We start from the raw sequence: 47,929 nt of genomic DNA, 5'->3' as shown, positions 1-47,929 counted from the left end.
TTAAGAGTTCGGTGCCGAGCGCACGCTCGACACTGAAGGCCGGAACTTGCAAGCAGAGGAGAAGATGGTGTGACCGGTCGAACCGGGACGAGCGAGACACTCCGAGGTGCTCACTGGCAGTCAATGTCGTGTACGTGTTTGGAACTCGCTATCCGTGAAGCCCATCTAGGCCAGCGCTCACATATCCGCGCGCAAAAGGCCGGACATATGAGCGCAAGCGATCCGATCAAATCATCTTCAGCCAAAACCTTGCAAGCAGGGGGCCGTCCACATATGAGCACCGGAAGCGCAGGAAGACACTGTTTGCAGGCCGGCATCACCTGAATATCGACAGATCCGAAAAAAAGGCCGGCAAGGGAAAGTATTCCTCGCCGGCCTGCCTCACCCGCCCGTGGGCCGGTTATCAGAACGATCCCATCATCTGAAAGAAACCGGCCTTCATCGCCACTACCGGTTGCCGCCCAGCGCCGAGGCAAGGCGCACAAGCGAAAGGAACTCGGACCTGTACCCAAACGGGTCGGCTCCTCGGGCGGCAGTGGCAATCTCCATGATCTTGTCGTAGCCGAACTTCGCGGTCGCATCCTCGTCGCGCAGCTTTTGGCCGAAGGCCGCCACCGCGACGGAGAAACGCTGATCGGTGCTCGCCTGGTCGAAGGACGCCACCTCGTTGGCCGAGGTCACCGGCGTAGTGATCAGCTTCGAGACGTCCTCGTTCGGCAGCTTGTAGCGGATCTTGACGAAGGCATATTCGTCCGCATTGGCAACGCCGCCATTGTTCACCATGGCCTGGCCATAGCGTAGCGGATCGATCTGCTCGCCACCACCGCCCTTGGGCGTGATCTCATAGATCGCGGTGACCGAATGGCCCGAGCCGATATCGCCGGCATCGACGCGGTCATTGTTGAAATCCTCGCGGTTGAGCGCCCGGGTCTCGTAGCCGATCAGTCGATATTCGGAGACCTTGTCCGGGTTGAACTCGACCTGGATCTTCACATCCTTGGCGATGGTGAACAACGTCGAGGAAGCATCCTCGACCAGCACCTTCTCGGCCTCGGCCAGCGTGTCGATATAGGCGGCGGTGCCGTTGCCGTTCTGGGCAATGGTCTGCATCATTTCATCGTTCAGATTGCCGCGGCCGAAGCCGAACACCGACAGGAACACGCCGGTCTTGCGCTCGCTCTCGATCAGCCGCTTCAGGTCGTCGTCATCGGTCTGGCCGACATTGAAGTCGCCGTCGGTGGCAAGCATCACCCGGTTGACGCCGTCCTTGATGAAGGACTGCTGAGCAAGCTTATAGGCTTCCTTGATGCCGGCCTCACCTGCCGTCGAGCCACCGGGTTGCAGATTATCGATGGCATTGAGGATCTTGTCCTTCTCGGCAACCTTTGTCGGCATCAGCACGGTGCCGGCGTCACCCGCATAGGTGACGATCGAGATGGTGTCGTCGGTCTTCAGCTTGCTGACCAGCAGCCGGAATGCCGACTTGAGCAGCGGCAGCTTGTCCGGTTCGTCCATCGAGCCCGACACGTCGATCAGGAAGACCAAATTGGCCTTCGGCTGCTCGGTCGGCTTGATGTCGAAACCCTTGATGGCGACATGCATCAGCTTGGTGTGCGTGTTCCACGGCGTCGGCATGACGCTGACTGTCGAGTTGAACGGCGTCGATGCCGAGTCCGGCCCCTTCCAGTCATAGGGGAAGTAATTGATCATCTCCTCGACGCGGACAGTATCGGCCAGCGGCAGGTATCCCTGCTTCAGTGAGCCGCGCACGAAGGAATAGGAAGCGGTGTCGACATCGATCGAGAAGGTCGAGACCGGGTCTTCCAATGCGGCGTGCACCGGATTGGTCTTGAAATCCTGGACTCGGTCGCGGTTTTCCTCCTGCGGCGCGATCTGGTCGGCCGGGATGGCCGCCGGCTGCTGCGGGGCCACAAGCTTGGACTCAGCTCCCTGGACGCGATTGGCCCGCGCGGCATTGGGCGCGCTTGGCATGAGACCGGTACTCTCCCGTGAAACTTCACCGGTGGGTGCAGGCGCCGGCCTGGAGGCTGGCAAAGTCCCAGACTCAACCTCCTTGCCGCTGTAGGTCTTCAGGTCAAGCCTCGACGATAAAGTGGGGCTTACCGGCGCGTTCGGTTGTGCTGCGCCACCGGCGACAGTCGATTCGGATTTCGGCGGCGCGGCCGACGCAAGGGCGTCGCTGGCATCGCGATCTTCCACATCCGCGCTGACCTTCTTGTCCTTGGCCGGCGCGGTGGTCACGGTCGGCTCGTTGACGGCCTGATCTCCCGGTGCCTGCTTGGTCAATGGCTTCAGCGTCGCCGGCTTGTCGGCCAGCGTCTCGGTGATCTTCTCGTCGCCGCCGAACGGCGACGGCTGTTCCCTCAGCATATGGAAGGTGGCGTATCCGGCGATCGGCAGGGCGACGAGCCCAGCGATGGCCGGCGTGGCAATGAGTTTCTTTTGCATGATCTCGCTCCAGAGCTTTCGTGCTCGCTCTGTGAGACGAAGGCCGCCGACCGATCCTTGGGTGACGGCGGAAATATTCTGCTGGTCATAGGCGCGCAGGGCGGCCTCGAAGGCGCGCGCCTTCGCGCTCTCGCCGGGCGCCGGTATTGCTGCGTCGCGCAGCTTTCTGAGTTCGTTGTCGTCGACCATGGTCACACTTCCCCGGCTGAACGCATCACTGTCTTCAGCCGTTTCTTCGCTTCATGGATGTGCCAGGAAACCGTCGTCTCCGAGATCGCCATCGCCTCGGCGGCGGCCGCGTGGCTCAAACCTTCGCCATAGACAAGCATCACGGCATCGCGCTGCTTGTCGGGCAATTGCCGCACCGCCGCCCACAGCGCCTCGGCGGGGTCTTCGCTCTCGGCCGGGGCCCCGCCCGAAATCAGCGCATGGACGCCATAGGCCTCGGTCTTGACGGTCTCGCGCGCGGTCTTGCGCATCAGGTCGCGCGCGGCGTTCATCGTCATGGCATAGAGCCATGTCGTGAAGGCGCCGCCGCCGCGATAGTCGCGGATCGCCTTGCCGAGCCGGATGCAGACTTCCTGGGCGATGTCCTCGGCATCCGCCTTCCTGCCGCACCAGCGATAGGCGGCGCGATAGACGAAGTCGTAGTGACGCTCCAGCAACTTGCCGAAGGCCCCCTTGTCTCCGCCCTTCGCCCGCCCGATCAGCTCGGCGTCGGAGGCTTCGCTCTCATCCAGCATCATCGCCATCATTTGCCTGTTGGACGAAGGCTAATGGCTAATCCTTGGGGTGATGGAAAGATTTTTTTCGAATTGGGACTCTTGCACCTGGGGGCGGGTTGAGATTCAGGGCAGGCCGGCCCCACCAGAATATCAACACGCCTGGCCCGCCGCCCAGCCTGACGACCACGCCCATTGGAAATTATAGCCGCCGAGCCAGCCGGTAACGTCGATGACTTCGCCGATGAAGAACAGACCAGGTATCGATTTCGCCTGCATGGTCTTCTGGTCGAGGCCATTGGTGTCTACCCCGCCAAGCGTCACTTCGGCCGTCCGGTAGCCTTCCGAACCGGCTGGCTTGATGCGCCAGTCGTTGACCGCGGCCTCGACGGTTTTGATCTGGACCTCCGAAAGATCGGCAACATTGCCGTCGAGCCCGGTTCGCTCGGCTATCCCCTGGGCCAGCCGTTTCGGCAAATGATTTGCCAGCACGGTCTGCACCGCTTGCCGGCCATTGTCACGCTTGGCGGCGCGGACGAGCTCAGCCACATCCACGCCCGGCAGCATGGCGATGCGGATTTCATCACCCTCGCGCCAATAGGAGGAGATTTGCAGGATGGATGGCCCGCTGACACCGCGATGCGTGAACAGCATCGCCTCGGAAAACCGCGTCTTGCCGCAGGCAATCTCGGCGTCGACGGCGTTCCCGGCCAGGGGCGAAAGCCGCTCAAGCGTCTTTGCATCGAAGGTCAGCGGCACCAGGGCGGGCCGTGTTTCGACGATTGCAAGGCCAAACCGTTCGGCAAGCTCGTAGCCGAAGCCCGTCGCGCCCATCTTGGGGATCGACTTGCCACCACAGGCCACGACCAGGGACTGGCAAGAGACCGCGCCGGTGGAGAGCGTGAGTTCGAACCCTTGCTCGGTTTTGCTGACAGTCTCAACGCGGGTCGACAATACCAGCTCGGCGCCCCTGCCACGCATTTCCGAGACCAGCATGTCGATGATCTGCCGCGCGGAGCCGTCACAAAACAGCTGTCCCAGTGTCTTCTCGTGATAGGCAATGCCGTGGCGTTCGACGAGCGCGATGAAGTCGCGTTGCGTATAGCGGCTGAGCGCCGAGATGCAGAAATGCGGATTCCTCGAGATAAAATTCTTCGGGCTCGTATGGATGTTGGTGAAATTGCACCGGCCGCCGCCGGAGATACGGATCTTTTCGCCAGGTGCCGCCGCATGATCGAGGATCAGCACGGAACGGCCGCGCTTGGCGGCCTCCACGGCGCACATCATTCCGGCGGCGCCGGCGCCGATGATCACGACATCATAGGATTGCATCAGGCTGATCGTTCCCGCATGACCCCGCGCCGCACTAGCCGGGCGAGCCGCTCATTCGGCCCTGATACCTCCAATGTGCCGCGCGGCCAACAGGTGGCGAAGGCTCAGACCAGCGTTTCGGCTAACAGGTCAGTCAATCGCTTCCAATGCCGCTCGGCACCGGCTGCATTGAAGACACCATGGTCGGGCACGCACCAGCCATGTGCCATGCCGACATAATTCTCGATCAAACGGTCGACTTCAGCATTCCGCAGTGCCTCTTCCAGCCGCATCGACTGCTCCGGCGGAAAGCTCCGGTCGACGCCGCCATACCGACATAGACGCGGGCCTTGATGGAAGCCGCCTTGCGGTGCGGGCTGTCGGCGGCATCGCTGGCAAGATTGCCGCCATGGAAACTGGCGGCGGCCTTGATCGTGTCTGGATACGTCGCAGCGGCGTTGAGCGCCCGCGCGCCGCCCATGCAATAACCGACAGTGCCGATCGGCCCTGTCACGCCTTCGGCGGACATTGCCTCGAGAAACGCGCCGCTGTCGCTGATGGTCATCTCTTGCGTCGTGCCGGTGACCAGGGCCATCAGTGCCGCCTTGGTCTTTTCCTCGGTGAAGGCGGTCTTGGCGTCGAACGGCCCGTAAGGCGCATTGCGATAGAAGAGGTCGGGCAGCAGCACCGCATAGCCCTCGCCCGCCAGCCGTTCGGCCATTTGGTTAAGCGCCGGCCGTGGACCGAAGGCGTCCTGGTAGAGGATGACACCGGCCTTGGCCGGAGAGACCTTGGCCGAGCGGAACAGGCCAGCCTTCGCCACGCCGTCACGGGTCTTGATCTGAAGGTCCTGCTTCGCCATTGCCTGCTCCGTTGATCAGATGGGCGATACATATCCGCGCAAGCGGCCACGGCAAGGCGGTTTGCCTGAACCCGCCAGTCAACATTTCGTGGGATCGCGTGACGCGCTAAAGACCAGCGAATGCAGCCATATGGAAGGCCTGAACCTCTGCCGGATAGCGGTAGCTTGTGCCATACGGGCAGGCATTGCGGTCAAGGCAACCACCAGTGCGGCACGACCCGCCATTCGCCCCGCGCACATGCGCCAGGCAGGGCTGGTAGGCGAACCCTTCCGTGGAATAGGCATCGACCGGACAGGATTTCAGACAGGGTTTGTCGACGCATGTGTCGCAGAGATGGATCGCCCCGCCAGGCTCCGGAAGCGCTACCTCCTCCTCGAACAGCAACGCGCCGCGATAGGCATGCCACAGCCCATATTGCGGGTGCATGAGGATGCCGAGCGGCGACGGCCTCAGCCCCTCCGCCCGAACAGCCCATTGCTGGAACGGCAGGAAAGGTTTGTCGGACGGCGAAACGGCGCGCGCGCCAAACTTTTCTGCCACAGCGCCAATCACCTGCCGCGACCAGGTGTCGAGAGGATTGGCGATCACCTTTGGCTGCTGCCGCCGCCAGCGCAGGAAATGCGGCCAGGGTGCCGCACCCGCCTGCCCTACCAGCAGGACGCACTTTGCCGGCGCGCCCGAGACGCCATTAGGGGCACCGTCGTGAGGGGGAAAAAGAAAGCCGCCACGCAGGATGAGGCCGTTGGCGCCAAGCGCGGCCGTGATCTCCTCGATCATGCCGCGCACGCAAATCATCCCTTCTTGTCCGGATCGGAGAAGGCGCTCCGCCAGACTTCCTTGTGGATGATGTTGGCGACTTTAGCCCCGCCTGACTCGGGCTCCTTTCAGGTGAAGGCGTCGGGCATCGACCCCTTCTTCTTGGCGATGAAGTCCTTCAGGGCTTCGTCGATGCCTTCATCAAGGTGCGGCGCCTCATAGCTTTCCAGCCAGCGCCGCGCCAGATCATTGGCGCGCTGCGGCGCGGTCTTCTGACCCTCGGCCAGCCACTGCTCATAGGAGTTGTTGTCGGCGATCGACGAGCGGTAGAAGGCGGTCTGGAAATTGGCCTGGGTGTGGTCGCAACCGAGATAATGGCTGCCCGGACCGACCTGGCGGATGGCGTCCATCGCCTGGCCGTTTTCCGAAAGATCGACGCCTTCGGAGAATTTTTGGGTCATGCCGAGCTGGTCGATATCCATCATGAATTTTTCGTAGCAGGACGCCAATCCGCCTTCGAGCCAGCCAGCCGAATGCAGCACGAAATTGGTGCCGGCGAGAATGGTCGAGTTCAGCGTGTTGGCGCTCTCATAGGCTGCCTGCGCGTCCGGGACTTTCGAAGCGCAGAGCGAGCCGCCGGTGCGGAACGGCAAGCCGAGACGGCGTGCGAGTTGCGCCGCGCCATAGGAGACCAGCGACGGCTCCGGCGTGCCGAAGGTCGGCGCGCCCGACTGCATGGAGATCGAAGAGGCGAAGGTGCCGAACAGCACCGGCGCGCCTGGCCGGATCAGCTGCGTGAACGATGCGCCGGCCAGCACTTCGGCCAGCACCTGCGTCAGCGTGCCGGCGACCGTCACCGGGCTCATCGCGCCGGCCAGGATGAACGGCGTGACGATGCAGGCCTGGTTATGCCGCGAATAGACCTTCAGGGCGCCAAGCATGGTCTCGTCGAACACCATCGGCGAGTTGGCGTTGATCAGGCTGGTCAGCACCGTGTTGTTCTCGACGAAGTCGTCGCCGAAGACGAGCTTGGCCATCGCTACCGTATCCTCGGCGCGCTCCGGCGCGGTCACCGAACCCATGAACGGCTTGTCGGAATATTTGATGTGAGCGTAGACCATGTCGAGATGGCGCTTGTTGACCGGCACGTCGACCGGCTCGCACACCGTGCCGCCCGAATGGTGGATCGACGGCGCCATATAGGCGAGCTTCACGAAATTCTGGAAATCCTCGATCGTCGCATAGCGCCTGACGCCGTCGAGATCGCGCACGAAGGGCGGACCATATACCGGCGCGAACACGGTCGCATTGCCGCCGATCTGCACCGAGCGTTCTGAATTGCGGGCATGCTGGGTGTAGATGGAGGGCGCGGTCTTCAGGAGCGAACGGCAGAGCCCCTTGGGAAAATGCACGCGCTCGCCCTTGACGTCGGCGCCGGCCTCTTTCCACAGCTGCAACGCTTCCGCGTCATCGCGGAAAATAATGCCGATCTCTTCCAGCACCGTGTCGGTGTTCTTCTCGATCAGCGCCAGGCCTTCCTCGTTCAGCACCTCGTAGACGTTGATCTTGCGCTTGATGTAGGTGAGCTGTGTGCCGGGGCCGCCGCCGGAACGCGCCGCGCGCCTTGCCGCCGCTCCGCCGCTGGCGCCGCGCCCACGCCGCGCGTTTGACGCTTCCTGGTCGACTGCCGCGTGTTCGCTCATGATCGCTCTTTCCTGAATATGGCCTGCCTGACTATGGCCGGTCCGTAACCGTTGCGGCCGCATGGCGCGGCTTTCGCCGGATCGTAGCCAAGCACCCTATTCGAAACGGCCCGTCCGCGCCAACGCCTGTCGCAAAATCGACAAGAAATCCGATAGATTTTCCAGTCGCTTTCCTTTTGCGGGAAGTCGCAAATCAGCTATGGATACCCGCCCGTTGCGGGTTAGGTATGAACGCCATTATTTTGTGCCTTGCGACACAGTCGCGATGCCGTGAGGAGCTGGATTAAAATGTCCGACGACGAGATCATCCTTTCCGAACTTTCCGACGACGAGTTGGTGCAGCAGATGCACGACGATCTCTATGACGGTCTGAAGGAAGAAATCGAGGAAGGCACGCGCATCCTGCTCGATCGCGGCTGGGTGCCCTACAAGGTGCTGACCGAGGCGCTGGTCGAGGGCATGCGTATCGTCGGCGAGGATTTTCGCGACGGCATCCTGTTCGTTCCCGAGGTGCTGTTGTCGGCCAATGCCATGAAGGCCGGCATGTTCATCCTGCGCCCTCTGCTCGCCGCCACCGGCGCGCCGAAACAGGGCAAGATGGTGATCGGCACCGTCAAGGGCGACATCCACGACATCGGCAAGAACCTCGTCGGCATGATGATGGAGGGTGCTGGCTTCGACGTCATCGACCTCGGCATCAACAACGCGGTCGAGAAGTATCTCGATGCGATCGAGCAGCACCAGCCCGACATCATCGGCATGTCGGCGCTGCTCACCACCACCATGCCCTATATGAAGGTCGTCATCGACACGATGAAGGAAAAGGGCATTCGCGACGACTTTGTCGTGCTGGTTGGCGGCGCGCCGCTCAACGAGGAATTCGGCAAGGCCGTCGGCGCCGACGCCTATTGCCGCGACGCCGCGGTGGCGGTCGAGACCGCGAAGGACTTTATGAAGCGCAAGCACAACGTGCGTGCTTCGGCCTGATCCAAGGCATCAGGACGACGAAAAAGAAGCCGCGCCTTGCAGCGCGGCTTTTTTGTTCCCAGATGATGGGAAGGCCGCTCGCGGATCAGGGCTTGGTGACGGTGTCCTTGACCGCCCTGGCCGTCGATTTGACGTCCTTGCCGACGCCGCGGACGGTGTTCGCGCAAGCCGTAAGGGCCAGGACGCAGGCAAGAATGGCAATCGGTGCGATGCGTAGCAGGTTCATGGACGGTATCTCCCTCAATAGATAAATTAGCTTACAGCAACGAAGCTCGGCTTGACTGATCTCATGGCCAAAACACAGAAAACGAAACCGAATCAAAGCGACAGGCTGCTCGTCATCGCCTGCGGGATGATTGCGCGCGAGGTGTTGGCCGTCAAGGAACGGCTCGGGCTGGATCACCTCGAATTGACGTGTTTGCCGGCGGAATTTCATTTCTATCCCGACCGCATCGCGCCGGCCATGGACAAGGCGATCGAAAAGGCCAAAGCGGAGGGTTACGAGCACATCTTCGTCGGCTATGCCGATTGCGGCACTGGCGGCCTGCTTGACCGCGTGTTGGAGAAGCATGGCGTCGAGCGCATGGCCGGCCCGCATTGCTTCGCCTTCTATCAAGGCATGGAGGCCTACGACAAGGTCGGCGACGACGACATGATGTCGTTCTACATGACGGACTTCCTGTGCCGTCAATTCGATGCCTTCTTCATGAAGCCGCTCGGCCTGGACAAGCACCCGGAGCTGATCAAGGACTATTTCGGCAACTACCAGAAGCTGATCTATCTCGCGCAGACCGATGATCCGGAGCTCGACAAGGTCGCGGAAAAGGCCGCCGCCCTGCTTGGCCTTGCCTATGAGCGCCGCTCCACCGGTTTTGGCGACCTGACGCCAGGCCTGGCGCGGGCGGCCGCGAACGCCTGACGGCTCAGGTCCCGTCTTCGGCCGCCAGCGCCGCCAACACGTCGGCAAAACTTGTCCTGCAGGCAAAGCCCAGCCTGTCCCTCGCCCGTGACGCGTCATAGACCCGGTCGATCGAGGAAAACATCGTCCAGCCTTTGCGCGCATAAAGTGCCGGAAATCCGGGAAAATAACGCGCCACCACCGATGGAGCGTCGGCGATCAAGTCGGCGCAATCGTCGGGCTGGAACGGCGTTGGCGCACAGACGATGAAGATGTCGAAGCCGAGCTCCGGTGCCTTCTCCAATGCCGCGACATGCGCCTGCGCCGCGTCGTCCACCGTCAGCCGCCGAAACAGCAGTTCGTTCGCCTTGGTGTTGGCGTCCGACTGCTCGATCGCATGCGCCATGTCGTCGGGCTCGGGGAAGAAACGTGCCGTGCGCAGCACCACCACCGGCAGCCCGTGCCGGAGGTGGTAGAGACGGCAGAGATGCTCGGCGGAGAGCTTGGTCACCCCATAGATGTTGCGCGGCTCGGGCGACATCGCCTCCGTCAGCCATGCCGCCTTGCGCGCACCACCCTTGAAGCCGTCGCGTATCGCCTGCGAGATCATCAGCGAGGTCGTTGACGTGAAGACGAAGCGTTGCACATTGGCCGCCACCGCCGCGTCGAGCAGGTTTAGCGTGCCTTGCACATTGGCCGCGATGAAATCGCTGTTGGCGTGGCTTTCTATGTTGGGCTTGTGCAGCGCACCGCTGTGAATGATGGCGTCTATCCGGTTTTCCCCGACGGCACGCATGACGAGATCGCTGTCGGCAATCGAACCGACGATCCGCGTTTCGGCCGATGGAACGGGATCGATCCCGATCACCTCATGTCCAATCCCGCGCAAGAGCGGCGCCAACGCGCTTCCCAGCCAACCCGACGACCCCGTAAGCAAGATTCGCATTCGTCACACCATGAATTTCGACCGTGACGCTGTTAAGCACGGATGACAGGCGCCAGCGACCCGGTAAGTTATGCCCCAGACAAAACAGGGAATCCTTTGATGAACCTCCGCCCCTTGCTTGCCGTTGTCGGCCTGCTCTGCTGCACTTTGCCCGCCCTTGCCGACGGCCAGGTGCAGAAACTGATCACCGCCGCCGATAAGGCGCGGCTCGACAAATATGGCGACACCCGCAAGGCGGCGCTCGCCGAGGCAACGGCGGGNNCCCCCGCCGAGGTCAAGCAGCTCGACGCGCTGCTGGGCAAGCCGCTGGTCGCCTTCTCCGACAAGGATCTCACTGGCAATTGGCGGTGCCGCACGATCAAGGTCGGCGGACCGGGCCCGCTCGTCATCTATGGCTGGTTCAAATGCAGGGTCACTGATGATGGCTCCGGTTGGCGGCTGGAAAAGATCAGCGGTTCGCAGCGCACCCAGGGCCGCTTCTTCGACGATGGCGACAAGCGCTCGATCTATCTTGGCTCCGGCTCCGTCAACGACGACCGGGCAAAGCCCTATGGCAGCGGTCCGCAAACCGACCAGGTCGGTTACGCCTTCCGCAACAGCGCCAAGGAATGGCGCATCGAATTCCCCGCCCCCTACTACGAATCGAAGCTCGACATCATGGAGTTCAAGCGCTGACCGGGGTCTTCATGCCCTGGTAGGCTTCCGGCCGGCCACATCAGCCGGTCCTTGGAGCATGGCAAGATCAATGGCAGCGTCGCGACGTTCGATCCAGGGGTGCCATCGAAACAATGGTACCACCCAACGATCTGGCTCTACGTCTGGACAGGGCTGAGAACCGGCATCTGGTAACGCATCCAGCGTCGGGAACAGCGCAAACTCCGCCGCCATTACTGCTGCATCGCCCCCGTCGCGACATGGGTCGCAAACGAATAAACCCGCCTTTCATTTTACGACATCCAAATGCGTCGCTTTTGAATGCGCGCGCGTCGTCCCATAACAAGCAGCCTTACGACGCTTGCGGCAATGCTCGGAATATCGAGGAGCGAGAATTCATGGCCGATCTTATCGTCGTCTACTGGCGCGACATCCCTGCCCAGGTCATCGTTAGGAAAGGCCGGCAGAACGCCAAGCGCGAATTGCCGTTGCGCTTCACCGAGGCGATCGACATGTGTGCCATGCGCACCGGCGCCGGTGGCACTGACGACTATCTCGCCGAATGGCGCAAGGCCGAACCGGTTCCGGTCGGTGACGATCTCGAAGCCGAGGTCGAAAAAGCATTCCACGAGCTCGACACGAAATACGACCGCGAGCGGCTGGTCGCTCTGGTCAAGGCGGGCGGAAAAGAAAATGTCTGACGAGAACCCGGCGGTTACCCAGGCCACGCTGGTCAAGAAGGCCGCGCCGAAATCCGACTACAAGCCAGCCGACGTGTCGCCGCAGCGCCGCGTGCAGCGCTCGTTCGCGGTGAGACTATGGTCCATTCGGCACTCGCGATTGCTTGAATGGTTTTATGCCCGTTTTGCCGACACGTTCCTGCTGCTGCATCCCTTGTGGAAGGGCATCGGCTACGGCCGTGTCGAGGCTCCAATCAAATTCGTCGAAAAGCGCGTCAAGGGCTTCATGTTCGACTGCCGCATGTGCGGCCAGTGCATCCTGTCCTCGACCGGCATGTCGTGCCCGATGAATTGCCCCAAGCAGTTGCGCAACGGCCCCTGCGGCGGCGTGCGCGCCAACGGCAATTGCGAGGTCGAGCCCGATATGCCCTGCGTCTGGGTCAAGGCCTGGGAAGGTTCGCAGAACATGGTCAACTCCGACAGGATTCTCACCGTGCAGAAGCCGGTCGACCAGTCGTTGCGCGAAACTTCGGCTTGGCTGCGGGTGACCGCGCAGGCCGCGGCAGCCCGTGAAGCCGCCGCTGCCGCGAAGACCGGAGCGTCCGCATGATCGGCCGCCAGCTCGATGAAAATCCGGCCGGCATCCATTTGCCGCTCGATCCCCTGCCCGGCCACACCTCGCGCGGCCGGCTGGAGCGTGTGCTCAGGCGCGGCGAATTCGCGGTGACCACCGAGCTCAACCCACCCGACAGCGCCGATCCCGAGGATGTCTACAACAGGGCGAAGATATTCGACGGATGGGTCGATGCCATCAACGCGGTCGATGCGTCCGGCGCCAATTGCCATATGTCGTCGGTCGGCATCTGCGCACTGCTGACCCGCATGGGCTACGCCCCGATCATGCAGATCGCCTGCCGCGACAAGAACCGTATCGCCATCCAGGGCGATGTGCTGGGCGGTGCTGCGATGGGCGTCGCCAACATGCTGTGCCTGACCGGCGACGGCGTGCAGGCCGGCGACCAGCCGGGCGCCAAGCCGGTGTTCGATCTCGATTCCATGTCGCTGCTGGAGACCTGCCGCATCATGCGTGACAACGGCAAGTTTCTGTCCGGCCGCAAGCTGACGACGCCGCCGCAGCTGTTCCTGGGCGCTGCCGTCAATCCGTTCGCGCCGCCCTTCGACTTTCGCCCGATCCATCTCGGCAAGAAGATCGCCGCCGGCGCGCAGTTCGTGCAGACGCAGTACTGCTTCGACGTGCCGATGTTCAAGACCTTCATGCAGAAGGCCCGCGATCTCGGCCATACCGAAAAGGTGTTCATCCTGTGCGGCGTCGGCCCGCTCGCTTCAGCCAAGACGGCAAAATGGATCCGCTCCAACGTGCCAGGCATCCATATCCCTGACGCCATCATCAAGCGGCTGGAAGGCGCCCAGGACCAGAAGAAGGAAGGCAAGCAGCTCTGCACCGACATCATCAACGAGGTGAAGGAAATTCCCGGCGTCTCTGGCATCCACGTGATGGCCTATCGCCAGGAGGAATATGTCGCCGAGATCGTCGATGAATCGGGTGTGCTGAAGGGCCGCCAGCCATGGAAGCGTGAGATCCGCCGCGACGACCAGATGGTCGCCGACCGGCTGGACCACATCCTGCACGACGAGATTACCGAAACCCAGGTGGATATGGTGAAGACCGCGCATTGACCCGCGCGGAACGACCACCATTCGCTTGATCGACAAGAGATAACGATATAAAGAACTCTTTATATCACGACGGAGAGATTTCATGACCCGGACCATCGTTGCCTCGGCGACACGAGAAATCATCATCGGCTTCGACCAGCCCTTCTGCGTGATCGGCGAACGCATCAACCCGACCGGCCGCAAGAAGCTCGCCGCCGAGATGGTGGTTGGCAATTTCGAGACCGTCATCAAGGACGCGCTGGAGCAGGCCGCCTGCGGCGCCACCATGCTCGACGTCAATGCCGGCGTCACTTCGGTCAACCCGAACGAAACCGAACCTGGTCTTTTGGTGCAGACGCTGGAAATCGTCCAGGGCCTGGTCGACCTGCCGCTGTCGATCGACAGTTCCGTCAGCGCCGCGATCGAGGCCGCGCTGAAGGTCGCCAAGGGCCGGCCGCTGGTCAACTCCGTCACCGGCGAGGAGGAAAAACTCGAAGCCATCCTGCCGCTGGTCAAAAAATACAACGTGCCCGTCGTCGCCATCTCCAACGACGAGACCGGGATTTCGATGGACCCGGACGTGCGCTTCGCCGTCGCCAAGAAGATCGTGCAGCGCTGCGCCGATTTCGGCATCCCGGCGCACGACGTCGTCGTCGACCCGCTGGTCATGCCGATCGGGGCGCTTGGCGATGCTGGCCGCCAGGTGTTCGCGCTGTTGCGCCGCCTGCGCGAAGAGCTCAAGGTCAACACCACTTGCGGCCTGTCGAATATCTCGTTTGGCCTTCCGCACCGCCACGGCATCAACGCCGCCTTCATCCCGATGGTGATCGGCGCCGGCATGACTTCGGCGATCATGAACCCGGTGCGGCCGCAGGAAATGGAAGCCGTGCGCGGCGCCAACGTGCTGAACGGCACCGACGAGAACTGCACCAAATGGATCAAGACCTACAAGGATTACAAGCCGGCCGAAGGCGGCCACGCGGTGGCGGCGCCAACAGCGGTCAATGCACCGGGCGAAGGCGGCGGCAATGGCAGCCGCCGGCGCGGCGGTCGTGAAGCCCGGATGGGCCGGGGATAAGCGCGCAATCGTGAATTCACCTGCAAACATTACCGATCCGCTCGTGCTGTTCATGCCGTCAGGCAAGCGCGGGCGGTTCCCTGTCGGCACGCCGGTGCTCGACGCCGCGCGCCAGCTCGGCGTCTATGTCGAGAGCGTGTGCGGCGGACGTGCTACTTGCGGGCGCTGCCAGATCGAGGTGCAGGAAGGCAATTTCGCCAAGCACAAGATCACCTCCTCAAACGACCACATCTCGCCCAAAGGTCCCAAGGAAGAGCGCTACGAACGCGTGCGCGGCCTGCCCGAAAGGCGGCGCCTCTCCTGCTCGGCGCAGATCCTCGGCGATCTCGTCATCGACGTGCCGCAGGACACCGTCATCAACGCGCAGACCATCCGCAAGGATGCCGACACCAGGGTGATCGCCCGCGATACGGCGATCCGCATGTGCTATGTCGAGATCGAAGAGCCCGACATGCACAATCCATCAGGCGATCTCGACCGTCTCAAGATCGCGCTGATGAAGGACTGGGGTTTTAAGAACCTAGAATTCGACTTTTATCTGCTACCGCAGGTGCAAGGCATATTGCGCAAGGGCAACTGGACCGCCACCGCTGCCATCCACAAGGATGCCGACAGCGACATCGCGCGCGTCATCGCGCTGTGGCCGGGCCTCAAGAACGAGGCTTATGGACTGGCCTGCGACGTCGGCTCGACCACCATCGCCATGCATCTGGTGTCGCTGCTGTCGGGCCGCGTCGCCGCCTCGTCCGGAACGTCGAACCCGCAGATCCGCTTTGGCGAGGATCTGATGAGCCGCGTCTCCTATGTGATGATGAACCCGGATGGCCGCGAGGGCATGACGGTTGCCGTGCGCGAGGCGATCTCCGGCCTCGTCGACAAGGTCTGCGCGGAAGGCAATGTCCAGCGCAACGACATCCTGGATTCCGTCTTCGTCGGCAATCCGATCATGCATCACCTGTTCCTCGGCATCGATCCGACCGAGCTCGGCGGAGCCCCCTTCGCGCTTGCCGTCTCGGGCGCCGTGCGCATCAAGGCATCCGATATCGGGCTGAAGCTCAACCAGGGCGCGCGCCTCTATATGCTGCCTTGCATTGCCGGCCATGTCGGCGCCGATGCGGCGGCGGTGACGCTGTCGGAAGGCCCGCATCGCCAGGACGAGATGATGCTGATCGTCGATGTCGGCACCAATGCCGAGATCGTACTCGGCAATCGCGCGCGTGTCGTGGCTGCCTCCTCGCCCACCGGTCCGGCCTTCGAAGGTGCCGAAATCTCCGGTGGCCAGCGGGCCGCGCCCGGCGCCATCGAGCGCGTGCGCATCGATCCCGACACACTGGAGCCGAAATACCGCGTCATCGGCTCGGAATTGTGGTCCGACGAACCGGGCTTCCTCGACAGCGTGCAGGCGACCGGCGTCACCGGCATTTGCGGCTCCGGCATCATCGAGATCGTCGCCGAAATGTATCTCACCGGCATCATCTCGGAGGATGGTGTCGTCGACGGTTCGCTTGCCGCGCGCTCGCCGCGCGTCGTCGCCAACGGCCGCACCTTCTCCTACGTGCTGAAGGAAGGCGAACCCAAGATCACCATCACCCAGACCGACGTACGCGCCATCCAGCTTGCCAAGGCGGCGCTATATGCCGGCACCAAGCTGTTGATGGAAAAGCAGAACACCGAGCATGTCGACCGCATCCATTTCGCCGGTGCCTTCGGCTCCTTCATCGATCCGAAATACGCCATGGTGCTCGGCCTTATCCCCGATTGCGATCTCGACAAGGTCTCGGCCGTCGGCAACGCCGCCGGCGCCGGTGCCCGCATGGCGCTGCTCAATCGCGGCTATCGTCGCGAGATCGAGGAGACGGTGAGCCAGATCGAGAAGATCGAGACCGCGCTGGAGCCGAAATTCCAGGAGCATTTCGTCTATGCCATGGCGCTGCCCAACAAGGTCGATCCGTTCCCGAAACTGTCGGCGGCGGTGAAACTGCCGCCACGCAAGACGGTGAGCGAGGATGGCATCGCCGGAGATTCAGCACCGCGAAGGCGCTCGCGCGAAGGCCACGCCGCACGGCGCAGCCGCGACTGACAAACCACTTCAGGCCGTTGCGATCGGATTCATGTGTCTGCAGCCTGGGTAAGCGGGGTCCCTTTTCCGCGCTTGACGCCTTTGGGGCGTGAGGGGTGCAGCGCCCGGATGAGCGGCTTTTCAACGACCAGATAAAGCATCGCCGAGAACACCAGGCTGAGAACGACGATCAGCGCCGGCTGCAATGCCGGCAGCACGCCGAGCCGCAAGGTGATGCCCGTCACCGCGACGGCCACCAGGGCGTGCCAAAGATAGATCGAATAAGAGGCTTCGCCGAGGAAGCTGAACAAGGCCACGGGCCTGAACGGCCGAGCGCGTTCGGCAAAGACCGCGCCCGCCACGATCAGCATGGCCGGGATGCCCCAGCGCAATACGCGCGGCATATCGGCGTCGACCAGCGGGATGACGGCGAGCAGAAGAAACCCACCACCAAGCAGCGTCAGGGCCAGCCCAAACGAGAGCCGAACGTCCTGGAGCCACAGGCGTGCGAGAATGATGCCGGCAGCGAATTCGAGCACGATTGGGCTGGTGAAGGAACGCGCATATCCGTCGGGCAAGACAAAATGCAGCGCGACGATGATGGTGAGACTGCCGACGAGCACGCCCAGACGCCATCGTTCGCCCAGAAAAAGAGTCAAGGCGAAAACGAGATAGAACATCATCTCGTAGCTCAGCGTCCAACCCTGGAGGACGACGGGATGCAATGCGCCGTCTTGCAGAAGCGGCAAGAAGAACAGCGAGCGGCCTAGGCTCAGCGGGCTGAGCAACTGATCGTAAAAAAACTGTGGCTTGATCAGCATGGCTGCGGCAGTCATGAAGGTGACGATCCAGTAGAGCGGCACGATGCGGGTGATCCGGCGGCCGATGAAGCCCACTGGATCCGCCGGCCGGCTCGCCGTCGTCACCCACATGATGAAACCGCTGATCACAAAGAAGACGTCGACCCCGGCGGCACCGACAGAGAAGGGGCCGTCGAACTGCTCGCTGACGTGGAAGCAGACCACAGCACTCGCAGCTAGCGCCCGCAGATACTGAATACTGTGGATACTCGGCACGATGACCCCAGTCATGGTTTCCGCGTTGTGCTGCAACGCACACTTCTGCTGCTGCGCTGCACAATTACAGGCAGTTGCGGGGCGACTTGTCAACTATTTTCTATTCGAGTCGCAGCGCACCACCGCCCGAGGACGTCCGATTTATCGGGACCTGAAAACGACTTCGGCGCCTCGAAAACTCATTTGTATGCAATGTTTCCAGATTAGGCCGATCTGGAAACGAACGCGCTATTTTCGCGAAATCCATCCGATACATGGCAGGCGCATTTACCCCGCATCGAACGGCGGCCGAGAAGTCCTTGGCCACCGCCGTTCTTCAAGGGAGATGAAAATGTCGATGTTCGAAAATCTCGGCCGCTTCGGTGTGACCATCAGGCAAGCTCATGCCAGGAATAAGGCGATCCGCGCGCTGAACAGCTTGCCGGCGCATGTCCGGAAGGACATCGGATGGCCGGCATCGCCGCCGAATGATCCGCAGGCCACGCTCGCCTCGCTGCTTCTGGGTAGGACGCGCTGATGACCTTCACCGACAAATGCAAATTGCTCGGCTTCCGCTGGGGACCGCGTACGTCCCCGACGGCCAACAACCGGCTGCGCGCGGCACTTCTGCCGCGCCACTGATCACACCAGCGTGTGGACAAGGCGCTGATCTTGACATCTTTGGCCAGGGCACGATCTTCAAGAATGAAGGGGAATTCTCTTAGTCGGCTGCCGCCGAAGTCCGTGTATCCGCATGCCAAGTTTGAAAAGCCACGTCGTGTCCTTCGTGCTTAGGCACAGCCGCAAGCAGGCCTTTTCCAGCCCGGAAAACCTGCAGCGCTGGATAGCGGCCGCGCGCAAGACCGAGGATCACCGTCCGCCGGCCTTGCTGCAGCAGCGTTACGATATCCAGACGCGCAGCGTGGACGGGTTTCCGGTCTACGAAATCGCGCCCAGGGCCGGAGAGCACAAGCAGATACTCTACCTGCATGGCGGCGCCTATGTCTTTGAGATCACGCCTTATCACTGGTATCTGATCGCCGACATGGCCGACCGGCTGGGCTACGGCATCATCGTGCCGATCTATCCCATCGCGCCCGAGCACAACTTCCATGCCATGTTCGGCATGGTCGGCGCTGTCTATCGCCGGATGCTCGAGGAGACAGAGGCGGAAGACATCATCTTCATGGGCGATTCCGCCGGCGGCAACATGGCCGTGGTGCTGACCATGATGGCGGCGGAAGAGGGTTTGCCCGTACCCTCGCGTCATGTGCTGATTTCACCCGGGCTCGACGTCTCGCTCGCAAACCCCGAAGTATTCGAGGCGGAGCGGAACGATCCATGGTTGGGCATTGCCGGTGGGCGGGAGGCAATCCGGCTCTATAGTGCCGGTATGGATCCGACCGACTGGCGCATCAGCCCGGTCTATGGCGATCTGTCGGTGTTGCCGAAGACATTGCTCCTGACGGGCTCCCGCGATCTTCTCACGCCCGACAATCTGATCTTTGCACAAAAAGCCCGCACCGCCGGTGTTGAGGTGGAGGTGGTTTACGAGGAAGGCATGTTCCACGTCTGGCCGCTGATTGACATGCCGGAAGCGCGGCGCGCGCGCCAACACATCGTTGCTTTCCTGAGCCAGAGCCCTTCGCCGATCGCCGCCTCCACAGAGGCGGCGGAGCAGCGCCTTCGGTCCGAGTATCCCGGATGATCAGAACTTGCCGGTTTCCCTAAACACTTCGAAAGTCGCGCGGATGTGGTCGGCGACGGCCTTGACCGGCGCACTGGCGTCCGGCGCCACCACCATGGCAAGATTGTAAGTGCCGATATCGGGCATGCCGTCCTTCGGGCAGAGTTCGACCATGTCGTTGCCGAGGAACGATCGCGGCAGCGGCGCGACCGCAAGGTCTGCCATGATCGCGGCTCGCTGGCCTGCGGTATGGGCGCTCATGTAAGCGACGCGATAGTTGCGGCCCTCGCGGCCCAATGCCTCGAGCGCACCGGCCCGCCAGGCACAGCCTTCTTCCCACAATGAGACCGGCAGCGGTTCGCGTAGATGCGCGCAGCCGCCCTTGGCGCCGGCCCACACGATCGGCTCGGTCAAAAGCACCTCGGCGCCAAGCGCGCTGGTCTTATAGGAGTTCGTCAACAGCGTGATGTCGAGCGCGCGGTCGTCCATGCGCCGGCGCAGATTGCTGCTCTGGTCGATGGTGACGTCGACGGCGATCGAGGGATGCGACTGCGCGAAACGCTTCAGCACATGCGGCAGCACGCGCTCGCCATAATCATCCGGGGAGCCGAGCCGCACCACGCCGACAATATCGGGGATAATGAACTTCGACACCACCTCGCGGTTGATCGACAAAAGCCGCCGGGCATAGCCGAGCAGCATTTCGCCGTCCGTGGTCAGCGTCACCGAACGCGCATCGCGCGCGAACACCGAGCGGCCGAGAATGTCCTCCAGCTTCTTGATCTGCATGGATACGGCCGACGGCGTGCGGAAAACGGCATTGGCCGCGGTGGTGAAGCTGCCGGTCTCGGCAATCGCCACGAAAGTGCGCAAAACGTCGAGGTCGAGCAGCGGCAGCGGGTGATTGAGTGGGGCGTTCATGACGATCGGCCTTCAATTTTTCTGATACAAAGCATCATTCCATTTCGTTTGATTGAACATCAGATCAGGAGCATAGTCAACTCCATCGAAGCAGCATGCCGCCAAAAGCGGCACGAAACGACCACGACGCAGACCTGCATTCGACATGTAATGAAGCTGAAACAGACCTGGCGTAATGCATTGCCGGCGCCTTCCGCGCCGCAGCAAAGGAGATCGAAATGTCTATCCTGTCGTCCCTCGGCCGCATCGCGACCGAATTCAACGCCGCCCGCGCCCGCTACCAGACCGAACGCGCCATCCGTTCCCTGCCGATCGAGTTGCAGAAGGATATCGGCTGGCCGGAAGCTTCCGACACCAAGACCGGCATTCGCAATGGCGTCGGATCCTGGGCTGGAGCAAAGTAGATCGTGTGTACCCCGTGCTAAAGGCCTGCCGCGCAACCCGCCCGGCAGGCCTTCTCTATTTTATTTGTATTCAAACGAATTCAGCAGCCATGCTGCCGCTGCATGGCGCATATGAGCAAGCCGCATAGCAGCTCGTTTTTGAAGCCAACCAACTGTAAATATTCGTAAATATTGGGCACAACACCTGCAACCTGCCCAAATCTGTGGCGATCGGTGTCGCATTTCATATCAAGCGCTTCGCTTTTGCGATTCAGTTTCTGCTTACACAAGCCTATATCCCCGTCAGCAAACGAGCTGCCCCACTCCATCAAGCGAAGGCGACCCGTCTGAGCAACCGATTGGAGATGATCATGAAGCTTTTTGCCCGCCTCTTCGCCCGCCGCGAAATGAACCTGACCACCGCTCTCGAGCGTCAGCGCCTCGCCAACACCATGCCTGGCCAGACCGGGGCCATGGCTGCGGCGCGTCTCGGCTTCGTCGCCTGATACCTCCACAGCCGCGCTCCCTGCCACGGCTTCAGAGTTGACAGCCGCCGCTTCGGTTCCGCCGAGGCGGCGTTTATCTGTTGCGCTTCCATCGCCTTTTCACAACCTGACGGTGGCCTGGTTTGAGCAGCACCGCGCGGCGATTGCCCATTTGCGACCCATGTCGCAAATTTAATCTTGCCAAAGCCGCCTAGCCGATTGACAGGAATGGTTTTTCCTGATGACGCTATGCTATTCGCGACATCCTGTTCGCGTCATGGCCAGATGAGGTTCCCCGTGAACGCCGTCAAGCATCCGATCAAGCGGTCGTTTGTGTTCTTCCTTGTTCCCGATTTCACCATGATCGCTTTTGCGACCGCGCTGGACCCGTTGCGCTCCGCCAATCGGATGCTCGGCTACGAGGCCTATCGCTGGCGCCTTGCCAGCATTGACGGCAAGCCGGTGCGCGCCTCCAACGGCGTGGAGTGTGCGGTCAACACCTCGCTGGAGGAGGAACGCAAGAAGATGGCCGGGCCGGACCGCCCGAACATGGCCATCGTCTGCAGCGGCACCAATGTCGAGCGCTATCAGAACAAGTCGGCTTTTGCCTGGCTGCGCGAGGAATATAACCGCGGCGTCGCCGTCGGCGGCCTGTGCACCGGTGCGCATATCCTGGCCGCCGCCGGGCTGTTGTCGAACAAGCGCTGCGCCATCCATTGGGAAAACCTGCCGGGCTTTTCCGAGGCCTTCCCGAAGGCCAATGTCTTTGCCGACCTGTTCGAGATCGACCAGAACATCTACACCTGCGCCGGCGGCACCGCCGCGCTCGACATGATGCTGAAGCTGATCGGTGACGATTTCGACGAGACCCTCGTCAACCGCGTGTGCGAGCAGGTGCTGACCGACCGTGTGCGCAGCCCGACCGACCGCCAGCGCCTGCCGCTGCGCGCCCGCCTCGGCGTGCAGAACTCGAAAGTGCTGACCATCATCGAACTGATGGAGGCCAATCTGTCCGAGCCGCTGTCGCTGATCGAGATCGCCGACCATGTCGACCTGTCGCGCCGCCAGATCGAGCGCCTGTTCCGCACCGAGATGGGCCGCTCCCCAGCCCGCTACTATCTCGAAATCCGCCTCGACCGCGCCCGGCATCTCTTGATCCAGTCGTCGCTCCCGGTAGTCGAGGTGGCGGTCGCCTGCGGCTTCGTCTCGGCCTCGCATTTCTCGAAATGCTACCGCGAGCTCTACGCCCGCTCGCCGCAGCAGGAGCGCGTAGACCGCAAGCAGTTGCTGGCGGCCTGACCCCAAACCATACACGCAGACCATGCCGTGAGCGGTTAGTGCACCTCTGCGGTCCGCATCGCCTCGACGCGGATGTCCTCGGTCAGCCGTGCCTTCAACGCCGAGAATTCCGGACTGGTCTTCAGCGTGTAGTGGCGCGGATGCGGCAGGTCGATGGCGACATCCGACTTGATGCGGCCGGGCCGCGCCGTCATCACGATAACCCGCGAGGCCATGAAGATCGCCTCCTCGATGTCGTGGGTGACGAACAGCACCGTTTTCTTGCGCCGTTCCCATATGCCGAGCAGCAATTCCTGCATCAGCCCGCGTGTCTGGTTGTCGAGGGCTCCGAACGGCTCGTCCAGCAGCAGGATTTCCGGATCGTTGGCCAGTGCCCGCGCTATCGCCGTGCGCTGCTGCATACCGCCGGAAAGCTGCTTCGGCCAATGATTCTCGAACCCCTTCAGCCCGACGAGATCGACATAGGAGGCAACGATCCCGTCCCTCTCCTCCTCGGCCATGCCGCGTTCGCGCAGGCCGAAAGCGATGTTTTCGGCGACCGTCAGCCAGGGGAAAAGCGTGTAGGACTGGAAGACCATGCCGCGGTCCGGCCCGGGTCTCGTCACCGCCTTGCCGTCGAGCAGAACGCGACCTTCGCTTGGCGCCTCCAGGCCGGCGACGATCCTCAACAGCGTCGACTTTCCGCAACCGGACGGCCCCAGGATGGTGATGAAATCATTTGCCGCGACCACAAGATCCACCGGCATCAGCGCCCTGACCGGCTCTCCGCCGCGCACGCCGGCAAAGGTGCGCGCAACGCCCTCGATGAGAAGCTTGCTCACGCCAGGCTCCATGGAAAGAGCCAGCGGTTGAACGCCTTGAAAGCGAAATCGGACAACAGCCCGATCAGGCCGATGACGATGATGCCGAAGATGATCTGCCCGGTCGCCAGCCGCGACTGGCTGTTGATGATCATATAGCCGATGCCCGACGACGAGCCGATCAGTTCGGCAACGATGACATAGGTCCAGGCCCAGCCGAGCACCAGCCGCAGCGTCTCGGCGATCTCGGGCGCGTTGGCCGGCATGATGACCCGCCTGACGATGCCATTGTTGGTCGAGCCCAGCGTATAGGCGGCCTCGACCAGGTCGCGCCGTGTGGAACCGACCTTGACCGCAATGATCAGAATGACCTGGAACACCGAGCCGACGAAGATGACGAGAAGCTTCTCCAACTCGCCAATGCCGGCCCACAGGATGAGCAGCGGAATGAAAGCCGAGGCCGGCAGGTAGCGGGCGAAGGAGACGAAGGGTTCCAGAAACGCTTCCACCGGCTTCCAGGCGCCCATGGCGATGCCGAGCGGCACGGCGACGACCGAGGCCAGCACAAAGCCGCCGAAGACCCGCCAGATAGTGATCAGTATGTCGAGCCAGAAACGGTCCTCGACCAACAGCCGCCAGCCGTCCCGCAGCATCGACAGCGGGTCGGCGAGGAAGATGCGGTTGACGTGGCCGCCAAGTGTGATCCAGGCCCAGAAGGCCACGAACAGCACGAAGAAGGCGATACCGAGCACTGTTCGCAGGCTCGGGGAGACAGGATGCAAGGGGCGCATCTTCATCCTTTGTCAGCGGGAAAGTGGCGGCGCACTGCGCCGCCGCACGGTATCCAAGGGTTGAACCGTCAATTCGCCACGGCGCTGGTGTCGGCCAGCGTGGCGACGTCGGGCGCCTCCTTGATCAGCCCCATCTGCAGCAGCAGGTCGCCGGCGGTCTTGGAAAAGTCCTGGAATTCCTTGGTGAAGAACTGCTTGTTCGCGGCCTTGTCGGCCCATTTCAGGTACTTCGCCGAATCCTCGAATTCCTTGGCAGACTGTTTCACGTCGGCGCCCATGATCTCGTAGGATTTCTGCGGATCCTTCTTGATCATGTCGAGAGCGTCGAAATAGCTGTCGGCAAGCGCCTTGGCGGCGTCGGGATTAGCCTTGAGGAATTCGGGCGTGCAGCCGACCGTGTCGAGAACCATCGGATAGTCGAGCGTGGTCGCCAGGATATGACCCTGGTCGGCCTTATCGCGCACGGCCGAGATGAAGGGCTCGTAGGTGACGGCCGCATCGTTCTGGCCGGCGAGGAAGGCTTGCGCCGCTGCGTCAGGCTCGAGATTGACGACCGTCACGTCCTTGGTCGACATGCCGTTCTTGTTCAGCACCCAGGCCAGCATGAAATAGGGCGACGTTCCCGGCGCGGAGGACGCTACATTCTTGCCCTTGAGGTCGGCGACGGTCTTGATATCGTTGCGCACGACGATGCCGTCGGCGCCATAGGATTTGTCGAGCTGGAAGATTTGCTTGGTGGTCACCCCGCTGGCGTTCCAGACCAGCCAGGTCTCGACCGTGGTGGCGGCGCATTGCAGGTCGCCGCTGGCGATGGCGAGCGGCCGGCTGGCCTGCGGCACCTTCTTCAAGGTCACGTCGAGGCCATGTTTCTCGAACAGCCCTGCCTGCTTGGCGAGTGTCAGCGGCGCGAATCCGGTCCAGCCGCTGATGCCGATGGTGAGTGAGGTGGCGGCCAGCGCCGGCGCGGTCAACCCCGCGGCAAGCGTCAATGTCGCGGCAAAGACGGTTATCCTGTTCATGTCAGTTCCCCTTTTGTTTTTCTGAGGGAAATTGTTCACAGAGGCCGACGGGCTTGTCAATCAACAGGAAGGTGTTTGCGCACAAAGCAGCCGGCAACCCGGTTTGGAATTGCTCTACCTGCTGTCGGGCATCCAGTTGCGGTTGCGCCACATTTTCTCGCCGACCTGGCAGTCGGCGGCGGGCTTGTCCTGCGCCAGCTCCACTGGCGGATAGTCCGCCTCCTCCGCCACCCAATAGGGTGACGCCGGACCGGCAAGCTCAAGCACAAGCTTGCGGCGGATGGCTTCGGGAAATTGTGTCCAGTCATTGACCGGGATCATGAAGGCACCGGCGCCGCCGATGACGCAGTCGCTGTAGTAGCGGTCGAGATCGTTGACGTCGTAGACGCCGGAAAAGCCGCCCCGGGTCATCAGCGGCAGGCCATTGATGACGATGCCTTGGCTGACCACCCCGTCGCGGACGAGATTGACCGGCGCGCCCTGGTTGTTTGGCCCGTCGCCCGAAATGTCGATGACGCGCTTGGTTCCCTGGTAGCCGCTTTCGGCGAAAAGGTCGCTGCCGAACTCCAATGCACCGGAGATCGAGGTGCGCCGTGCGCTGTTGGGCGGCTGGGCCGACAATTGCGCCACCACCCGCTCGGCGTCGGCCCGGCTTGCGATCACCGTCCACGGTACGATGACGTGTTGCCAGCCGGTGCCGGCCCATTCGACATAGGTGACGGCGATCTTGCCATAGGCGCCATCGGCGATCGCCTGCAGCACATTGTCATGCGTCAGCGCCGCCGCGTAGCCATGGCGCTGGATCTCCAGCTCCTCCGCCGACATCGACAGCGAAACGTCCACCGCCAGCACCAGCTCGACATCGACCGGCTCGTCGGCGTGGGATCTCGGCGCCAGCCAGAACGTCAGCGCCAGTGCGGCAGTGGCCGAAAGCAGATGTCTCGCGCGGGGCAAACCAGACATTGCGCAAGGTTAAGCCAGAATCGCCCACCGAAAAAGAGAAAAGCCCGGCCGTGGCCGCGCTGATCCAATAGCGAGGCCGGCCGCGGGCGATCAGCTCCGCGGCTTGAGATTCTCCGGGTCGTAAAGCGGCTTGTAGCCAACGCTGGCGACTTCAACCGGATAAGTCTCGCCGAAATACTCGACCTTGAGCTTGCGGCCCTCCTGGGCATAGGCCCAGGGCAGATAGGCGAGCGCGATGTTCTTGCCGATGGTCGGGCCATAGGCGACCGATGTCGTGAAGGAGCGGCGGCCGAGTTCGTCGACCAGTGTATCCCCGCTTTCGGGGTCCATCACCGGCATGATGCTGACGGGATAACGGGCAACACCCTTGGAGTCCGTATTCTCGGTCATCACCAGCGTGCACAGCATGGCGGGCTGGTGCGCGCGTTCGCGATACTTCACGTGCTTGGCCTTGCCGCAGAAATCGTTCTCCTTGACCTTCGGTCGGGCAAGATCGGCCTCGAGCAGATTATACTCGGTCAAGAGATCGGCGTTCTGCAGTCGCAGGCTCTTCTCCATGCGACGCGTATTGGCGTAGGTCTCGACGCCGAACGGCATGACGCCTGTCGAGCGCAGGGCGTCCCAGACGGCCAGACCGTCCTCGTAGCGCATATGCAGTTCCCAGCCCTGCTCGCCGACATAGGAAATGCGGAACGCGGTGACGTCCTTGCCGCCGATCCTGACCGGCTTGATCGCCGCGAAAGGAAAATTCTCCGGCGAAAGCCCATCCGGGTTCTCGACCACCTTTTGCAACGTCGCCCGCGCGTTCGGCCCCCAGATGCCGATGGTGACGTACTTCTCGGTCACATCGGTGATGGTGACATCGAACCCTTTGTCCTGAGCCGTGCGGCGCATGTATTGGAAGTCGCGCGGCCCCGCGTCGGCGCCGTCGATCAGCCGGCAGCGGTCGGTCATGCGGATCACGGTGAAGTCGGCGCGCACCATGCCTTCCTCGTCGAGGAAGTGGGTGTAGATGCCCTTGCCGATGTTGTTGTCGCCGCCGATCTTGGCCGCGCACAGCCATTCCAGCAGCGCGACATGGTCGGGTCCTTCGATATCATACATGGAGAAATGCGAGAGGTTGACGATGCCGCAATCCTCGCTCATCGCCAGATGCTCGGCGTTGGAGACGCGCCAGAAGTGGCGGTTGTCCCATTCGTTCTCGCGCACCGGCACCCGGTTTCCATACTTTTCAAGCAGATGCTCGTTGGCGGCGTAGCCGTGGGCGCGCTCCCAGCCGCCGAGTTCCATGAAATAGCCGCCAAGTTCCTTCTCCCGCTCCCAAAACGGCGAGCGCCTGACGTTGCGGGCCTTGGAGAAGGGTTCGCGCGGATGCACCGCCGGATTGTAGACCTTCATCGCCGTCTCGGTGCAGCGATCCCAGATGAACTGCTCCTTGGTCTGGTGCGGATAGAAGCGCGCATAGTCGATCGCGTGGTGATCGATCTCGGTGCGGCCGTCGGTCATCCAGTCGGCGATCAGCTTGCCCATGCCGGGGCCGTCCTTGACCCAGATGGCGACGGCATACCAAAGCCCCCTCACCTTCTGGCTTTCGCCCATCGATGGGCCGCCATCGGCCGTCACCTGCAGCAGGCCATTGAACGAATGGCTTTCGTTGTAGCCGAGTTCACCCAGGATCGGCGTCAGTTCCATGGCGCGTTCGAGCGGCGCCAGGATCTGCTCCATGTCGAGATCGCGCTGCGACGGCGACAGCCGCGCCTGGTCCTTCTCCAGCAGGTCGCGCGGGTGGCAGAGGCGCGGATTGGTCTCTTCGTAATAGCCCCATTCGATCTGGCCGCCCTCGGCGGTCTTGGGATCGCCAGTGTCACGCATATAGGCCGAGTTGCCCTGGTCGCGCAGCAGCGGCCAGCCGATCTCCTTGCCGGTGCCGGCGAACTCGGTGTACGGGCCAAAGAAGGTCAGCGGATGGTCGATCGGCATGACAGGCAGGTCCTCGCCGACCATCTCGGCGATCAGCCGGCCCCAGATGCCGGCGCAGACGATGACGTAGTCGGCCTCGATCGTGCCGCGGTCCGTCACCACGGCGCTGATGCGGCCATCCTTGACGACAAGCGACTTCGCCGGCGTGTTGGCGAAGGATTTGAGCTTGCCGGACGCTTCGGCCTGGTCGACCAGCTTGCCGGCAACGGTCTGCGAGCGCGGAATGACGAGACCGGCGTCCGGATCCCACAGGCCGCCCTGCACCAGGTCCTGTTCGATCAGCGGGAATTTTTCCTTGATCTCGGCGGGCTCGATCAAACGGGCGCGCGTGCCGAAAGCCTTGGCCGAAGCGATCTTGCGCTTGATCTCGTCCATGCGGCCGTCGTCGCCGACACGGGCGACCTCAAGGCCGCCGACGCGCGCGTAATGGCCCATCTTCTCGTAGAAATCGATGGAATAGAGCGTCGTCCAGCAGGACAGAAAATCATGGCTGGTGGTGTAACAGAAGTCCGACGCATGCGCGGTCGAGCCGATATCGGTCGGGATGCCCGACTTGTCGATGCCGACAATGTCGTCCCAGCCGCGTTCGATCAGATGATGGGCGATCGATGCGCCGACAATGCCGCCGAGGCCAATGATGACGACCTTCGCCTTTTTCGGAAACTCTGCCATTGCCCGCGACTCCAGAATGCTGTTGCGGGCGGCGTCGGCGCCCGCTTGATCGGCGCACAATATGCAGGCGACGGGCACGGCGCTACCGCCTGTTTGCGACACGCCAAAGATGCGGCGCGACCCTTCCCAAATCAGGGAAAACAGCTACCCATCAGGCAAACGCCCACACGTCCTCGGCCTGGAAGCCAAGCTGAAAACGGCGGGCGGGATTTTCAGCGCCATTGTTAGGCAGCTACCGGAAACGATAAAAGGCCGAGCAAACGCCCGGCCCTTCCAATCATGCCACCGAGATTACTTGATGCGGGCGACGCCGCCGGAAATCTCGACGGTTTCCGAACCGGTCAGGGCTTCGAGGTCGCCGTTGGGCAAGGTGACGAAGCAACCGTTCTGGCAGAACTCGACGGTTTCGCCGCCGGCCAGCGCAAGCTCGGTCTTGCTGCCGCCCTCGGTCACGACCAGCGTGCGCGTCTCGGCGTCCTTGTTGACCGCGCTTGCGGCATGGGCCGAGCCGCTCACGGCGAGCAAAGCCACGGCGGCGACGAGAGACTTCCACATTTGCAATATCGGTGTTCCCACCGCCTCTGTTGCATTTCACAAGGCATTTTCGCCTTTGCATGGAGCTTATATGAGATGGAAGCTGAACCGCAACTGAATGCCGCATTCATGCCGCAATTGGTCTTGGCGACGTGCAACCTTGAAATTCCAAATCTAATCCGGATCGGGCTTGCGTGTCTTGCGGCCTGATTTGGCCTGACGCTTCGCCTCGGCCTCGGCTTGCGCCTTGGCCTCTTGCTGTTCGGCGAAATCGGCCTCGATCTTGTCGTCATCGGTCGGCCATGCCACGTGCTTCTTGGCCTCGACGACCGCGCGAGGCGTTGAAGGGATTTCGATGTGCTGGTCGTCGAATTTCTCCAGCACGGTGAAGCGGACGTCGTTCTGCACGATGTTGCCGTTCATCACATCGGCCAGGAACAGACGAATCTCGAATTCGAGCGCGGCGGGTCCGAAATTGGAAAACAGCACGAACGGCTCGGGGTTCTTCAGCACCAGCGGATGGCTGCGCGCGATCTCCAGCAGGACGGCGTGGACATGCTTGACGTCGCTGCCATAGGCGACGCCTACCTTGATGTCGATGCGGCCGAGCTTGTTGCGGTGCGTCCAGTTGCCGACGGCATTGTTGATCAGGTTCGAATTGGGCAGGATCACCGACTGCCGCTGGAAAGTCTCGATCTCGGTGGCGCGCACGCTGATCTTCTTGACCGTGCCGCTGACGTCGCCGGCCACGATCCAGTCGCCGACCTTGAACGGCCGCTCGGCCAAGAGGATCAGGCCGGAGACGAAATTGGACACCACATTCTGCAGGCCAAAGCCGATACCGAGGGAGAGAGCTCCGGCGACCAGTGCCAGGCTGGAGAGATCGATGCCGGCCGCCGAAATACCGACCAGCGCCGCAAGAGCAACGCCGGCATAGCCGACCGCCAGCCGGATCGAGTTGCGCACCCCGGTATCGACCTTGCCGCGCGCCATGACCGAGCCGTCGAGCCAGCCCTGGAACCAGCGCGTCAGGAAATAGCCGATGACGAAGACGATAATGCCCGACAGGATGCCGGTGACCGAAATCGTCACCGAACCGATATTGATCCCGGTTGCGAGCTTATACGCCCACGCCTCGATATCGCCAGGCTGGAAGCCCCACATCAAAAGGATCAGCGGCAGGAACACCAGCACGATCATCACGTTGATGGCGATGCTGACGACAAGGCCGAGCTGGTCAAGCGCGGTGTCCTCGTAGCTGGAATTGGCCGACAGCCAGCGACCGACCGACGTGTTGGCGAAAGCGTCCTCCTCGCCGATCGCCTGCGCCGACAGGAAGCCGATATAGGCTGTTATCAGCGCCGTGCCGGTGACAACGACCTGTTGTGAGACGAACAGCGCAAGGCCGATATAACCGAGCAGCGCCGCGACGATGGTGAACAGGCCAAGGGCGAGCGATGTATAGCGCAGCCATGCCGGCCATGGTCGCCAGCTTCCGTCACGCGCCCTGAACGGCCTCAGCATCGCCATCAGCATCAGGATGACGCCGACGGTTATGGCGGCGCCGAAGCTGCGGGCGATGGTCAGCGACAGCGGCGAGCCCATCTTGTCGTTGACTATCGACAGGAAATAGTTGGCGCCAATGACCACGGCCATGGCTGTCGCTAGCCGCACCAGCCAGCGCGCCGGGCCGGTTTCGACGGGAATGAGCCGCCAGTTCGGTAGGCGCGGCTCGAGCGCAGCATTGGTCAGCCGATTGACGCAAAACACCACGCCGATGACGGCCGCCAGCGCATTGAGGAAGAGCCCAATATCGCCGCGCAACACATTATAATAATTGAAAAAGAAAATAGTCGAACCGAGAAAGGCGGCAACCGCCAGCGTCGGCAGCAAGGTCGACCAGAAGGCCACCGAAAGGCGGCTGAGATAGGACGGGTCCTCATTGCTGGATTCGGCCTCGAACACCCGCCCGAACAGGCGCCGCCCGCCGACCAGCAGCACCAGCGCAAGGCCGAGCGCCACGAAGGTTGCCGCCAGGATGGCCTGGAACTTGAACTTGATGGCGAAGCTCAGCCAGGACGACACCGCCTTGTAGAAATTGCCGAACTCGTCGCGCGCATCGGAAAACACCTGCGGACTCAAGGCGTCCGAGAGTACGTAGCGCTTGGTCAACAGATTCCGGAACAGCGCGCTGCGCATGTTGCCGATCTTGTCGATCAGCCCGCTGATGCGGATCGACAAGGTCTGAGCTTGTGCGATGACCGCGTTGATCTCCGCCTTTTCGGACGTCAGCGCCTGGCGCTCGCCGCTGACGATGTCGGGCTCCGCCGGTTGGCCCGCGGCAGGCGGCGGCCCGAGCTGTTCGAGCCGGCTGTTGATTTCGCCCAGGCGCGTGCGGAACGCCAGCGCGCTGGTCAGCGATTGCCGCGACAATTCCTCGAGCTGCAGGCGGATATCGACGAGGTTGCTGTCGTCCTCGCCATCCTGCTGTGTCTGCTTCTCGAAATTGTCGGCCTTGGTCGTCAGGCCCTGGATGATCTTTTGCTGGTCGGCGACCAGTCCGGCGGGCGCCTGGCCAACGCCTTGCGCCGCCGCCTCGAACGACAGCGGCGCCGCAACGACAAGCGCCAGGACCAGAATGAGGCGAAGCAATCGAAAAAACATGATGGATCGGCGACTCGCGGGCGGCAAAGGCATTCAAAAAGCCTCTCCTTGATAAAGACGGCCATATCATGGGGCAAGTCACCGCGACCGATCGCACACATCAAGCGTCGGCCAGTCGAAAGGCGATGGCGCAATATTGGCTTTCTATCAGCACCCTGCTCTATAGTCTGCCGCATCGCCCGCAACGGACACCTTACACATGGCAGAGTACTCGGCCCTTTCGCTGCTCGCGAACGCGTTCAAGGGAAACAAGGACTGGAAGCCGGCCTGGCGCAAGCCGGATCCGAAGGCATCCTACGACGTCATCATCATCGGCGGCGGCGGTCACGGCCTGGCGACCGCCTACTATCTAGCCAAGGAACACGGCATCACCAATGTCGCGGTGCTGGAGAAAGGCTGGCTGGGCTCCGGCAATGTCGGCCGCAACACGACGGCCGTTCGCTCGAACTATCTCCTGCCGGCCAACACCCGCTTCTACGAACATTCGATGAAGCTGTGGGAGAACCTGTCACACGAACTCAATTACAACGTCATGTTCTCGCAGCGCGGCTGCCTGAACCTGGCGCACACGCCGGCTCAGTTCGACGATTACGCAAGACGCGGCAACGCCATGCGCCATCTCGGCGTCGATGCGGAACTGATGACGCCAGCCGAGATCAAGCGCCTGATCCCGGCGCTCGATATCTCCAATGATGCACGCTTTCCCGTCGTTGGCGGCCTGATGCAGCGGCGCGCCGGCACCGCCCGGCACGATGCGGTCGCCTGGGGCTATGCACGCGGCGCCGACCGGCGCGGCGTCGACATCGTCGAGAATTGCGAGGTCACCGGCTTCCTGCGCGACGGCGACCGCATCACCGGCGTTACCACATCGCGCGGCGATGTCAGGGCCAAGAAGGTAGCGGTCGCGGTGGCCGGCAGCACCGGCCGCGTCATGCAACTGGCCGGCGTCGAGACAATGCCGATGGAGAGCCATGTGCTGCAGGCCTTCGTCACCGAATCGCTGAAACCCTTCATCGACACGGTGGTGACGTTCGGCATGGGCCATTTCTACATGTCGCAGTCCGACAAGGGCGGCCTTGTCTATGGCGGCGACATCGACGGCTACAACAGCTACGCCCAGCGCGGCAACCTGCCCATCGTCGACGAAGTGATGAGCGAGATGCTGGCGCTTTTCCCGGGCCTAGCGCGTGTGCGCATGCTGCGCTCCTGGGGCGGCGTCTGCGACATGTCGATGGACGGTTCGCCGATCATCACCATCGGGCCCCTGCCCGGCATGTATCTCAATTGCGGCTGGTGCTATGGCGGCTTCAAGGCGACGCCCGCTTCCGGGTGGTGCTTTGCCTGGACCATCGCCAAGGACCAGCCGCACGATTTCAACGCCCCTTTCACGCTGGACCGATTTCATCGCGGCCTGGTGATCGACGACAAGGGCCAGGGCGCGAACCCGCGGCTTCATTAGGAACATTCAGTGCTGATCACTTGCCCCTATTGCGGCCCGCGCGACGTCATCGAGTTCACCTATCAGGGTGACGGCAACCGCGAACGTCCCGACCCTGCCTCACAGAATTTCGAGGCCTGGAACGCGTACGTCTACGACCGGCTGAACCCGGCCGGCGACCACAACGAGATCTGGCAGCATTCCGGCGGCTGCCGGGCTCACCTGAGGGTCGTGCGCAACACGCTGACGCATGAGATTTCCAGTGTCGCCTTCGTGCGTGGCGATCACAGCTCGGCCGCGCGCCGCAAGGCGGAGGACAAGCCATGAGCCCGCGCCGCACCGTCACCGGCGGCCGTATAGACCGGTTGAAGATGATCCGCTTCACGTTCGACGGCGTTGCCTATATCGGGCATGGCGGCGACACGCTGGCGTCCGCGCTGCTGGCCAATGGCGTCACCCTTTTCGGGCGTTCTTTCAAATATCATCGCCCACGCGGCCTGCTGAGCGCAGGCGTCGAGGAGCCCAACGCGCTGGTAACGGTGCTGAAAGGCGAGGTGCGGGAACCCAACATTCCTGCGACCATGATCGAGATCCATGACGGGTTGATTGCCGTCAGCCAGAACCGTTTCCCCTCGCTCACCTGGGATATCCATGCCGTCAACCAGCTCGGTGGCAAGCTGCTGTCGGCCGGCTTCTACTACAAGACCTTCATGGGGCCGGTTATCGGCCCGCTGAAAGGCACGCGCTTCTGGATGTTCTGCGAGCATTTCATCCGCCGCGCCGCCGGCCTCGGCAGCGCCGGATCGGCAAAGGACCCGGCCCGCTACGAGCGCATGAACGCCTTTTGCGACATGCTTGTGGTCGGCTCCGGCCCAGCCGGCCTGATGGCCGCCAAGGCCGCCGCGGACCAAGGCGCCCGCGTCATGCTGGCCGATCTCGAGCCGCGTTTCGGCGGTTCGGCCAACTGGTCCGGCGAAACCATCGATGGCGCACCCGCGGCTGATTGGGTGCACCGCACCGTCGCTCAGCTCGAGGCGCGCGACAACGTCCGGCTTCTGCCGCGCACCACGGTCTGGGGCTACTACGACAACAACACGCTTGCCGCGCTCGAGCGGGTCAGCGACCACAAGGCACAGCCCGCCAAGGGTGAGCCGCGCCATCGCTACTGGGCGATCCGCGCGGGATCCGTCGTGCTGGCTACCGGCGCCTTCGAAAGGCCGCTGGTGTTTCCCGGCAATGACCGGCCCGGCGTGATGCTGGCGCATGCGGCGGAGCGCTACGCCAACGAATTCGGCGTGCTGCCGGGGCAGCGGGTCGTGGTGTTCACCAACAATGACAGCGCCTACCGGTCGGCGCTGGCGCTGAAGCAGGCAGGTGCGGCGATCGTCGCCATCGTCGACGTGCGCCCGCAACCGTCCGCCGAGATGAGCGCCCTGGCCGGCGAAGCCGAGGCGGAATTGCTTTCCGGGCATGCGGTGGTCGCCACGGAAGGCGGCAAGGCCTTGTCCGGCCTCAAGGTCCAGCGTTTCGACATGGTCGCCGGTGCGCTGAGCGGCGATGCGCGCAGCGTCCATGCCGATTGCCTGCTGATGTCGGGCGGCTGGTCGCCGACCATCCATCTGGCCAGCCAGGCCGGCGCCAAGGCGGAATGGAACGCCGCCCGGCAGGCCTTCCTGCCGCCCAAGCCTACGCAAAACTGGATCGGCGCGGGCGCCTTCACCGGCAGCTTTTCGACGGTCGAGGCGATCGCCGAAGGGCGCGCCGCAGGCATTGCCGCGGCTGGGGGAACCGCCGCGCCGGTAGCATTGCCCGCTGTCGAGGCAACCCCTGGAGATCCAGATCCCGCGCCCGTGTTCGAAATCAAGGGCAGCGGCAAGAGCTTTGTCGACTTCCAGCACGACGTCACGGCGGATGATGTCCGCCTGGCGCATCGCGAAGGCTTCGTCTCTGTCGAGCACCTGAAGCGCTATACCACGCTCGGCATGGCCACCGACCAGGGCAAGAGCTCCAACGTCCCCGGCCTTGCCATCATGGCGGAAGCGCTCGGCAAGCCAATCCCGGAAGTCGGCACGACCCGCTTCCGGCCACCCTTCGCACCGGTCTCGATCGGCTCGCTGGCAGCCGAACGCTTCGGCGACCTCAAGCCCGAACGGCTGACGCCGATGCATGACTGGCATGTCGCCAATGGCGCGACCATGTATTCGGCCGGCCTCTGGTACCGGCCGATGATCTACGGGCTTTCAGGCGAAACCATCGAACAGGCCTACGTGCGCGAAGCCAAGGCGACGCGCGAAAGTGCGGGCATCGTCGATGTATCGACGCTGGGCAAGATCGCCGTGCAGGGCCCCGACGCCGCCACATTCCTCGACCGCGTCTACACCAACATGTTCTCGACCCTCGCGGTCGGCAAGGCGCGCTACGGTCTGATGCTACGCGAGGACGGTTTTGCTTTCGACGACGGCACCACCTGGCGGCTCGGCGAACAGGATTTCCTGATGACCACCACCACCGCCAATGCCGGCAAGGTGATGCAGCATTTGGAATATTTCCTCGACGTGATCTGGCCGGAACTCAAGGTCCACGTCACCTCGGTGACCGACGAATGGGCGGGAGCCGCGATCGGCGGGCCGAAAGCGAGGCAGATTCTGGCCGCCTGTATCACCGGCACGGCTGTCGACAATGCGACGCTGCCCTTCATGGGCATCGTGCACGGCGAGATTTCAGCTGTGCCGGTGATGATTTGCCGGCTATCCTTCTCCGGTGAAATGGCGTTCGAGGTCTATTGCGGCGCCGGCCACGGCACCCATGTCTGGGAAGCGTTGGTCGAGGCCGGCAAACCATTCGGGCTGGTCACCTACGGGCTCGAGGCGCTGGGCACGATGCGCATCGAGAAGGGCCATGTCACCGGCGCCGAGATCGACGGCCGCACCACGGCGCGCGACCTGCATCTCGACTGGATGCTGTCGAAGAAGAAGCCCTTCATCGGCTCGGCGATGATGGACCGGGAAGGTCTCGTTGCGTCCGAGCGGCTGGAACTGGTCGGCCTGATCGCGCTCGACAACCGGCCGCTCAATGGCGGCGCGCACATTGTCGAGGAGGTCGACGAAGCCAATCCGCACGGCTCGGTCGGGCACATCACCGCCTGCTGCTATTCGCCGGCGCTCGGCAAGCATATCGCGCTGGCACTGGTCAAGGGCGGCAAGGCCAGGCACGGCACGCGCGCCTATGTCTCCGATCCCTTGCGCAACCGCTTCGGTCCCGTGGAGATCGTCTCCAACCACTTCTACGATCCGGAAGGGACCCGCATGCATGGCTGAGCGTCAATCGCCCCTCGAGCCGGAGCTCCACGTCGGCTCGCACGGCAATTTCGAACATGGCGTCGAGATCCTGCTCACCGAAACCCGGCCGGGCTCGATCGTGCAACTCGCGGCATGGCCGGGCGAAGAGAAGAAACTGATCGCGGCCATCCGCGGCGTCACTGGGCTTGCGCTGCCCGACGGCGCTGGCGGCGGCTTGAGCGACGGCGTGAAATCGGTGTTCGGCTTCGCTCCGGGAAAGTTCACGGTGACCGATGAGGCCGAAGGACTGGCCGCAGCCTTCGCCAAGCCGGTGACGCCTGCCATCGGCACGGTGACGGACCTGTCGCATGGCCGCACCGCCATCCGCATTGCCGGGCCGAAAGCCGAATGGGTGCTGTCGAAATTCTTCGCCATCGACTTCGCCTTGCCCGCCTTTCCGGTCGGCGCCGGCCGCTCGACAACGCATCACGATGTCTTCGCCCAGATCCAGCGCACCGGCACCGACCAATTCGACATCTATGTCTTCCGCTCCTTCGCGCGCTCGTTCTGGGAGGCGCTCTGCCACGCCAGCGAGGAAGTCGGCTATGAGGTGCAGTAGGCGGTGTGGCCTTAGAGCCGCTGCCTCTGGCCTCAACGCCGGCTGGTTCTGCCGCTAGAGAATCCCGCCGCGGGCGCCCATGATGGAAAATGTGGCCCGCTCAACCGGTCCAAGGGGATGAAAATCCCGTCTCAGAGTCGGCATATTTGGTTCGAACATCTCCATGACCGCTGAACTATCCGCCGGCGCTACCGATCGCGCCGATGTGTCGGCCAGAGCCTTGCTCCTGCTGCCGCTGACCGTTGCCTGCGGCGTGTTCATGACCAGCCTCGACCAGAATGTCGTAGTGACGGCGCTGCCGGGCATCAGCGAAAGCCTTGGCCGTCCGCCCAGCCAGCTCGGCCTGCTGATCACCGTCTACGTCGCCAGCCTGATCATCTCGATGCCGCTCGGCGGCTGGGCCGCCGACCGTTTCGGCCTGCGCAATGTCTATTGCTTTGCCCTGCTGGTGTTTGCCGCTTCATCGGCCTTGTGCGGGCTGTCGAACGACATCTGGATGCTGGTCGGCGCCCGCGCGCTGCAGGGCTTCGGTGGCGCTCTGATGGGCACGCTCGGCCAGGTCGTGATCCTGTCGACCTTCCCGCGCAGCCGGACCTTGAAGATCAACATGTATATCTCACTGGCCGGGCAGTCCGGGCCGCTGGTCGGTCCGCTCGTCGGCGGCGCATTGACCACCTACATCTCCTGGCGATGGATCTTCTTCATCAACGTGCCATTCGCGCTCGCGGCGGCTATTCTTGCCGCCTCACTGTTTCCGACAATGACCAAGCCGGTGCGCACGCGGTTCGATTTTCCAGGCTTTGTGCTGGTCGGCGGCGGCATGGTCCTGCTGGTCTTCGGCATGGACTCGCTCGCGGCGAAAGACGCCGCCGGCAGCATGATCGCCGCCGAGCTTGCTCTGGCGCTCATCATCCTGACGGCCGCCTCCTTCTACTGCCTGCGCGTGCGCAATCCCCTGCTCGATCTCAAGCTCCTGCGCATCCGCACCTTCCGCATCTCCTTCCTTACCGGCGGCGGGCTCGACACGATCGGTCTCAGCTCCGTCGTCTTCCTGCTGCCGCTGATGTTCCAGCTCGGCTTCGGCATGAGCGCGGTGCAGGCGGGATCGCTGACCTTCGTGGCGGCGGTCGGTTCGGTGGGTATGCGTGTCTTCATGCCACGCGTCCTCAACCGTTTCGGTTTTCGCCGCGTGCTGGTCTTCAACACACCCGTTGTTGCCGCCATGGTCGCGGGCTTCGCCTTGATGCAAGCAACGACTCCGGTCTGGATCACGCTCACCTATATCTTCGTCTTTGGCGTCTTTCGCTCGGTGCAATGGGCTTCGACCGGCAACCTCGCCTATTCCGACATCGCGCCCGAACAACTCGCCCGCTTCAGCGCGCTCTACTATATCCTCTGGCAACTGGCGGTCGCGATCAGCGTCGGCCTGGCGGCTGCGATGCTGTCGTTTCTCGCCGGCGGCGGGCCGGCCGCCGCCAGCGATTTCCGGATCCTGTTCGTGATCGAGGGCATCATCACGCTCTGCGCGCTGCTCGCCTATCTCAAGCTGACGCCGCAGGATGGCGCCCATGTCAGCGGCCACGGCGCGCATATGAATACGGAATAGCGGGCCTGCGGCGGACGAAACCTATTCGCTGAACGTCACCCATTCCTCGAGCGGCTCACGGTCGGTGCGGAAGGCGTTCTCGGGCTTGGACGTGTCTTCATAGCCGAGTGCCATGCCGCAGACGACGATCTCCTCGTCGGGAATGTCGAGCACCGGCCGGATCTGCCGGTGATAGGGCGCGAAGGCCGCTTGCGGACAGCTATGGAGACCCCTGCCCCGCGCCGCGACCATGATGTTCTGCAGGAACATGCCGTAATCGATCCACGACCCCTGGTTGAGCCGGCGGTCGATGGTGAAGATCATGCCGACCGGCGCGTCGAAGAAGACGAAGTTGCGGTCGTGCTGGGCGCGCATCTTGTCGACTTCCCGGCGGCCTATGCCGAGCGCGCCGTAGAGGCCGAACCCGTTGGCACGGCGGCGGGTGAGATAAGGCTCGAAGAACTGGGTGGGATAATAGCGGTATTCGTCCCAGTCGGCTTTTTCCGCGCGGATGCCGGAATTCATGATGGCATCCGTGATCCGTTGCTTGGTCCCGCCCTTGGTGACATAGACCCGCCAGGGCTGCATGTTGGTGCCGGAAGGAGCCCGCGCCGCAACAGTCAATATGTCACGGATCGTCTCGTCGTCGACCATGTCGGGCAGAAATGCGCGCACCGAACGGCGCGACATGATCGCATCGTCGACGATCTCGGCATCAACCGCGATTCGAGCCTTCTTTTCCAGCATGGGCCGTCCCTTAGCCATTGTGTCGATCGGACGTCCCCACTCGCCGCTCGCGGCGGAGCCTTTGCATGAACCGTCAAAATCCTGCAAGCAAATCTTGAGCATTGGTGAAAATCTACTTGATTTTTTCATGAGCTTCATTTCTCATGAAATTCGATTGCAATTTTTCATGAAGTGAGCGATTTGGCCTCCCCTACCGCACGAACATTACAGGGAGCTGACGAACGAGTCCTGGCCGGCGATATCAGGGCCTTGCGCCGGGTGCGCGGGCTGACGCTGGCCGAGATCGCGCTGAAACTCGGCCGGTCGGTCGGCTGGGTCAGCCAGGTCGAGCGCGGCCTGTCGACGCCATCGCTCAGTGACCTCAGGGCCTTCGCCGAGTTGTTCGGCGTGCCGATCAGCCTGTTCTTCAGCCATGACGTGCCCGTGGAAAGCGAGCGCGGCGTGGTGGTGCGCGCCGGCAAGCGTCGCACGCTTGGCACCAGCGAATCCGGCCTGGTGGAGGAGCTTCTGTCACCGGACCTCGGTGGTAGTTTCGAGATGGTGCGGTCGGTCTTCGCGCCGGGCGCGGAGTTGAAGAGCGAGGCCCGCCGGCCGACCGAGGAGGCCGGATACATCGCGTCCGGACAGTTCGACATCGAAATAGCCGGTGTCTGGCACCGGCTCGGCGAAGGCGACTCCTTCCGCTTCGAAGGCAAGCCTTACCGCTGGCGCAATCCGGGTAGCGAGCCGGCGGTCGTCATCTGGGTGGTTTCGCCACCGGTCTATTGAGTGCATGTCGCCCAAACCGTGGAGCGGTTTTGGGATAACGACATGCATCAAACAAAAATAAAGCGCGGCGCGCTTGAAGATTGGGAGAAGAACATGGCGGGTTTGCCGAGCACGGCGCGCGTGGTGATCATCGGAGGTGGCGTTGTCGGCACCTCCTCGCTCTATCATCTGGCCAAGGCCGGCTGGACCGATTGCGTGCTCCTGGAAAAGAACGAGCTGACCTCGGGCTCGACCTGGCATGCCGCCGGCAATGTGCCGACCTTCTCCTCCTCCTGGTCGCTGATGAACATGCAGCGCTATTCGACGGAGCTTTACCGTGGGCTCGCCGACGCGGTCGACTATCCCATGAACTACCATGTCACCGGCTCGCTCAGGCTCGCCCACTCCAACGAGCGCATGCAGGAATTCCAGCGTGCCAAGGGCATGGGCCGCCACCAGGGCATGGACATAGACGTGGTCGGGCTCGACGAGATCAAGCGCCGCTACCCCTTCCTCGAAACGCACGAGTTGAAGGGCGCGCTCTACGATCCGAGCGACGGCGACATCGACCCGGCACAGTTGACGCAGGCGCTGGCCAAGGGCGCGCGCGACATGGGCGCGAAAATCATCCGCTTCTGCCCCGTCACCGGCGTGCGCCGCGAGAAGGACGAGTGGGTGGTCGTAACGGCGCAAGGCGAGATCCGCTGCGAGATCGTCGTCAATGCAGCCGGCTACCGCGCCGCCGAAGTCGGCAGGATGTTCGGCCGCGACGTGCCGATGATGGTGATGAGCCACCAGTACATACTGTTCGAGGAAATCCCCGAACTCGCCGCCTGGTCGAAAGAACAGGGCAAGAAGCTGCCGCTGCTGCGCGACGTCGACACCTCATACTATTTGCGCCAGGAAAAGGCCGGCATGAATCTTGGCCCCTATGAGCGCAATTGCCGCGCGCATTGGGCCACCCACAACGACCCCATGCCGGAGGACTTTTCCTTCCAGCTCTTCCCCGACGATCTCGACCGGCTGGAGCATTACCTGGCCGATGCGGTTGCCCGCGTGCCGATCCTGGGCACCGCCGGCCTCTCCAAGGTCATCAACGGCCCGATCCCTTATGCGCCGGACGGCAATCCGCTGATCGGTCCGATGCCGGGCGTTCCCAACGCCTTCGAGGCTTGCGTCTTCACCTTCGGCATCGCCCAGGGTGGCGGTGCCGGCAAGGTGCTGGCCGAATGGGTGACGCAAGGCCAGACCGAATGGGACATGTGGTCCTGCGATCCGCGCCGCTTTACTTCCTTTGCTTCCGCGCCGGACTATTGCGTGGCCAAGGGCATGGAAATCTATGGCAATGAATACGCCATCCAGTTCCCGCGCCACGCCTGGCCGGAAGGACGTGACAGGAAACTGTCGCCGATCCACGATCGCATCAAGGCGTTCGGCGCCCGCTTCGATGCTTATAATGGCTGGGAGCGCGCTATCTGGTACGCGCAGGACGGCGACGACGTCTCCGAGGAAGCCACGTTGACCTTCCGCCGCGACGGACCCTGGCAGCATCGCGTCCGGGAAGAGTGCCTGGCCGTGCGTGACGCCGCGGGCATCCTCGACCTGCCCGGCTTCTCGCGCTTCAACCTCGAGGGCCCAGGTGCAGCCGAGTGGTTGAGCCGGCAAGTGACCGGCCTGGTGCCGAAGCCTGGCCGCATCGGCCTCGTCTATTTCTCCGACGACAAGGGCCGCATCGTCACCGAAATGTCGGTGGTACGCCATGGCGAGGAATCCATGACGCTGATCACCGCAGCGGTGGCGCAGTGGCATGACTTCGAATGGCTGAAATCGCACATGCCCGGGGATGCGGCGTTCAAGCTGATCGACCGGACGGAGGAATTCTCCACGCAGATCCTGGCCGGTCCCAATTCGCGAAAAATTCTTGCCGATGTCTGTGATGCCGACCTGACCCTGCCATGGCTGACGCATCAAGAGACCAGGATTGCCGGCCGCTGGGCCAAGCTGGTCCGTGTCTCCTTCGCCGGCGAGCTCGGCTGGGAGATCCACACCAGGGTCGACGACACCGCCGCGATCTTCGATGCGATCTGCGCCGCCGGGCAGAATCATGGGTTGAAGCCGTTCGGCATGTACGCGCTGGATTCGCTGCGTCTGGAAAAGGGCTACCGCACCTGGAAGGGCGACCTGTCGACGGACTACTCGATCCTGCAGGGCGGGCTGGAGCGTTTCGTCAAATGGGAAAAGCCCGACTTCCGTGGCAAGTCGGCGCTCCAGAACGAGAAACAGCAAGGCGTGAAGAAACGCTTCGTCACGCTGGTGGTCGAAAATCCCGGCGATTGCGACGCGCCTTACATGTCGACGCTCTGGCATGACGGCCAGATCGTCGGGGAGACGACATCGGGGGGCTGGGGCCATCGCGTCGACAAGTCGATCGCGCTCGGCATGCTGCGCGCCGACCTGACCGAACCCGGCACCACCGTCGAGGTCGACATCTTCGGCGATCGCTTCAAGGCAGTCGTGCAGCAGGACGAGCCCTTGTGGGATCCCAGGAACGAAAGGCTGCGGGCATGAAGAACGTTATCCTCACCGATGGCGGCATGGGTCAGGAGCTGGTGCGGCGCAGCAAGTCCGAGCCGACGCCGCTGTGGTCGGCCAGGGTGCTGATAGACGAACCGGACCTCGTGCGCGGCCTACATGCGGAATTCATCAGCGCCGGCGCCCGCGTCATCACCATAAACACCTATTCGGCGACGCCCGAACGCTTGGCGCGCGAGGGCGCGGAGGACCTGTTCAAGCCATTGCAGAAGCGTGGCATCGACCTGGCCAGGCAAGCGCGCGACGAGGCCGGCGATGCGGCCATCGCCGGCTGCCTGTCGCCGCTTTTCGGCAGTTACGCGCCGGCGCTGACCATCTCCTACCAGGACACGCTCGACATCTACCGCCGTATCGTCACCGAGCAGGCGGACGGTGTCGACCTGTTCCTGTGCGAGACCATGGCGTCATCAGAGGAAGCGCGCGCGGCGGTCACCGCAGCATCGGAAAGCGGCAAGCCTGTCTGGGTGTCATGGACGCTGGCCGATCACGGCACGCCACGCTTGCGCAGTGGCGAGACGATTGCGTCGGCGGCGGAGGCGCTTGGCGATCTGCCGGTGGCGGCGCGGCTGCTCAACTGCTGCCGCCCGGAAGCGATCGCGGCGGCCTTGCCGGAACTGATCGAGCTGGGCGGCCCAGTCGGCGCCTATGCCAATGGCTTCACCTCCACCGAAGCGCTCAAGCATGGCGGCACGGTGGATGTACTGCATGCCCGCCACGACCTCGGTCCGGACGCTTATGCCGAACAGGCTGTCGGCTGGGTGGAAGCGGGTGCGGACATCGTCGGCGGTTGCTGCGAGGTCGGTCCTGCCCATATCGCCGCCTTGCGCGACCGGCTGCAACGGAACGGCTACGCGATCTCGGGAGTCTCACATGCCTAGACCATCATCGCGCATTACCGGCATCGTGCCATCGGGCAAGGACGGCTGGGAGGTTCATTTCGCCGCCTGGAACCGCAAGGAATCCGGCGAGGACATCATCATGCTGTCGGCCGGCGACCATGATTTCGACACGCCTTCGGAAACGATCGAAGCTTGTGTGGTCGCGGTCCGTGCCAGCAACCATCACTACACGCCGCTGCCTGGCCTGCCACGCCTGCGCAAGGCGATGGCGGCGGCCTCCAGCGCCTGCACCGGCGTCGAGACAATGCCGGAAGAGGTCATCGCCACGCCAGGCGGCCAGGCCGCACTTTACGCGGCCGTGCAGGCTGTTCTCGACCCCGGCGACCACGCCATCGTCGTCGCCCCCTACTATGCCACCTATCCCAACACCTTCAGTGCGGCGGGTGCCAGTTTCACCGTCGTCGAGACACCGGCCGAGGACGGTTTCCAACCCCGCGCGGACATGATCCGCGCGGCACTCAAGCCCAACACGCGCGCCATATTGATCAACACGCCGAACAACCCGACCGGTGCGGTCTATTCGCGCGAGCGGCTGGAACAATTGGCCGAGGTTTGCCGCGAGCATGACCTGTGGCTGCTGTCCGACGAGGTCTACTGGACGCTGGGCGGCGGCGAGCACATCTCGCCGCGCTCGCTGCCAGGCATGGCCGAGCGCACGCTGGTCATCAATTCCATGTCCAAGAGCCACGGCATGACCGGCTGGCGCATGGGCTGGCTGACCGGTCCTGAGACAATGATCACATTGCTGATCAACCTCAACCTGGTGACGACCTACGGCTTGCCCGCCTTCATCTCGATCGCTTGCGCCGAGGCGCTGGAGCAGCACTATGGCGTCAAGGACATCGCCGAACGCTACGCGGCACGCCGCACCGTCCTGCTCGATGCGGTACACGGAATGAACGATGTCACTGTTCGCGGTTCCGAAGGCGGCATGTATGTCATGCTCGACATTTCGGCTGTCGAACCCGACGACGAGAAATTCGCCTTCGCCTTCCTCGACAAGGAAAAGGTCGGCGTCATGCCGGGCTCGAGTTTCGGCGAAGCCGCAGCCGGCCATATCCGCATCAGCCTGTGCCAGCCCGAGCCCGTATTGCAGGAAGCAGCCGCCCGGCTGCGCCGTTTCGTTTCCAGCTACCGCCGCGAGGCCGCATGACCGCCAGGATCCTTCCCACCAAAGCGCGGGCCGTCATCGTCGGCGGCGGCGTCTCCGGCTGCTCGGTCGCCTACCATCTGGCCAAGCTCGGCTGGACCGACATCGTGCTTTTGGAGCGCAAGCAGCTGACCTCGGGCACGACATGGCATGCCGCCGGCCTGATCGGACAGTTGCGCGGTTCGCAGAACATGACCCGGCTGGCGAAATATTCGGCCGATCTCTACGTCAAGCTGGAAGCCGAGACCGAGGTCGGCACCGGCATGCGCCAGGTCGGCTCGATCACCGTGGCGCTGACCCAAGAGCGCAAGCACGAGATCTACAGGCAGGCGTCGCTCGCCCGCGCCTTCGATGTCGACGTGCGTGAGATTTCTCCCAACGAAGTCAAGGAGATGTACCCGCATCTCAACGTCTCCGACGTGGTCGGCGCCGTGCATCTGCCGCTTGACGGCCAGTGCGACCCCGCCAATATCGCCATGGCATTGGCCAAGGGTGCGCGTCAGCGCGGCGCCACCATCGCCGAGAATGTGAAGGTCACAAAGATCCATACGAAAAATGGCCGCGTCTCCGGCGTGTCCTGGGCGCAAGGCGAAGACCAAGGCACGATCGAAACCGACATCGTCGTCAACTGCGCCGGCATGTGGGCGCGCGACCTCGGCGCCCGGAACGGCGTGAACATCCCGCTGCACGCCTGCGAGCACTTTTATCTCGTCACCGAGCCGATCCCCGGCCTCGGCCGGCTGCCGGTGCTGCGCGTGCCGGACGAGTGCGCCTACTACAAGGAAGACGCCGGCAAGATGATGCTCGGCGCCTTCGAACCGGTGGCGAAGCCATGGGGCATGGATGGCATTCGCGAGGATTTCTGCTTCGATCAGTTGCCCGAGGATATGGACCATTTCGAGCCGATCCTCGAAATGGGCGTCAACCGCATGCCGATGCTGGCCACCGCCGGCATCCACACTTTCTTCAACGGCCCTGAAAGCTTCACTCCCGACGACCGCTACTATCTCGGCGAGGCGCCGGAGCTGTGCGGCTACTGGATGGCAACCGGCTACAATTCCATCGGCATCGTCTCGTCCGGCGGCGCCGGCATGGCGCTGGCGCAGTGGATCAACGACGGAGAAGCGCCGTTCGACCTCTGGGAAGTCGACATCCGCCGCACCCAGCCGTTTCAGAAGAACCGCCGCTATCTCAAGGAGCGTGTTTCCGAAACGCTCGGCCTGCTCTATGCCGACCATTTCCCCTACCGCCAGATGGCGACGTCGCGCGGTGTGCGCCGCTCGCCCCTGCATGAGCATCTGAAGGCGCGTGGCGCCGTGTTCGGCGAAGTCGCCGGCTGGGAGCGCGCCAACTGGTTCGCGCGCGAAGGCCAGGAACGCGAATATCGCTATTCCTGGAAGCGGCAGAACTGGTTCGACAACCAGCGTGAGGAACATCTGGCCGTCCGCAACAAGGTCGGCCTGTTCGACATGACCTCGTTCGGCAAGATCCGCGTCGAGGGCAGCGATGCCTGCGCCTTCCTGCAAAGGCTCTGCGCCAACGACATGGACGTGGCGCCGGGCAAGATCGTCTATACCCAGATGCTCAACCAGCGCGGCGGCATCGAGAGCGACCTCACCGTGTCGCGGCTTTCGGAGACTGCCTATTTCCTCGTCGTGCCGGGCGCCACGCTGCAGCGCGACCTCGCCTGGCTGCGCCGGCATGCCGGCGAGCAGTTCGTGGTCATCACCGATGTTACCGCCGCCGAAAGCGTGCTTTGCCTGATGGGCCCGGATGCGCGAAAACTGATCCAGAAGGTCAGCCCCAACGACTTCTCCAACGAGAACAATCCGTTCGGCACCTTCCAGGAGATCGAAATCGGCATGGGCCTCGCCCGGGCGCATCGCGTCACCTATGTCGGCGAACTCGGCTGGGAGCTTTATGTCTCGAGCGACCAGGCCGCCCATGTCTTCGAGGCGATCGACGATGCCGGCGCGGATGTCGGGCTGAAGCTGTGCGGGTTGCACACGCTGGATTCCTGCCGCATCGAAAAAGCCTTCCGCCATTTCGGCCATGACATCACCGATGAAGACAACGTGCTGGAGGCGGGCCTCGGCTTCGCGGTGAAGACGGCCAAGGGCGATTTCATCGGCCGAGATGCCGTGCTGAAGAAGAAGGAAGCCGGACTGGACCGCCGTCTGGTCCAGTTCCGCCTGAAGGATACGCAGCCGCTGCTCTTCCATAACGAGGCGATCCTGCGCGACGGCAAGATCGTCGGTCCGATCACCTCCGGCAACTATGGTCACCATCTCGGCGGGGCGATCGGGCTGGGCTATGTGCCTTGCCAGGGCGAGAGCGAGGCAGATGTGCTGGCCTCGACCTACGAAATCGAAATCGCCGGCGAGCGGTTTGCGGCGGAGGCATCGCTGAAGCCGATGTATGATCCGAAGGCGAAACGAACGAAGATGTAGCGCCTCTTCCTTCTCCCCTTGTGGGAGAAGGTGGATCGGCGCGTAGCGCCGAGACGGTTGAGGGGTGTTCCAGCGGAGTGAGACGTCGGTGTTCTCTGGAACACCCCTTGTATCTGCACGGAGGAAACTTTGTGCGAGAAGAGCGACTGAGCCTCGAACCGGATGGCCATCCGATTCGAGGCTTNGCGAAGTCGCCCGACACCCNTCCGGTTACAACCGTGGATGAGCCTGGGATCTTCGCCTTCGTCACGTACGACCGAATAGTCGCTTGGCTCCAATCGCACGCACAAGGCAGGTTACCGTGAACACGATCATATGTGGAGTGGATGTTTCGAAAGGATGGCTCGATGCCCATGTCGAGCCGAGCG

The 47,929-nt window shown here is 62.9% G+C and carries 40 protein-coding genes and 1 pseudogene; 23 read left to right on the top strand and 18 right to left on the bottom strand.

The window, feature by feature from the left end; all coding sequences use genetic code 11:
* Positions 1–447: 447 nt before the first annotated feature.
* From M653_RS0125690 to M653_RS0125665, 6 genes and pseudogenes are all read right to left on the bottom strand, one after another.
* A complete protein-coding gene (locus tag M653_RS0125690; protein ID WP_027145900.1) occupies positions 448–2,658 on the bottom strand; it encodes a VWA domain-containing protein in 2,211 nt (736 codons plus the stop codon).
* 2 nt (positions 2,659–2,660) lie between these two features.
* Positions 2,661–3,221 carry an RNA polymerase sigma factor gene (locus tag M653_RS0125685; RefSeq protein WP_027145899.1) on the bottom strand — a complete coding sequence of 187 codons (561 nt, stop codon included), beginning with the start codon at positions 3,219–3,221 and terminating at the stop codon, positions 2,661–2,663.
* 123 nt (positions 3,222–3,344) lie between these two features.
* Entirely contained in the window at positions 3,345–4,523 is a 1,179-nt protein-coding gene (locus tag M653_RS0125680) for an NAD(P)/FAD-dependent oxidoreductase (protein WP_027145898.1), read from the bottom strand.
* Positions 4,524–4,627: 104 nt separating this feature from the next.
* Positions 4,628–5,364: pseudogene (locus M653_RS1000000134695) on the bottom strand (dienelactone hydrolase family protein).
* 106 nt (positions 5,365–5,470) lie between these two features.
* Positions 5,471–6,151 carry a 4Fe-4S dicluster domain-containing protein gene (locus tag M653_RS0125670; protein WP_027145897.1) on the bottom strand — a complete coding sequence of 227 codons (681 nt, stop codon included), beginning with the start codon at positions 6,149–6,151 and terminating at the stop codon, positions 5,471–5,473.
* A gap of 98 nt (positions 6,152–6,249) precedes the next feature.
* Positions 6,250–7,824, bottom strand: coding sequence for a trimethylamine methyltransferase family protein (locus tag M653_RS0125665; RefSeq protein WP_027145896.1), 1,575 nt, complete (start codon positions 7,822–7,824; stop codon positions 6,250–6,252).
* 288 nt (positions 7,825–8,112) lie between these two features.
* Between M653_RS0125665 and M653_RS0125660 the strand changes: the two genes are divergently transcribed.
* Entirely contained in the window at positions 8,113–8,811 is a 699-nt protein-coding gene (locus M653_RS0125660) for a B12-binding domain-containing protein (RefSeq protein ID WP_027145895.1), read from the top strand.
* An 85-nt stretch (positions 8,812–8,896) separates the two neighbouring features.
* On the opposite strand, the gene M653_RS01000000133510 is transcribed toward M653_RS0125660, so the two are convergent.
* On the bottom strand, positions 8,897–9,037 hold the full coding sequence (locus M653_RS01000000133510) for an entericidin A/B family lipoprotein (protein WP_032936097.1): 141 nt from the start codon (positions 9,035–9,037) through the stop codon (positions 8,897–8,899).
* 63 nt (positions 9,038–9,100) lie between these two features.
* On the opposite strand from M653_RS01000000133510, the gene M653_RS0125650 reads away from it, so the two are divergent.
* A complete protein-coding gene (locus M653_RS0125650; RefSeq protein WP_027145894.1) occupies positions 9,101–9,730 on the top strand; it encodes a DUF1638 domain-containing protein in 630 nt (209 codons plus the stop codon).
* A 4-nt stretch (positions 9,731–9,734) separates the two neighbouring features.
* Here the strand turns inward: M653_RS0125650 and M653_RS0125645 are convergent, their stop codons facing one another.
* The gene (locus tag M653_RS0125645) at positions 9,735–10,655 is read right to left on the bottom strand and encodes an NAD(P)-dependent oxidoreductase (protein WP_027145893.1); all 921 of its coding nucleotides are present in this window, start codon (positions 10,653–10,655) and stop codon (positions 9,735–9,737) included.
* Between the two features lie 99 nt (positions 10,656–10,754).
* Here M653_RS0125645 and M653_RS0125640 point away from each other — a divergent pair, with 99 nt between their 5' ends.
* The 6 genes from M653_RS0125640 (at position 10,755) to M653_RS0125615 (ending at position 16,824) form a co-directional block, all read left to right on the top strand.
* Positions 10,755–11,330: a DUF4893 domain-containing protein gene (locus M653_RS0125640; RefSeq protein WP_027145892.1), complete on the top strand. Its 576-nt coding sequence runs from the start codon at positions 10,755–10,757 to the stop codon at positions 11,328–11,330.
* Between the two features lie 377 nt (positions 11,331–11,707).
* Positions 11,708–12,010, top strand: a complete 303-nt coding sequence (locus M653_RS0125635; RefSeq protein WP_027145891.1) for a virulence factor — start codon at positions 11,708–11,710, stop codon at positions 12,008–12,010.
* Entirely contained in the window at positions 12,003–12,599 is a 597-nt protein-coding gene (locus tag M653_RS0125630; RefSeq protein ID WP_027145890.1) for a methylenetetrahydrofolate reductase C-terminal domain-containing protein, read from the top strand. The genes M653_RS0125635 and M653_RS0125630 overlap by 8 nt, the downstream gene beginning before the upstream one ends.
* Positions 12,596–13,687, top strand: coding sequence for a methylenetetrahydrofolate reductase (locus M653_RS0125625; protein ID WP_027145889.1), 1,092 nt, complete (start codon positions 12,596–12,598; stop codon positions 13,685–13,687). Before M653_RS0125630 ends, M653_RS0125625 begins: the two co-directional genes overlap by 4 nt.
* A gap of 82 nt (positions 13,688–13,769) precedes the next feature.
* On the top strand, positions 13,770–14,744 hold the full coding sequence (locus M653_RS0125620; RefSeq protein WP_027145888.1) for a methyltetrahydrofolate cobalamin methyltransferase: 975 nt from the start codon (positions 13,770–13,772) through the stop codon (positions 14,742–14,744).
* Positions 14,695–16,824 (top strand): ASKHA domain-containing protein, encoded by a 2,130-nt coding sequence (locus M653_RS0125615; protein WP_032936093.1) that lies wholly within the window; start codon positions 14,695–14,697, stop codon positions 16,822–16,824. The genes M653_RS0125620 and M653_RS0125615 overlap by 50 nt, the downstream gene beginning before the upstream one ends.
* A 29-nt stretch (positions 16,825–16,853) precedes the next feature.
* On the opposite strand, the gene M653_RS01000000133505 is transcribed toward M653_RS0125615, so the two are convergent.
* Complete coding sequence (locus tag M653_RS01000000133505; protein WP_084636865.1) at positions 16,854–17,894, bottom strand: acyltransferase; 1,041 nt, start codon at positions 17,892–17,894, stop codon at positions 16,854–16,856.
* On the opposite strand from M653_RS01000000133505, the gene M653_RS1000000137835 reads away from it, so the two are divergent.
* Together M653_RS1000000137835 and M653_RS01000000133500 are read left to right on the top strand one after the other, a co-directional pair.
* Positions 17,881–18,396 carry a hypothetical protein gene (locus tag M653_RS1000000137835; RefSeq protein WP_245262341.1) on the top strand — a complete coding sequence of 172 codons (516 nt, stop codon included), beginning with the start codon at positions 17,881–17,883 and terminating at the stop codon, positions 18,394–18,396. The two genes, M653_RS01000000133505 and M653_RS1000000137835, sit on opposite strands and share 14 nt — an antisense overlap.
* Positions 18,397–18,612: 216 nt before the next feature.
* On the top strand, positions 18,613–19,566 hold the full coding sequence (locus tag M653_RS01000000133500; protein ID WP_051442802.1) for an alpha/beta hydrolase: 954 nt from the start codon (positions 18,613–18,615) through the stop codon (positions 19,564–19,566).
* On the opposite strand, the gene M653_RS0125590 is transcribed toward M653_RS01000000133500, so the two are convergent.
* Complete coding sequence (locus M653_RS0125590; RefSeq protein WP_015317416.1) at positions 19,567–20,466, bottom strand: LysR substrate-binding domain-containing protein; 900 nt, start codon at positions 20,464–20,466, stop codon at positions 19,567–19,569.
* A gap of 218 nt (positions 20,467–20,684) precedes the next feature.
* On the opposite strand from M653_RS0125590, the gene M653_RS0125585 reads away from it, so the two are divergent.
* The 3 genes from M653_RS0125585 (at position 20,685) to M653_RS0125570 (ending at position 22,633) form a co-directional block, all read left to right on the top strand.
* On the top strand, positions 20,685–20,870 hold the full coding sequence (locus M653_RS0125585) for a hypothetical protein (RefSeq protein ID WP_027145885.1): 186 nt from the start codon (positions 20,685–20,687) through the stop codon (positions 20,868–20,870).
* Between the two features lie 350 nt (positions 20,871–21,220).
* A complete protein-coding gene (locus M653_RS1000000138150) occupies positions 21,221–21,355 on the top strand; it encodes a hypothetical protein (protein WP_013894968.1) in 135 nt (44 codons plus the stop codon).
* Between the two features lie 339 nt (positions 21,356–21,694).
* Entirely contained in the window at positions 21,695–22,633 is a 939-nt protein-coding gene (locus M653_RS0125570) for a GlxA family transcriptional regulator (RefSeq protein WP_348626252.1), read from the top strand.
* A gap of 35 nt (positions 22,634–22,668) precedes the next feature.
* On the opposite strand, the gene M653_RS0125565 is transcribed toward M653_RS0125570, so the two are convergent.
* The 7 genes from M653_RS0125565 to M653_RS0125535 form a co-directional block, all read right to left on the bottom strand.
* On the bottom strand, positions 22,669–23,454 hold the full coding sequence (locus M653_RS0125565; protein ID WP_027145882.1) for an ABC transporter ATP-binding protein: 786 nt from the start codon (positions 23,452–23,454) through the stop codon (positions 22,669–22,671).
* The gene (locus M653_RS0125560) at positions 23,451–24,224 is read right to left on the bottom strand and encodes an ABC transporter permease (RefSeq protein WP_027145881.1); all 774 of its coding nucleotides are present in this window, start codon (positions 24,222–24,224) and stop codon (positions 23,451–23,453) included. Before M653_RS0125560 ends, M653_RS0125565 begins: the two co-directional genes overlap by 4 nt.
* A gap of 68 nt (positions 24,225–24,292) precedes the next feature.
* Positions 24,293–25,243, bottom strand: a complete 951-nt coding sequence (locus M653_RS0125555) for an ABC transporter substrate-binding protein (RefSeq protein ID WP_027145880.1) — start codon at positions 25,241–25,243, stop codon at positions 24,293–24,295.
* 114 nt (positions 25,244–25,357) lie between these two features.
* Complete coding sequence (locus tag M653_RS0125550; protein WP_027145879.1) at positions 25,358–26,206, bottom strand: DUF1194 domain-containing protein; 849 nt, start codon at positions 26,204–26,206, stop codon at positions 25,358–25,360.
* A 90-nt stretch (positions 26,207–26,296) separates the two neighbouring features.
* Positions 26,297–28,858 (bottom strand): FAD-dependent oxidoreductase, encoded by a 2,562-nt coding sequence (locus M653_RS0125545; RefSeq protein ID WP_027145878.1) that lies wholly within the window; start codon positions 28,856–28,858, stop codon positions 26,297–26,299.
* A gap of 291 nt (positions 28,859–29,149) precedes the next feature.
* A complete protein-coding gene (locus M653_RS0125540) occupies positions 29,150–29,413 on the bottom strand; it encodes a hypothetical protein (RefSeq protein WP_027145877.1) in 264 nt (87 codons plus the stop codon).
* A gap of 153 nt (positions 29,414–29,566) precedes the next feature.
* Positions 29,567–32,056: a mechanosensitive ion channel family protein gene (locus tag M653_RS0125535; protein WP_027145876.1), complete on the bottom strand. Its 2,490-nt coding sequence runs from the start codon at positions 32,054–32,056 to the stop codon at positions 29,567–29,569.
* Between the two features lie 199 nt (positions 32,057–32,255).
* On the opposite strand from M653_RS0125535, the gene M653_RS0125530 reads away from it, so the two are divergent.
* The 5 genes from M653_RS0125530 (at position 32,256) to M653_RS0125510 (ending at position 38,997) form a co-directional block, all read left to right on the top strand.
* Entirely contained in the window at positions 32,256–33,515 is a 1,260-nt protein-coding gene (locus tag M653_RS0125530; RefSeq protein ID WP_027145875.1) for a sarcosine oxidase subunit beta, read from the top strand.
* Between the two features lie 9 nt (positions 33,516–33,524).
* Positions 33,525–33,821 carry a sarcosine oxidase subunit delta gene (locus M653_RS0125525; protein WP_027145874.1) on the top strand — a complete coding sequence of 99 codons (297 nt, stop codon included), beginning with the start codon at positions 33,525–33,527 and terminating at the stop codon, positions 33,819–33,821.
* Positions 33,818–36,811, top strand: coding sequence for a sarcosine oxidase subunit alpha (locus M653_RS0125520; protein WP_027145873.1), 2,994 nt, complete (start codon positions 33,818–33,820; stop codon positions 36,809–36,811). Before M653_RS0125525 ends, M653_RS0125520 begins: the two co-directional genes overlap by 4 nt.
* Positions 36,804–37,391 (top strand): sarcosine oxidase subunit gamma, encoded by a 588-nt coding sequence (locus M653_RS0125515; RefSeq protein ID WP_027145872.1) that lies wholly within the window; start codon positions 36,804–36,806, stop codon positions 37,389–37,391. The genes M653_RS0125520 and M653_RS0125515 overlap by 8 nt, the downstream gene beginning before the upstream one ends.
* A 163-nt stretch (positions 37,392–37,554) precedes the next feature.
* Positions 37,555–38,997 carry an MFS transporter gene (locus M653_RS0125510; protein WP_027145871.1) on the top strand — a complete coding sequence of 481 codons (1,443 nt, stop codon included), beginning with the start codon at positions 37,555–37,557 and terminating at the stop codon, positions 38,995–38,997.
* A 21-nt stretch (positions 38,998–39,018) separates the two neighbouring features.
* On the opposite strand, the gene M653_RS0125505 is transcribed toward M653_RS0125510, so the two are convergent.
* Positions 39,019–39,723 carry a nitroreductase gene (locus M653_RS0125505; RefSeq protein ID WP_027145870.1) on the bottom strand — a complete coding sequence of 235 codons (705 nt, stop codon included), beginning with the start codon at positions 39,721–39,723 and terminating at the stop codon, positions 39,019–39,021.
* Positions 39,724–39,894: 171 nt separating this feature from the next.
* On the opposite strand from M653_RS0125505, the gene M653_RS0125500 reads away from it, so the two are divergent.
* The 5 genes from M653_RS0125500 (at position 39,895) to M653_RS0125480 (ending at position 47,561) form a co-directional block, all read left to right on the top strand.
* Positions 39,895–40,491 carry an XRE family transcriptional regulator gene (locus M653_RS0125500; protein WP_027145869.1) on the top strand — a complete coding sequence of 199 codons (597 nt, stop codon included), beginning with the start codon at positions 39,895–39,897 and terminating at the stop codon, positions 40,489–40,491.
* Between the two features lie 93 nt (positions 40,492–40,584).
* Positions 40,585–43,038: an FAD-dependent oxidoreductase gene (locus tag M653_RS0125495; RefSeq protein ID WP_027145868.1), complete on the top strand. Its 2,454-nt coding sequence runs from the start codon at positions 40,585–40,587 to the stop codon at positions 43,036–43,038.
* Complete coding sequence (locus M653_RS0125490) at positions 43,035–43,940, top strand: homocysteine S-methyltransferase family protein (RefSeq protein ID WP_027145867.1); 906 nt, start codon at positions 43,035–43,037, stop codon at positions 43,938–43,940. The genes M653_RS0125495 and M653_RS0125490 overlap by 4 nt, the downstream gene beginning before the upstream one ends.
* Positions 43,933–45,114 carry a pyridoxal phosphate-dependent aminotransferase gene (locus tag M653_RS0125485; protein WP_027145866.1) on the top strand — a complete coding sequence of 394 codons (1,182 nt, stop codon included), beginning with the start codon at positions 43,933–43,935 and terminating at the stop codon, positions 45,112–45,114. The genes M653_RS0125490 and M653_RS0125485 overlap by 8 nt, the downstream gene beginning before the upstream one ends.
* Positions 45,111–47,561 carry an FAD-dependent oxidoreductase gene (locus tag M653_RS0125480; RefSeq protein ID WP_027145865.1) on the top strand — a complete coding sequence of 817 codons (2,451 nt, stop codon included), beginning with the start codon at positions 45,111–45,113 and terminating at the stop codon, positions 47,559–47,561. Before M653_RS0125485 ends, M653_RS0125480 begins: the two co-directional genes overlap by 4 nt.
* Positions 47,562–47,929 lie beyond the last annotated feature (368 nt).

Source organism: Mesorhizobium sp. WSM3626 (genome assembly GCF_000513935.1).
Lineage (GTDB): Bacteria > Pseudomonadota > Alphaproteobacteria > Rhizobiales > Rhizobiaceae > Mesorhizobium > Mesorhizobium salmacidum.
Note: the sequence above shows the minus strand (reverse complement) of the source record. Positions and strands in the feature narration are given on the sequence as shown.

Excerpts from the sequence above, each read along its gene's own strand:
- M653_RS0125615 (WP_032936093.1), top strand. The coding sequence starts at position 14,695 with ATGGCAGCCGCCGGCGCGGCGGTCGTGAAGCCCGGATGGGCCGGGGAT.
- M653_RS0125690 (WP_027145900.1), bottom strand. The coding sequence starts at position 2,658 with ATGGTCGACGACAACGAACTCAGAAAGCTGCGCGACGCAGCAATACCG.
- M653_RS0125645 (WP_027145893.1), bottom strand. The coding sequence starts at position 10,655 with ATGCGAATCTTGCTTACGGGGTCGTCGGGTTGGCTGGGAAGCGCGTTG.
- M653_RS0125620 (WP_027145888.1), top strand. The coding sequence starts at position 13,770 with ATGACCCGGACCATCGTTGCCTCGGCGACACGAGAAATCATCATCGGC.
- M653_RS0125515 (WP_027145872.1), top strand. The coding sequence starts at position 36,804 with ATGGCTGAGCGTCAATCGCCCCTCGAGCCGGAGCTCCACGTCGGCTCG.
- M653_RS0125660 (WP_027145895.1), top strand. The coding sequence starts at position 8,113 with ATGTCCGACGACGAGATCATCCTTTCCGAACTTTCCGACGACGAGTTG.
- M653_RS0125635 (WP_027145891.1), top strand. The coding sequence starts at position 11,708 with ATGGCCGATCTTATCGTCGTCTACTGGCGCGACATCCCTGCCCAGGTC.
- M653_RS0125540 (WP_027145877.1), bottom strand. The coding sequence starts at position 29,413 with ATGTGGAAGTCTCTCGTCGCCGCCGTGGCTTTGCTCGCCGTGAGCGGC.
- M653_RS0125650 (WP_027145894.1), top strand. The coding sequence starts at position 9,101 with ATGGCCAAAACACAGAAAACGAAACCGAATCAAAGCGACAGGCTGCTC.
- M653_RS0125665 (WP_027145896.1), bottom strand. The coding sequence starts at position 7,824 with ATGAGCGAACACGCGGCAGTCGACCAGGAAGCGTCAAACGCGCGGCGT.
- M653_RS1000000138150 (WP_013894968.1), top strand. The coding sequence starts at position 21,221 with ATGAAGCTTTTTGCCCGCCTCTTCGCCCGCCGCGAAATGAACCTGACC.
- M653_RS0125510 (WP_027145871.1), top strand. The coding sequence starts at position 37,555 with ATGACCGCTGAACTATCCGCCGGCGCTACCGATCGCGCCGATGTGTCG.
- M653_RS0125680 (WP_027145898.1), bottom strand. The coding sequence starts at position 4,523 with ATGCAATCCTATGATGTCGTGATCATCGGCGCCGGCGCCGCCGGAATG.
- M653_RS0125560 (WP_027145881.1), bottom strand. The coding sequence starts at position 24,224 with ATGCGCCCCTTGCATCCTGTCTCCCCGAGCCTGCGAACAGTGCTCGGT.
- M653_RS0125505 (WP_027145870.1), bottom strand. The coding sequence starts at position 39,723 with ATGCTGGAAAAGAAGGCTCGAATCGCGGTTGATGCCGAGATCGTCGAC.
- M653_RS0125555 (WP_027145880.1), bottom strand. The coding sequence starts at position 25,243 with ATGAACAGGATAACCGTCTTTGCCGCGACATTGACGCTTGCCGCGGGG.
- M653_RS1000000137835 (WP_245262341.1), top strand. The coding sequence starts at position 17,881 with ATGACCCCAGTCATGGTTTCCGCGTTGTGCTGCAACGCACACTTCTGC.
- M653_RS0125490 (WP_027145867.1), top strand. The coding sequence starts at position 43,035 with ATGAAGAACGTTATCCTCACCGATGGCGGCATGGGTCAGGAGCTGGTG.
- M653_RS0125585 (WP_027145885.1), top strand. The coding sequence starts at position 20,685 with ATGTCTATCCTGTCGTCCCTCGGCCGCATCGCGACCGAATTCAACGCC.
- M653_RS0125545 (WP_027145878.1), bottom strand. The coding sequence starts at position 28,858 with ATGGCAGAGTTTCCGAAAAAGGCGAAGGTCGTCATCATTGGCCTCGGC.
- M653_RS0125535 (WP_027145876.1), bottom strand. The coding sequence starts at position 32,056 with ATGTTTTTTCGATTGCTTCGCCTCATTCTGGTCCTGGCGCTTGTCGTT.
- M653_RS01000000133500 (WP_051442802.1), top strand. The coding sequence starts at position 18,613 with ATGCCAAGTTTGAAAAGCCACGTCGTGTCCTTCGTGCTTAGGCACAGC.
- M653_RS0125485 (WP_027145866.1), top strand. The coding sequence starts at position 43,933 with ATGCCTAGACCATCATCGCGCATTACCGGCATCGTGCCATCGGGCAAG.
- M653_RS0125625 (WP_027145889.1), top strand. The coding sequence starts at position 12,596 with ATGATCGGCCGCCAGCTCGATGAAAATCCGGCCGGCATCCATTTGCCG.
- M653_RS0125530 (WP_027145875.1), top strand. The coding sequence starts at position 32,256 with ATGGCAGAGTACTCGGCCCTTTCGCTGCTCGCGAACGCGTTCAAGGGA.
- M653_RS0125520 (WP_027145873.1), top strand. The coding sequence starts at position 33,818 with ATGAGCCCGCGCCGCACCGTCACCGGCGGCCGTATAGACCGGTTGAAG.
- M653_RS01000000133510 (WP_032936097.1), bottom strand. The coding sequence starts at position 9,037 with ATGAACCTGCTACGCATCGCACCGATTGCCATTCTTGCCTGCGTCCTG.
- M653_RS0125550 (WP_027145879.1), bottom strand. The coding sequence starts at position 26,206 with ATGTCTGGTTTGCCCCGCGCGAGACATCTGCTTTCGGCCACTGCCGCA.
- M653_RS0125590 (WP_015317416.1), bottom strand. The coding sequence starts at position 20,466 with ATGAACGCCCCACTCAATCACCCGCTGCCGCTGCTCGACCTCGACGTT.
- M653_RS0125685 (WP_027145899.1), bottom strand. The coding sequence starts at position 3,221 with ATGGCGATGATGCTGGATGAGAGCGAAGCCTCCGACGCCGAGCTGATC.
- M653_RS0125495 (WP_027145868.1), top strand. The coding sequence starts at position 40,585 with ATGGCGGGTTTGCCGAGCACGGCGCGCGTGGTGATCATCGGAGGTGGC.
- M653_RS0125480 (WP_027145865.1), top strand. The coding sequence starts at position 45,111 with ATGACCGCCAGGATCCTTCCCACCAAAGCGCGGGCCGTCATCGTCGGC.
- M653_RS0125570 (WP_348626252.1), top strand. The coding sequence starts at position 21,695 with ATGATCGCTTTTGCGACCGCGCTGGACCCGTTGCGCTCCGCCAATCGG.
- M653_RS01000000133505 (WP_084636865.1), bottom strand. The coding sequence starts at position 17,894 with ATGACTGGGGTCATCGTGCCGAGTATCCACAGTATTCAGTATCTGCGG.
- M653_RS0125630 (WP_027145890.1), top strand. The coding sequence starts at position 12,003 with ATGTCTGACGAGAACCCGGCGGTTACCCAGGCCACGCTGGTCAAGAAG.